The sequence below is a fragment of the Streptomyces sp. SID11385 genome (assembly GCF_010548245.1).
GTDB lineage: Bacteria > Actinomycetota > Actinomycetes > Streptomycetales > Streptomycetaceae > Streptomyces.
Genome location: NZ_JAAGLR010000971.1, coordinates 1 through 45,177 on the forward strand (window position 1 = coordinate 1; position 45,177 = coordinate 45,177).

Consider the following 45,177-nt stretch of genomic DNA (forward strand, 5'->3'; position numbering starts at 1 on the left):
CGGTCGCCCGCCACGTCGTCGGCCGCCGGGGCGTCCGCCGTGCGCGGGCCCTTCGGGGCGCCGAGCGCGTAGGCGACGGCGCCGGTCGCGAGGGCGAGCGCCCAGCCGAGGCCGTTGGTGCCGAGCCAGGTGTGGGCGAAGGGACCGGAGAACCACACGTCGTCGGCGCTCGTGGACGCCTCCGTGAAGAGCAGGCCGATCACGATGGCGAGGACCCAGGCCGCGACGGCGGGCAGCCGGAATCCGGCCGTGTACCAGTAGCGGCTGCCCCGGCCCCGGTCCATGAGCGCCTCGGGGTCGTAGCGGCGCCCCCGTCCGGAGTCGACGAGCACGATGCCGACCCAGGCCGAGATCGGCACGGCGAGCAGGGTGAGGAAGGTCGAGAACGGCCCGTAGAAGTCACCGGCGATGAGCATGAAGTAGATGCCGCCGAGGAACATCAGCAGGACGTCGATGCCGACCGCGAGCGGGCGCGGCACCCGCACCCCGAGGGTGATCATCGTGAGCCCGGCGGAGTACGTCGAGAGGTGGTTCGACATGAGCAGGCCGCCGAAGGCCGCGATGAGGTACGGGATCGCCATCCAGGACGGCAGCATCCCGTTGATCGCCGCGACCGGGTCGGAGGCGGTGGCGAGCGTCGAGTCCCCCGCCGAGAGCAGCGAACCGAGCGAGACCAGCACGAGCAGCGGAATGCCCGCGCCGAAGGCGGAAGCCGTCACGAGGCGGGAGCCGGGAACGGAGCGGGGCAGGTAACGGGCGTAGTCGGCGCCCGCGTTGGCCCAGCCGATGCCGGTGCCGGCCGCGATGAAGCCGATGCCGCCGATGACGGCGGAGAGCGGCCCGGCCGGGGCGCTCGTCACCTTGTGCCAGTCCACGCTGTCCACGAGGAAGCCGATCACCACGAGGTTGAGGAGCCCGAAGGCGACCGTCGCCCACTTGTTGATCCACATGATCGTGGCGTGCCCGAGACCGCTGATGAGCAGCGTGCAGGCGATGAAGACGAGCAGGCAGACCACGACGAGGACGTCGTTGCGCTCGACGCCGAAGACCTGCTTGAGCAGGGCGAGCAGCGCGAACGCCGCGGTCGTCGTGGTGATCGTCTCCCAGCCGACGCGGCTGAGCCAGCTGATGAGCGTGGGCCCGGTGTTGCCGCGCTGGCCGAAGACGGCGCGCGAGAGCGTGAGGGCGGGGGCGCCGCCGCGCTTGCCGGCCAGGCTCAGCACGCCGACGAGGGCGAAGGAGCCGAAGGAGCCGATGAGCGCGACGAGCATCGCCTGCCAGATGTTGAGGCCCCGGAAGGCGACGAGCGTGGCGCCGAGCGGGAGCCCGAGGAGGGAGATGTTGGCGGCGAACCACGTCCAGAACATCTGGCTCGCGTGGCCGTGCCGCTCGTGGTCGGGCACGGGCTCGATGCCGCGCGTCTCGACGGTACCGACCTGAGCGCTCGCCTTCGAGTCGTTCATGACGGACCTCCTTGCGGTGTGGTGGTGCGGTGGGGGCGGGGTGGGGCGGAGGGGTGCGGGTGCGGGGAGGGGGTCAGCGGAAGCGGAGCAAGCGGGTCGTCAGGGCTTCGAGGTTCAGGGCGTTGACCTCCCGCAGCGTGCGGACGGCCTCGGCCGGGAGGGCGCTGAGGCCGTGCACGGAGCCCGCGACGGCGCCCGCGATGGCGGCGATCGTGTCGCTGTCGCCGCCGAGGTTCGCGGCGGTCAGCGCGGTGCGCCAGGGGTCGCCGCCGGTGAGGGCGAGAACGGCGAAGGCCGCGGGGACGGATTCCTGGCTCGCCACGCTCGTCCCGACGAGGTCGGTGACGCGGTCGAGCGCCGTCGCCTCGTCCAGGCTCCCGGCGAGGTCGTAGGCCCACGCGATCCGGGTGGCGATGTCGGCGCCCGCGATCCAGTGGCCGCGCCGGGCACCGGCCCGCGCGGCGGTCACGGCGGCCTCGACCACGTCCTCCAGGGTGCCACCGTCGATGCCCCGGCTGACGGCGGCGGCGACGGCGGCGGCTCCCGCGATGCCCACGGTCGTGTCGTGCGTGACCTGGCAGGACTCCACGACGTGGTCGAGGAAGGTGTCGAGCGGTTCGGCGCGGAAGGCGATGCCGACCGGGGTGACGCGCATGGCGGCGCCGTTGGTCGAGCCGTTGCGGCCCGCCTCGGCGGGCGCGACCCCGCGCTGCACGGCCTCCAGAGCGGCCTTGGTGGAGGGCCCGAGGAGGTCGAGCGAGCCCTTGGCCCGCATCCGGTCCTCCCACTCCACGAGCGCGCGGGCGAGCAGGAGCGGGTCGATGCGGCCCTCGCCCTCGTCGAGGAGCCGGCCGACGATGACCGCCTGGTCGGTGTCGTCCGTCACCGCCCCGGCGGGCATCCCGGCACTCACCGGGTTGTCCGGGCGGGCCGGCTCGAAGCCGGTGACCCGGCCGTAGACGCGGGCGACGTCGGCGCGGGACATGACCTGCGTCGGCATGCCGAGGGCGTCCCCGAGCGCGAGGCCGTAATAGGCGCCGAGCGCGCGGTCGAGAACGTGGGGGGCGGGCGGGGTCACGGAGTGCCTCCGGAGGTGGAGCGGACGTGCAGTTCGAAGTGGGCCGGGTCGAGGAGGCTCACGACGCGCTCGACGAGCGAGCCGTCGGCGGCCCGGTAGACCTGGGACAGGCGCAGGAAGGGCTCGCCGGGGGCGCGGCCGAGGAGCGCCGCGTCCTCGGCGGCGAGGCCGCGCACCGAGACCGTGCCCTCGCTGGAGTGCGGGACGCGGCCGAGGGCGAGGAGTGTGCGGTTGAGCGAGTTCTCGCGCAGCCCCGTACGGGGGATGTCCGCGACGGCGCCGACGGCCGGGACGCGGCTGCGTTCGAGCGAGACGGCGGTGCCGTCCTCGGCGAAGCGCCGCACGCGGTCCAGGGCGAGGAATTCGTCCGTGGCGCAGCCCAGCTCGGCGGCCAGCGGCGGCTCGCTCGCCGTCTCCAGGCGCAGCACCTCGGTGCGCAGGGCACGGGACTGCCCGGCGAGCGCGTGCGCCCAGCCGAGCCGGTGGTCGAGCGGCGTACCGTCGAAGGTGACGATGGAGCCGATGCCCGCGTGGGTCTCGATGAGCCCCTCGTCGCCGAGCGCGCGCAGCGCCTGCCGCAGCGTGGTCCGGCTGACGCCGAAGCGCTTGGTGAGGGCGTGCTCCCCCGGCAGCCGGCTGCCGGGGCCGTGCACCCCGGAACGGATCTCGGCGGCGAGCACCTCGGCGATGCGGTGATGTTTCTGAACCTGTCCAGGCATGTCTAGAAGGTAGTGCCGGAGAGGCCGGGAAGTCCATGGGGTACGGACAGTGGTGTCGGTCACGGAGCCCCGTCGGGCGCGGCGGGACGAGGCTCCTCCACGGTTCCCGCCCTCCCGGGCCGGGACGGGACGGCCCGCGAGGCGCGCCCCGGTTCGCCCGGCCTCCGGGAGGCGCCTACGTCATCGCCGGGACGCCCGGGCGCGAGACGTCGTCGCTCTTCGTCGCCCCGCGGACCCGGCCGACACGGCGGCGCCGAGCGGGACGGCGGCCCGGGGCCGGCTCCTCCCCGGTCGACGGAAAGGCCCGCCCCCCGTGCCGCGGTCGCGCCGCGGTGCGAGGGACGGGCCTTCCCGCCGACCTGAGGACCGAGGTCCATGGCCGGGGCGTACGGCAAGCTCCTGCCGGCAGTGGTTCAGTACCTGCCGCTTCCGTAGTCGTCGTCGTAGTCGTCGTACTTGTCGTAGCGACGGCTGAACGGCAGATCGCTGGGCTGGCTCAGCAGGAAGTCGTCGTCCAAGGGGGCGTCGTACCGGCTGCTGCTCCCGTAGGCGTCCCGGTCGGACAGTCCGCGTCCGCTGCTCTTGCTCCGCCTGCTCGGCCGGTCGTGGTCGAGGCCGGACAGACCGCGTCCACGGCTCTTGCCCCGCCTGCTCGGCCGGTCGTGGTCGAGGTCGTCGACGTACGGGCTCCGGCTCCGCCCACGGCTGTCGTCGTCGAGGTCGTAGTCACGCTTGTACGGAGTCCTGGCGAGCTTCCTGAGCGCCCTGCGCTGCGAGCTCTCCCGCTCCCGGGGAGCGTCGAAGAAGTGCGTCAGCTCGTCGTCGTCGGCGGGGCCGCGCGAGCGGGTGGGGTACTCGTCGAAGCGCGAGCCGCCGTACTCCTCGCGCAGCACGCGCACCCGTTCCGAGTGCGGCATCTCCCGGCGTTCGCGCATCTCCGTGCGCCCGATGTCGAGCCGCGCCTGCTCACCGGGACGCATCGAGCGCGTGTAGCGGCGGTCGCCGTCCCTGTCGTAGATCGGGGTGCGCGGGTTGGCCTTGATCGAACGCCGGAAGCTCCTGTCCGCGGCCTCCGCCTCGCGCGACCCGCTCGCCGCGTGGAAGGACGGCAGCGTGTTGTACTCCAGCTGGTTGAGTTCCAGCGAGCTGTACGGGTCGTCGTCGAGCAGGTACTCCTCCTGCCGGTCGCGGTAGTCCCGGCTGTTGAGACCGGTGGTGCGGCGCCGGAGACTGGAACCGGTGCCCGGGTGGTCGCGGTGGGCCCGGAGCGTCTCGTGGTACGCGAGGATCTCGCCCTCGTGGCGTGTGTTGCTCTTACGGGAGCGGGGAGCGCGGCGGGCGGTGGACGCGTACCCGTGGGCGTGCTCGACCTGGAAGTGCGCGCCGCCCATGTCCAGGCCGTACTCGTCCTCCAGGTACTTCCTCTCCTTGCCGCGCCGCCCGTAGGTTCCCTCCGGGTACTCGTCGTCCCTCACCCGTTGCACGGGCAGGCCGGCCGACTGCCCGGACAGCGCCCGGGTGACGGCCGCGTTGCCCGCCGACCGCTGGAGGTCGAGGAGGGACGCGGGCGAGGCGGGACGTTCCGCGGCGGGCGCGGCGGCCGACCGGGACGACGGGCGCCGCAGGGGTGGCCGTCGCACCCCTGGCTGTTGTTCTTCGTGTGCGTGCAAGGCGACGGGCTCCTCTGCGCCTTCGTCAGTGAGTCCGTCAGCATCGCTTTTCGGCACGTGGCCGGTCCAGAGCCTCCGGGGCAGGGGCGCCTGCCTGCGGGGGCAGGGCGAGGGGGCCCGTCCGCGGGGACGGGCATCGCGGGTGCGGCCGCCGGGCGGTCCTCGCCGGGTGGGGATCCGGAGAGCACCACCGCCGTGCCCGGTCCACCGGCGGGCCCCCGAGGTGCCCTCGGGCCTGCCCCGCGAACCCTGTACGGGGTGGGCGGCTCCGGGTATACCTGCGAAGGGCCCCTGACGGTGCGCCGACTCGTCATTCACCCGAGGAGTGCTGTGCGAGCACGCGAGAACGAGACCGGCCGGCAGGCCCGGGAGACAGACCCGGTCCGCCGCGTCAGCTCGCCGGGAACCACGGCGGAGCGCGTACTGGCCTTGCAGAGCCGGGCAGGGAACGCGGCCGTGAGCCGGCTCGTCCAGCGCCGCGCGGACCCGGAGCAGCACCAGCACGGCGCCGGCTGCGGGCACGACGAAAGCGGCGACCGGAGCCCGGAGGGGCAGAGCAGCCTCCTGGCCGCCGCCCGGAACACACCCGGCTCCCCGCTCCCCGGCGCGTTCCTCGCCAAGGCGACGTCGTTCTACCAGAACCCGGGCATCGCCGCCGGGCGCGTCCACGCGGACCCGGTCGCGCAGCGCGCGACCGCGGCCATGGGCGCCGAGGCCATGACCGTCGGCATGGACGTCTTCCTCGGGCCCTCCGCCGTCGGCAATACGAAGATCCTCGCCCACGAGGCCAGCCACCTCGACAAGAACAGCAGGGGCGTCAAGGAGACCGGCGACAGCAACGGCGCCGGCGTCACCATCACCAGCCCCGGCCAGGACTCCGAGGTCGCCGCGGTCTCCGACAGCGACGCGTTCGTGTCCGGCGCCGCCACCGCCCCCTCCGTCACCGCCCAGCACCCCGAAGCCCACCGCACGGACGAGACGGAGTAGCGCCGGGCGGCGACGGAGGCGACGAACACGCCCGCCGCCGTCAGTCCGCGGCGATCACGGCCTCGATGAGGCCGGGGAACCGGCGGTCCAGGTCCGCCTTGCGGAGCCGGATGAACAGGCCGTTGCCGGCGTCCCGCTGATACACCAGGCCCGCCTCGCGCAGCACCCGCCAGTGCCGGGTGCGGCTGGATTTGCTCACCGTGAGCTCGAACGAGGCGCATCGCCGCTCCTCGTCGGGCCGTTCGGCCAGTTCGGCCACGACCCGGCGACGCTTGGCATCGGCCAACGCCAAGAGGATGGGCCCCACTTGCAACTCCTCGACGGGCGGATGCGCCAACTCGTCTGCCGCCATCAGTTCACCCCCTGGACAAGGTACACATCGATGCGTACCTTCCTCCTACGTACACACACAGGCGTACCTTAGCGCTTCCGCTCGCAGGGGACCCGTGCATCCGCCACCGCAACGGAGGATTCGCAGTGACCACGTCCGATGAACCACTCGGCACCTCGCTCGTCCGTGTCTCCAGCGCCCCCGGCCGCGCCAAGCTGGTGGATCTCCCGCTGACCGCGCGGCAGGTCCCGATGGGGGTGCGCGACGAGGTCGCCGCGCACTACAAGCTGGGCGAGGGCCAGTTCGAGCCGATGGCGACCACGCTGGACTACCTCGTCGGCGCCACCGTCGCCTGCCTCACCGGAACGCTCGGCGGGCGCCTCGGCGCCCTCGGGCAGAGCACCGCCCACGGTGAACTCACCGCCGAGGGAACGGGATCGCTCGTCACCGACCACGGCGTGATCCGGCTCCGGGCGGTCCACGTCGTCTACACACTCACGCTGGACGACGGCGTGGACGAGGCCAAGGTCCGCCGGGCCCACGAGACCCACACCCGCTACTGCCCCGTCGCCCGCAGCATCGGCGGCAGCGTCGAGATCACCAGCGAGATCACCCTTCGCGACGCGGCCTGAGAGAGAGGAACCCGCATGGCCGGGACACCGCATCCGCAGGACCTGCTGGCGAAACTCCGTCAGCAGCAGCTCTACCTCCTCGACATGACCATGATCACGCCCACCGAGGACCCCCTGCCGGTCCTGGGTCCGCACCTCGACGAGCATCTCGCGTGGTTGATCGAACGGGAGAACAACGGGACGCTCTTCCTCTCCGGTCAGCTCGGCGACGAGACCGGCTGGGACGGCAGCGGGATGGCGATCGTACGGGCCGAGTCCCGGGCGGCCGCCGAGGCCGACGCGCAGACGGAGCCGTTCTGCCGCGCGGGCATCCGGCGCAACACCATTCGCGGCTGGCAGCTCAACGAGGGCCGGCTCACCCTCGAACTGAAGCTCTTCGACAACAGCTTCACCATCTCCTGACCGGCGGCCCTCCCCCGCCCCCCGGCAGCGCACCTCCGCACACCCCCGGAACCCCGGTTCCGCACCGGAAAGGAAGTCAGAGCACATGACCGCACCACGTATGGGCTGGCAGGAGATGGTCGAGTACTCCGAGTCCCACGACCTGCTGGCGAAGCGGCTGTACGTCGTCTCGTCCAAGCCGGTCAACGGGCTCGGGCCCATCCAGGAGGTCCTGGACGAGCACGTGAGGTTCCAGACCAAACTGGAGGTCGACGGCACCATGTTCGCCGCTGGCCCCCTCGCGAGCGAGGACTTGCAGGAGTGGCTGGGCGAGGGGCTGTTCGTCTACCGCGCCGCGTCCATGGAGGAAGCGGTCAAGCTCGCCGAGGCCGACCCGATGCACAAGAGCGGGGCCCGCACCTTCACCGTCCGGGAGTGGTTGCTGAACGAGGGGACCTACTCGGTGCAGGTCTTCTACTCGGCGGGCCGCCCCAGGATCGCCTGACCAGCCCGCCACCGACCACGGAAGAGGACCCGCAGTGAAACTTCTCAGCGTAGGACCGCCGGAGAGCGAACAGCCCGCCCTGCTGGTGGGCGAGGACCGGTGGGTGCCGCTGACCCCGTTCCTCGCCCGGTACGGCGTCCCGGGCGGCATGAACGCCGTACTGGGGCTGCTGCCGGTGCTCGGCGGGGCCTTGGCCGACTGGGCGCGGACGGCCCCGAGCCACCCCCTGGAGGGGATGCGGCTCGGGCCGCCCGTCACCCGCCCGCGCAGCATCGTCGCCGTCGGAGCGAACACCAGGTCACACGTGGCGGAAGCCTCCCGGCACACCGGCGGGCACACCGCGAAGCGGCCGATGCTGATCACGAAGGCGGTGTCCGCGCTGTGCGGGCCCCACGACCCGATCGTGCGCCCGGCCGACACCCGGAAGCTCGACTACGAGACCGAGCTGGCCGTGGTGATCGGCAGCGCCGCCTCGCACGTGAGCGCCGACGAGGCGATGGGCCACGTCGCGGGCTTCATGGCGTGCAGCGACGTCACCGCGCGCGACATCCAGACCGGCGAGGACGAGGACGCGGACTTCTACTGGCAGCACTTCCGCAGCAAGTCCTACGAGACGTTCCTGCCGACCGGGCCCTGGCTGCTCACCGCCGACGAGGTCCCCGACCTGGCGAAGATCACGCTGCGGACCTACGTCAACGACGAGTTGCGCCAGGACAGCGACCTCAGCGACCTCGTCTTCGACCTGCCGACCCTGATCGCGTCGGTCAGCGAGTGCGTGCCGCTGGTGCCCGGCGACATCCTCGTCACCGGTTCGCCCGCGGGCGTCGGACACTTCATGTCCCCACCCGGCTACCTCCGTCCCGGCGACACCCTGCACACCGTCGTGGGCGGCGTCGGCGAACTGCACAACCCGGTGGCAGAGACACGGTGACACCCCGGCCCGGCCGCTCGGCGCTGTCCGCAGGCACTCCACGAACTGATCACCGTGAAGGGGTACATGGATGAGGGACCTCCGCCGCCTCGTGAGCGCGGCACCAAGAATGCTCGCTGTCACGCTCGTCACCGTCGTCACGCTCGCGGCGACAAGCGTGGACACATGGAGCGCCGAGCGCCGGCCCGCCACCCCGCGGGCCGCGCCCGCCGCCGCGCGGCACGCCCTTCCCTGCGACGACATGAAAGCGCTGCGCATCCCGCACGTGAAGGTGAAGGACACGCAGTCGGTCCCGGCGGGGACGTACTCCCCGCCCGGGGGCGGCGAGACCTTCCCCGACCTGCCCGCCTTCTGCAGGGTCACCGCCACCATCACCCACGTACCGGGTTCTTCGGTCTCGATGGAGCTGTGGCTTCCCTCGGAGGAGTGGAACGGGCGGTACATGCAGGTCGGGACGCACGGTTTCGGGGGAGTCGTCCACCGGGAGGAAATGGCACCCCAGCTCCGCCGCGGATTCGCGACCGCGGCGACCGACAGCGGGCACACGGCCCCCGCGGGTCTTTTCGACTCCTCCTGGGCATTCGAGTCGCGACAGCGCATCACCGACTACGCGTGGCGCAGCGTGCACGAGACCGCCTCGACCGCCGAAGGCCTGGTCGGATCGTTCTACGGACAACGGGCCGCCTACTCGTACTACGTCGGCTCGTCCACGGGCGGTCGCGACGGAATGACGTCGGCGCAGAAGTTCCCGCACGACTTCGACGGAATACTGGCGGGCAACGCGATCCAGAACTTCACCCGCGGCGGAACCCAGATGCTGACGACGAGCAGGCGCCTGTCGCAGGCGGGTTTCAACGGGGAGGAAGGGGCGAAGCTGCTGGAGCTGGTGCGGAACGAGGCCATTGCCGCGTGCGACGACGAAGACGGGGTGACCGACGGCATCCTGCGCGACCCGCGCTCCTGCGACTGGAACCCCCGCGGTCTTGTCTGCCACGCGGGCCAGGAGAAAGGCACCTGCCTTTCCGCCCGTCAGGCCGAGGCGGTGGAAGCGGTCACCTCGCCCTTGCGGGACCCGGTGACGAAGCAGCGGATCTACGTCGGGCAGGACATCTCCTCGCAGTTCGACTGGATCGACCTTCTCCCGACCTCCGCGTTCTCGGACGCGCTGTACCAGATGGCGTTGAACGATCCCGACTGGGACGGCTCGTCCTTCGACCTGCACACCGATTTCGCGGCGGTGGAGGACAAGCTCGGCTTCGTCAATGCCACGAACCCCGATCTCCGGGCGTTCAAGGCCGCTGGGGGCAAGATCATCCAGTACCAGAACCTGGAGGATGGAGTCGTCTCCCCGCAGTCCACGACCGAGTACTACGACGCCGCGCTGCGCGAGACGGCGCACGGTGACCGGTCCGAGCTGGGGAGCTTCTACCGGCTGTTCATGGTGCCGGGCCGGTCCCACAAGGGTCTGGGAAGCGGACCGGACAACTTCGGCCAGGACGTCGCCCCGCCCGTCGCGCGCGACGCGGAGCACGACGCCGTCACGGCACTGGTGGACTGGACGGAGAAGGGCCGGGCGCCGGAGCACCTCATCGCCTCGCAGTCCGCGTCGGACGGGGACATCACGATGCAGCGCCCCCTCTGCCCGTACCCGAAGAAGGCCGTCTACAAGGGCGTGGGAAACCCGGACGTCGCGAGCAACTTCGTCTGCGACTGACGCGGAGCGCTTCCGCGCACCACGCGCCCCTGTCCCCCTCCCCCGCTCCTCTCCCCCCGCCGCGCCACGCCGAGCAAGTTCCCCGGCCAGCACCCCACTCCGTGAAGGGGAATCCCTTACTCGCGGTGGCCTCTTACGTGGTGACCACCTTCGACGTGAACCAGGTCACGCCGTGGTCGTGCAGCAGATCGGCACGCTTTCCCGTCGGGGAGGGGTGACAGGAAGGGAGGAGCGTGTGGATCTGGCAGCCAAGAGGACAACAGGCACCGGGAGCGGCGGCGCCGAGTCGGCGGATCATGGTCAACCTCGCCAACGACCGCTGGCGAAGATTCCGCCGCGCGGCCCCACACTCCGCCGTGAACGACCCGGCCGCGCCGGGCGACGAGTACGGACGGATCGACGGCCGGGGCCAGTTGGTCCGTGCTCTTCAGCAACTGCCCATGCCCCTGCGGACGGTGGTGGTGCTGCGATACTTCCACGATCTGTCCGACGCGGAGATAGCGGCCGACCTGGAGATCTCGCCGAGCACCGTCCGGTCCCAGCTGGTCCGCGGAATCAGCCGGCTCAAAAGCCAGTTCCCCGCGCTCTCCACCCCTTCGCAGCAGCCCACGGAAGGAACCCGATGAGTTCGCGCGGCCCGCGGCCTTCCAGCTGCACGCCTTTCGAAGAGGAACTGAGGGACGCCATGCACGACTTCGCCCACTCCGCCGACGCACCCGCCTTCGGCCCGGCCGGCATGGTCCACCGCGCCCGCCGCAGGCGGACCGCGCTCATCGCCGGTTTTGCCGCCACCCTGATCGTGGCGGGCGGCGGCACGGCGCTGGCCACCATGAGCAGTTCCCCGCGGACGTCGGCGAAGCCGGCCGCCACCACCACCGTCGACCACGACAAGGCCACCTTCCTCCTGGGAGACCTCACGAAGGAGCCCATCGCGATCGACCTCACGGGGGTGGACCTGACCACGGCCAAGAAACAGTTCCTCAAGGCCAGGCTTGAACTCGGCACGGTGGTCAACGTGTCCGTCCCCGGCTGCAAGCCGGCCTCGGTCGTCGAGGTCACTCCCCACAGCCCGAAGACCGTGAGCAGGGGCGACACGGTGAACGTCAAGCTCTGCGCGGGCTGACCGGGACCCCGGCCGGGTGAGGGCCTGTCCTGAGCGCGCGCTTCCGGGACGGGCCGGACCGACGGATCGGCACGACTGGACGGACTTCCCCCTTCAGCGGCGGTGGACAAGGGACATCGCCCCACCGCCGCCACAGGGCGAAGGGGCCCGTGCACCGTCAACTCCCGGAGAACCGCACATGCGGGGCGACGCTGCGGAGTTTCTCACAGGTCTCCTCGATCTCACGCTCGGGAAGGGACTGGGCAGTCACCCCCGCGCCCGCCCGTAGCCATGTTTCGCCGTCCTCTTCGATGACGGTGCGCAGGACGAGAGCGGCGTCAAGGGTGCCCGCGGTGCTGCCGCGGAAGACCGCGCCGCCGTACAGGCCCCGCGGCCCTTCTTCATGGCGGGCCAACGCCCGGAGGGCGGCGGGTTTGGAGACACCCGTGGCAGTGATCGCCGGAAAAAGGGAAGCGAAGGCGTCCCACACTCCGGCATCCGGCCGAAGCCGGCCTGTCACCCGGGACGCGAGGTGCTGCACCGAACCGCGCGGCCGGACCGCCATGAACTCCTCGACCACGACGGAACCGGCGCCGCACACCGCCGCCATCTCCGCACAGGCTTGGCGCACGGAGACGGCATGTTCATGTATCTCCTTGGGGTCGCTGATCAGTTCCGTGCGTCGGCGCTCGTTCTCCGCCTGGTCGCGGCCGTAAGCGCGCGTACCGGCAAGCGGCTGGGTGCTGACGCGGCCGTTCTCCGCGACCTCCAGTACCGTCTCCGGGCTGAACCCGGCCGCCCGGTAGCCGCCGAGATCCAGCACATAGGACCGGGCCGGGGTGTTGCGCCGGCGACCCGCGAGATAGGTCGCGGGGAAGTCCACGCCCGGTCCGGCGGGCAGCGGGACCTTGCGGGAAACCACGGCCTTCTCCAGGAGACCGGCACGGATGTCCTCGATCGTTCGGGATACCGCCCTCCCGTAGGCGGTAGTGCCGGAGGCGATGATGCGTTCGGCCCCCGCCGGGGTCGCGCCTTCCGCTTTCCTCCCCTCGGGCGGCGCCTGTCGGGCGGTCGGTTCGGCGAGCAGGTCGGCAACCTTGCGGAGCCACGCCTCGTCCACCGCGCGGACCACGGTTTCCTCCCCCGTGAGGGTCACTTCGACGGAGGGGATCAGTGCGTGCAGCAGTGGACCGTCACCCGTGGCCGCGGGGTCCGCGTGCAGGAGATGGGCGAGTTCGAAGGCCGCCCAACCGTAGAAGTGGCAGCCCCCGTCGTGGGGGAGCTGTGCCTCCGACAGGGCACGCAGCGCGGCGGCGAACGCTGTCAGAGGTCTGCCGTCGGTGGGGAAGGTCCACGTGCGCCCTCCCGCCCGCGCGGTGATGTGGGTGGTGTACGCCCTGAGGCTGCCGGCGGAGCCGGCCGCGAAGTGCCAGACGCCGCCTTCCGCCTCGTACACGACGTACTCCTCGGCGAGGCCGGCCCGGGCGAGGAGCGTCGCGGTGGACGCGGGGTCGTGGCCGGCTTCCGCTACCTGCGCGGATGCGAGCGGCGGGACGGAACCCGCCCATGCGGCCCAGGGGTCCGGGGTGCCGTTGCTCATGGGTGTCCAACTTTCGTCGCGCGACTGCTTCTTGGGGTGATCAGGTGCCGGGTGGGAAGTCATGGGCGCGCCGCCTCAAGGCGCCAACCGCGGGCCCGGCGCCGCCGCTCCCACATGGAGGCGTAGGTACCGCCCGCCTTGACCAGCTCGTCGTGTGTGCCACGTTCGGTGATCCCTCCGTCCTCCAGGACGAGGATCTGGTCCGCGTGAACGACGGTGCTCAGCCGGTGCGCGATGACCAGCAGCGTCTTCCGGTCGGCAAGGGTGCGCACGGCCGCCGCGAACAGTGCCTCGTTCTCCTGGTCGAGTGCCGCGGTGGCCTCGTCGAGGACCAGGACGGGCACGTCCTTGAGCAGCGCGCGGGCGATGGACACGCGCTGGCGCTGTCCGCCGGAGAGCCGGGCGCCTCCCTCCCCCACCTTGGTGTCCCAGCCGTCGGGCAGTTCCTCGATCACCCTGTCGAGTCCGGACAGGGCCGCGGCCTCGGCCAGTTCCGCGGGCCCGGCGTCGGGGGCGGCGATCCTGACGTTCTCCTCGATGGTGTCGTCGAACAGGTAGACGTCCTGGAACACGAGGGAGACGTGCGCGGCCAGGTCGTCGGCGGCGATCTCGCGGACATCGACGCCGCCGACGCGGACGGTGCCTTCCGTGGCGTCCCGGAAGCGGGCGATCAGCGAGGCGACCGTGGTTTTGCCGGCGCCGGAGGGGCCCACCAGGGCGGTCATGCCGCGTTCGGGCAGACGGAAGGTCACGTCGTTCAGGACGGGGCGCGCCGATGCCGCGTCCGCCGCCCCCGTGTCGTAGCGGAAGCCGACCCCGGCGAACTCCACACTCGCGCCGCGCGGCGTCTTCGGCTCGGCAGGCTGGGGGAAGGGCGGCTCGTCGAGGACGGCGCCGAGCCGTTCCAGGGTATTGCGGGCGATGCGCATGCCCGCGCCGGCTTCGGCGGCGGACGCCACACTGTCGATGAGACGGAGCAGAAGCACCAGGAGCGCCAGGAGAGTGGGGACGGTGAGCGACCCGTCGAGCTGCCAGGACACCCCGAGTGCGAGCAGCAGGGCGAAGACCAGCCGGGTGACGAAGGTGAAGGAGACCAGGCCGGGCAGGCCGCGGACGATGAACCGCCGGTCGGCACGCGCCTCGGCCACCAGGGCGTCGTCCAGCGCCCCGTAGCCCTCCGAGGTCCGGCCGAACGCCCGCAGGACCGGCTGGTTGCGCGTGTACTCCAGGACCCGGTCGGCGGACTCGCCGATCGCGGCGTCACGGCCGAGGTCGAGCCGACGCATCAGTGCGGTGCTCGCCTGCTGCACGGCGAACAGCACCGGTACACACGCCAGAAGCACCAGGGCGGTGCGTACGTCGAAGAAGAAGGTCGCGACGACCAGCGTCACCGGCGTGAGCACAGAGGTGAGGAATGGGCGCAGGAGGTGGGCCGGGGTGCTCATCACCTGGATGACGTTCTGTCCGGCGAGCCTGCTGAACTCGGACGTGCGGCCCGCGGTGAACCACCCGAGGGGCAGGCGCAGGGCTTGGTCCGCCATACGGCGGTGGAGCACCCGGGAGAGCTGGGAACCTACCGTGAAACCGCCGCTGACGGCCGCGCCTTGGAGCACCGCGTAGGCGAGTACGCAGGCGGTGAGCGCTGTCAGCCAGAGCCAGACGTCGTCGGGGTCCGTGCCGAGCAGGGCTTTGAGGACGGGCACGAGGAGAGCGAAGGCGACTCCCTGGAGGACGGCCGCGCCGGACTGGAGGAGCACCAGCCGGTTCAGCGGGCGGGAGCCTTCCGGCCCCAGGACGGTGTAAAGCTGACGGATCATCGTGCGCTTCCCTCTCGGATGTCGTCCGCCCTGCGGGCGTCCCCCGGGGGGACGGACCGAGGACGCGGTACGCCGTCGTTCTCGTCCGCCCCCGCGGTGCGCTGCGCCTTCCACAGCGCGGCGTAGCGGCCCCCGGCGGCGAGCAGGTCGTCGTGCCGGCCCTGTTCGGTGACGCGCCCGTCCTCCAGCACCACGATCCGGTCGGCCGAACGGATGGTCGCCAGGCGGTGGGCGATGACGAGGAGGGTGCGGCCGGCCGCGAGGGCGGACAGCCCCTCCTGGATCAGCGCCTCCGAGTGCGGGTCGGCGTAAGCGGTCGCCTCGTCGAGCACGAGGACGGGCGCGTCCGCGAGGAGCGCCCGTGCGATGGACAGGCGTTGCGCCTCCCCGCCGGAGAAGGTGACCGCGGTGCCGAGTTCGGTGGCGTAGCCGTCGGGCAGGGCCATGACGCGGTCGTGGATGCGGGCGGCGCGGGCGCACCGCTCGACCTCCTCGTCGGTGGCGTCCGGGCGGCCCAGGCGGATGTTGTCGGCGACGCTCGCCCGCAGCAGCCGGACGTCCTGGAGGACGAAGCCGACCCGTCGGTACAGCTCGGTGGCGGGGATGTCCCGCAGGTCGGCGCCGCCGAGGGTCACCGTGCCGGCGGTGGCGTCGTGGAAGCGGGGCAGCAGCGACGCCAGGGTGGACTTGCCGGAGCCGGAGGGACCGACGAGCGCGGTGACCGTGCCGGGCGCGAGGTCGAGGTCGACGCCGCTGAGGACGTCGGTGTTCCCGTCGTACGAGAAGGACACTCCCCGCAGGGAGACGTGGTGGCCCTCGGGGAGGACGGCTGTCGTCGGCTCGGGCAGGGTGGGCGCGTCCAGCAGGTCGGTGACGCGCACGGCGGCGGCCTGGCCGGCCCGGATCTGCTGGATGCGGGGGCCCACGACGCCCATGGGGGCGGCGACGGCGGGGCCGAGAAGGAGGAAGGGGACGAGTTCGGCGCCGGTCATCAGGCCCTGCGTGACAAAGACCGCGCCCAGTCCGGTCAGGAGCAGCAGGACCACGGCCGGGGCGACCACCAGGATCGCGGCGGTGGAGGTGACCAGGGTGGAGCGGACCCAGGCGGAGAAGAAGTCCGCGAAGCCCTCGGTCGCGCGGACGAACCGCTCGTGCGCCTTGCCTCCGCGTCCGAAGCTCTTGAAGACGGCGATGCCGGACGCGAACTCCACGGCGGCGGCGGAGATCCGGCCGACCGCGGCACCGAACTCGGCCATCTGGGCGGCGGCCCCGGCCATGGCCCGGCTGAACAGGAACACGCCCAGCGACAGGGGCACCACGCTGACCAGGGCCGGCCGCCAGTCGACGGTGAACAGGTAGACCAGGATGAGCACGGGGGCGGTGAGGACGGAGACGACATCGAGGAGGGTGTGGGCGAACAGGGTGTGCAGCGCGCTCACGTCGTCCTGCACGGCCTGTTTGACCTCGCCGGTGCCCCGTTCGGTGAGCCGGCCGAGCGGCAGCCGTCCGATGTGCCGGGCGAGCCGGCGGCGCAGGGTGAGCTGCAGGTCGTTGTCGGCGAGGTGGGCGAGGGCACCGGCCGCCGTGCCGCACACGAGGGTGACGAGGCCGGCCGCGCAGGCCAGCGTCACCAGCGGCCAGAGCGCGTCACCGTCCGCGGGGGCGCCTGTGGTGAGTCGTTCGGCGATGCGGGAGACGGCGATGAACGGCACCACTCCGGCGAGGGCGGCGGCGGCCTGGAGAGCGACGGCGAGGGCCAGTCGGCCGCGGACGGGCGCGGCCAGCGTGCGCAGTGGCCGAGGCGGGCTGTCGGGGGCTGCCGGGGCCGGGCCGGCATCGGGCGGTTGTGACTTCACTTGACGAGTACTCCGATTTCGGGGATGGGTCTGCCACCGGCCTCGGTGATGCGGCGGCTGGTCATGCCGGCCTCACGGGCCAGCACGGCGACGTCGAAGGTGTGCCAGTCGTAGCTGTCGGCGACCTCGCGGACGGTGCGGCCGTCGCGCAGGACCTTCCAGGTGGTCGTGAACCGCATGGCGTCGCCCTCGGTGGGTGCGCCGCCGATCCACCACTCGTACGTCTGGCGGCCGATGGTCTCCCGCAGGGACATGACGGGGGGAATCACGCGGGGCGAGGAGACCCCCATCAGTTCCACGACGATGGGTGCCCCGTCCGGCAGGCGGTCCGCGAGCCGCTTCCACAGCGTCACGCGTTCGGGGACGGTGAGGTGACCGGCCACGCCGAAGATGACGACGGCGGAGAGGCGGTCGGGGAGGACGAGGTCCTGGGCGGCCCCGTCCACGACGGTGACGCGCCGTCGCAGGTCCGGGTCGCGGGCGACCCGGGAGGTGAGCACGGCGCGCATGGTGGCGGACGGTTCGGCGGCGAGGATCTCCGCGTCCGGCAGGGCCGCGGCGATGACCTCGGTGACGCGTCCGGTGCCCGCGCCGATCTCCAGGACGGGGCCGTGGGTCACGTCGAGTCCGGTGAGGACGCGGGTCAGCGGGGGGCCGCTGCTTGCGGTGTGCCGGGTGGCGACCAGTTCGTAGAACTCGGCCGAGGTCGAGTAGTAGTCGATCACGATGCTCTCCGGGAGGGGGTGGCCGGCTGGGCGGGCCCGGGGCGGCGGCTCACGGGGTGCTCGGCCAGGTGTGCGCGCCGCCGGTGGTCAGCGACGGGTCCAGCCTGCGCAGGACAGTGGCCACGACCTCGCGGCGCCGGGGGGTGAGGTAGAAGTGGTCGCCGGGGAAGACGCGTACCTCGGTGCGGGCGGTGGTGAGGTCCGCCCAGCCGCCCGCCCGGTCGCGGCCGCGTTCCTCGCCGAGCTCCGGGTCCGCGCTGCCGGTCAGGACGTGCAGGGGGCAGGACAGCGGCTCCCGGACCGCCGGCCGGTACGTCTCGATGATCCGGTAGTCGTGGCGTACGGCCGTGAGGATCAGGGAACGCAGCCCGGGATCGTCCAGGATTTCCCGGCTGGTGCCGCCCAGCCGGGCCAGTTCGCCGCCCAGGACCTCGTCGCTCTGGCGGTGGAGCTGCCCGGTGACGGCCGTACCGGGGGCGGCCCGGCCGGAGGCGAACAGGCGGCGCGGGCCCGGGAGTCCGCGGCGTTTCAGCTCGTGGGCGAGTTCCCAGGCCACGGCGGAGCCCATGCTGTGCCCGAAGAGGGCGTAGGGCCGGTCGAGCAGCGGCGCGACGGCGTCCGCCACCGCCGCCGTCAGCTCCCCCATGTCGGCCGACCCGGGGTCCGCCATGCGGTCCTCACGGCCGGGGTACTGGACGGCGAGGAGTTCGACCTCGGGGGGTGTCAGTGCCGCCCAGGGCCGGTAGAAGCTCGCACTGCCGCCCGCGTGCGGCAGGCAGATCAGCGTGAACCGGGGTGCGGTGCCGCCGCTCCACCGCCTGATCCACGGGCTGTCGGCACGTGCGCCGCGAGCGGGGGGCCGGGCCGGGGGCGGGAAGGGAGCGGTCACCAGGCGACCCTCAGCTCTTCGAGGCCGAAGGTGGCGGAGTCGTGCTTGACCACGACGTCCTCCCTGTCCCCCGCGAGGCGGAGTGTGGGGACGCGGCGGAGGAGCGTCTCCAGGGCGATCTCCAGTTCCAGCCGGGCCAGGTGCTGCCCGACGCACTGGTGGACGCCGTAGCCGAACGCCACGTGGTGGTTGTCGGCCCGGTGGAAGTCGACCCGTTCCGGCTCGTCGAACTGCTCGGGATCGTGGTTGGCCCCAGCCAGGAGGGCGATGACGCCGTCGTCGGCGGGGATCGTCCGGCCGGACAGCTCGATGTCCTCGGCGGCCACCCGCAGCGGGATGGAGTCGGCGACGGACAGGACGCGCAGGAGTTCGTCGACGGCGGCCGGCATCAGGGAGGGGTCCCGGCGCAGTTCCTCCCTCAGCTCCGGGCGCTCCAGCAGGAGCAGCGTGCTCAGGGCGATCATGCTGGTGGTGGTCTCGCGGCCGGCGTTGATCGTGATGCCGAGCGTCGACAGGAGCTGGTCCGTGGTCACGTGGCCGGGGACGAGCTGCTCGGTGACGAGCTTGGAGATCAGGTCGTCGCGGGGCTCCTCCCGCCGCCTGCCGACCAGCTCGGCGAGCAGGCCGAAGAGACCGCCGAGAGCCTCGGAGACCTGCTCGGCGGTGCTGTGGCGGGAGCCGGAGACGCGGGTGACGTCGCGGAAGAACTCCAGGTTCTCCCGGGGGATGCCGAGCAGTTCGCAGATCACCGAGGTGGAGACGGCGTTGGCGTACGCGGAGACGAAGTCCGCCGGGCCGTCGGCGGCGAGCATGTCGTCGAGGATCTCGTCGACGCGGGTCTGGACGGCCGCGCGCATCGCGCGCACCCGGCGCACGGTGAACACCGGCAGGAGCATGCGCCGGTACTTGGTGTGTTCGGGGGCGTCGGTGCGGATGAAGGGGCGGAACCTCGCCCCGGCCTCCTGCTCGCCCTCGCCGAGGGCCGGGAAGCCGGGGCGGCGGATGTCGGCACTGACCCGGGGGTCGGAGAGCAGTTCGCGCACGTCGTCGTACCGGGTGACCACCCAGGCTTCGCGCTTGGTCGGCAGGGTGACGCGGGCGACCGGCTCGTGGGTGCGCAGCGCGTCGTACTCCGCGGGTGCAGCGAAGGGGCAGCCGCGCCTGAGGGGGAAGTCCCGGGGCGGGGCCGCGGTGTCCGTGCGGGGTTCGCCGGGGGTCCGGGGCGCCGTCGGGTTCTCGGGGCTTGTCATGGTGGGTCCTAGCCGTCGGTGGGAGAGAGGAAAGAGGTGGAGCGCGGGGTGTCCGGGGATGCCGGGGCACCCGGGGCCGGTGGGCCGTCGGGCCCGGTCCGGGCGCGCGGCAGGTGCGGTACGGCGGCCGGGTCGGACGGATCCGGGGTCCGGGTGAGCACGGCCAGCGGGGGTGCTCCGGGCCGGGTGGGCAGGGTGCGCGCGGTCATGCCGGACTCGGCGACCACGTCTGCCAGGCCGAAGGGCTCCCAGCGGTAGGAGTCGTGGACCTCGCGTGCTGCCTGCGGCGCGTCGTCCCGGTGGACCCGCCAGGTGGAGTGCAGGCGCATCACGCCGTCCTCCGCCTCGTCCGGTTCGCCGCCGAACGACCACTCGTAGCGGTGGTGTCCGGCGGTCGCGGTGGCGAGCCGGGTCTCGGGCAGGGTCGTCGGCTCCTCGAACTGCATGAGTTCGACGATCACGAGTCCGCCGGGGGCCAGGCGCCGGGTCAGCCGCCGCCACAGCCTGGCCCTCTCCTCGGCGTCGAGGTGGCCGAGCACTCCGCAGAGCAGGACGACGCCGATCCGGTCGGGAAGATTCAGATCGGGGGCGGCGTCGGCGGTGACGGTCACCCGGGTGCGCAGGTCCTCGTCGCTGAAGACCCGGCTGGTGAGCACGGCGCGCATGCCGACCGACGGTTCGCTGGCGATGATCTCCGCGTCCGGCCGGGCCCGTGCGACGGCCTCGGTCAGAAGACCGGTGCCGGCGCCGATGTCCACCACCGGCCCGGTGTCGAGGTCGGCGTCGGCGAGGAGTGCGGCGACGGCGGGTGCGCTCGCGGTCGCGGTGTGTTCGGCGGCGACGAGGTCGAAGAACTCGGCCGACGGGGAGTACGCGGCGGCGTCCGGCGGGGCCGATGCCGTGACCGGGGCGGGGCGGACCGGCTCCCCGGCGGGGCCGGAACCCGTCGCCGCCCGCTCCCCGAGAGGCGGGGCCGACTCGGGGCGGGAATGCCGGGACCGCTCCTGCGCGGGGAAGACGTCGCTCACCGCAAGGGGACGCGGGGTGGCCGGCCGGACGATCTCGGGAGGCCCCAGCCGGGCCGCGAGGTCGGTCCAGATGCGGCACACGGCCAGGTCGTACTGGCCGGCGCGCAGAGCGTCGCCGTCCCGCGCGATCGCGTCGCGGAGTCCGTCGAGCGCGCTGCCGATCGCCTCCGGCCACAGGTCGGAGAAGACGGTACGGAAGGAGCCCGTGCCCCCGATCACCGCCGTGCTCCCGAGTCCCAGGAGGCCGGTGCCGGGGCCGTCCAGGACGAAGCGCCGGTCGGCGTCCCTCCCGATGTGCAGCCGGGGGCTCCACAGGACGGGCCCGTGGGTATCGGCCAGGGTGAGGACCCCGCCCTCCGTGCCGAGGGCGATCCGGTGCCAGTGCAGAGCGTGGTTGTCCCGGTCGGAGGGGTCGAGCTGGTGGTGCACCCGGAGGGTGAGGGGTGTGCCGGCGAACACGCCGTGCAGGGAGCGGAACGGCTGGGGGCCGAGGTCGGTGGGCAACGGTGCCGGGTCGGCGAAGCGCCAGGGACGCAGGGTGCCCATGGCCTGTCCGAGGATGTCCACCAGGGGGTGCAGGAGGTGGATCGGTGTGGCGGCGTCCAGGAAGAGTGGACGTTGCCGTGCGACGAGCCGCCGGGCCGCCTCGATGAAGGAGCGGACCGGGGCGACGTGCGGGTAGTGGGTGTTGAGCCGGTACCGCACCCCTCGGCGGCGGGCGTGTTTGAGGTTGTCCGTCAACTCGGTGAGGTGCACCGGGTGTTCCTGGAGCACGTGGACGCCCCGGTCCATGAGCGCCCGGGCCAGGTCGGTTCCCTGGCCACCGGAGATGGACGAACCCACCGCCACGCAGGCCGCGTCGATGCCGTCGGGGAGGTCGTCGATGTCCGTGCGGAAGGGGACGCCCAAGCTCTCGGCGTACGCCCGGGAGGCTTGCGATCCCCGGCTCAGGATGCCGGCCAGGGTGTATCCGGGGCGTCGGTGTACGGCTTCGGCGTAGAAGCGGCCGAAGTTGGTGCCGCAGACCAGCACGCGCAGTGGTGTCGAGACGCTCACAGGGTCCCCTCCTCCTCCGGCTCGGCGCCGGCGGCCGTCCCGGTGAGCCGCAGGCCGGCGGCCCCGCGGGAGCGCAGGTGCCGCACCACGGCGCCGGGGTCCAGTACGTCGCAGGCGAAGTGGACGCCCGCCGGGACCGTGTCCCGCAGTGCCGCGTCGACCGCCAGGGCCGCCACGGCGGCGGTGAGCCGGTAGCTGCTGGCCGTGCGCAGGGTCAGCCCGGCGCTCGCGGGCGCCCCCGAAGCGGTGCCCGACAGCGCGAAGTCCATGACGTAGTAGGGCTTGCGTCCGGCAAGATCGAGGTCGGCGGCGAGGATGAGCCGCTCCGCCAGGCGGTCCGGGTCCTCCCCGGACGCGAGGCGGCCGGGCAGGAGGTTGAGCAGGGCTCGTACGGCGGGGCCGGGGTGGACGTTGTACCAGTCGAGCCGCTCGACGCCCAGGTCACCGGCGAGGCGTTCGCTCTCGCCGCTGAGGTAGGGCTGTACGGCGACCCGGCCCGGGAACTCCGGGTGCGCGGTGTCCTCGTCGGCGCGCAGGGCGCGCGGCGCGCGACGCCCGCCGCGGACGGCTGCCAGGGCCTCGCCGTAGGCCGCGCCGTCCGCGCCGCCGGAGCTGAGGGAGAGCATCAAGTCGTGCGCCACCGTCGGCGAACAGGGCTCCAGGCCCCCGCAGTACGCGGTCAGCGCGGTGACACCGTCCAGGCCCTGCCCGGCCAGCCAGCGGGGCAGGAGGCTGGACAGGCCGGGCAGCGCGCCCGCCGAGAGGACGACGGCGCGGCTCTCAAGGGCCGGGACGCCGCCCTGGAGAAGGTCCTCGGCGGCCGGGTCGTCGCCGGCCACGTCGACGCAGTGCGCGCCCGCGGCGAGTGCCGCGGAGGCGACGGTGGCGCGGAGCCGGTAGGTGGGACCGACGCAGTTGAGGACGATGTCGCAGCCCTCTGTGAAGGCGCGCAGGCCGTCCGGTGCGGTGGCGTCGGCCCGGACGGTCTCGTCGTGGCCGCCGGGGTTCTCCCCGGCGACCTCGCACAGGGCGGACGCGGTCCGGCCGCCCAGCCGCAGGCCGCTGTGGCCGAGGGCGCGCAGTTCGCGTACCGCGGCCCGGCCGACCGCGCCGGAGGCGCCCAGGACCCCGATCACGGGCTTGGTCATCGGGTGATCGCCCCCTGGGTCAGCTCGGCGAGCGTCTTGAGGATGCCGGGCGCGTGCTCGACGGACAGGCAGCTGTAGTGGTCGCCGCCGATGTCGACGATGTCCAGGTCGCCCAGAGTCAGCTCCTCCCAGTAGGTGGTGACGGCGCTCTTGCTGCCCGGGAAGGGGTAGGCGCCGTCGTGGCGCAGGAAGGTGATGTCACCGGCGTAGGGCTCGGCGTCGTAGCGGGTGATGGCGAAGACGCTCTGCCGGAAGGCGAGGAAGAGCCGGGTCATGTGGTCGGGTTCGTAGGTGCCGGCCGACGCGGGCACCGCCTCGCACATCCGCGCGATCCGGGTGGCGCGGGGGATGTCGGCCAGTTCCCGGAAGCGCCCCGCGACGTCCTCGAACTCGTCGGGCAGTGCGGCGAGTCCGCCGTCCGGCAGGACACCGGGGCTGGAGGCCAGGACCGCGTCGGCCGCCGCCGCCACCCGGTACTGGTCGTCCGGGAAGCCGAGGTCGGCCGGGTCGATGCCCATCATGACGGCGAAGGAGTACTCGGCGAGCAGCTCGTCGTCGAGCCGGAAGCGGGGGCTGTGACTGCTGATGACGGTGAGGCTCTCCACCTCCGCCCCGGACTCGGCCAGGTTGCGGGCCACCTCGGTGGCGATGAGGCCGCCCAGGCAGTAGCCGATGACGTGGAAGCGGCTGCGGCCGTCGGCGGTCAGGGCGCCGGCGTAGTCGGCCGCCATCTGCTCGATGAGCCCGTTCGGCGGGGCGTTGAGGAAGCCGTTCAGGTCCGGGACCTCGATGCCCACGACCTCCGCGAGGCCCGGTGAGCGGCGCCGGATCTCGGTGATCAGCGCGCGGTACGGCATGATCGTCGCGGTTCCGGCGTGGACCAGGACGGTGGTCGGTTCGCCCTCGGAGCGGGCGCCGTGCAGGTGGATCACCGGGTCCGTGCGCACGGCGTCGGCCGCCGGAGCGTCCTCGGCGCCCGCGAGCCCGCGCAGGAACGCGGCGAGCCCGGCGACCGTCGGGCGGCGCAGCATGTGGCGCAGCACGACCTCCCACTCCAGGTCCGCGGCCCGCGGCACGCGTTCCCGCAGGCGCCCCACCATGCGGGCGACGAGGAGCGAGTCGCCGCCGAGGTCGAAGAAGTCGTCGCCGCGGGCGACGCCGTCGACCGCGAGGAGTTCCGACCACAACTCGGCCAGGTCCCTCTCCAGGGCGTCCATGGGCTTCTCGCGCACGAGGGCCGGGGCGCTCTCGCGGGGCAGCCAGCTCCGCAGGCGGGCACGGTCGGTCTTGCCGTTGGCCGTGCGGGGCAGGGCATCGACGACCTGCCACACCGAGGGGAGCATGTACTCCGGGAGCCGGGTCGCCGCCGTGCGGGCCAGTTCGCCCACCGGGACGTGGTGGCGGTCGGCCTTCATCGTGGCGAAGAAGATCTCCTGGCCGGTCAGGGACAGTGCCTCCCGGGCGTCGGGCAAGGAGGTGACCTCGGATGCCCCGTGGGCGTCGAGGAGTTCGCGCCACTGCGCGTGGGTGAGGAAGGACTGCCCGGTGTGCTCGCGCACGTCGGTCCACGTCCGTCCCGCGACCTCCAGGAACTCCATGGAGACGAGCAGCGGCAGGTTCTCGTCGCGGGTGTTCTCCACGAACACGAGCTGTCCGCCCGGCACCAGCAGCTCCCGCAGCCGTCCCACGGCCGCGTCCGCGTCGGCGGCGGCGTGCAGGGTGTTGGCGCAGATCACCACGTCGAAGGTGTTCGGCAGCAGGTGCTGGGCGCGCGGGTCCTCGTCGACGTCGAAGCGCTGGTAGCGGATCCAGGCATGGTCGGCGAAGCGTTCGCGGGCCTCGTTGAGGAAGAACGCGGAGGCGTCGGTGAACAGGTAGTCGACGCCGTACTCGGCGAGGACGGGCACCAGTTCGCCCGTGGTGCCGCCGACGCCGCCGCCCACCTCCAGGATGCGCAGCCGCTCCTCGCCGGTGTGGTTCGCGGCGATCTCGCCCAGGGCGGCGACCATCGCGTGGTTGAGGTGCCGGATGGCGAGGTTGTCGCGGTAGGCGGCGTCCGCGGCCTCGGTCGCCGCGCCCGGGAAGAGCAGGTCCTGGATGCCCGTCCTTCCGGAGACCAGCTCGGGCAGCCGCTCCGCGCAGGTACGCATGACGGTGAGCAGTTCCGAGCTCCAGCCGACCTCGTGTTCCAGCTCCTCGGCCCGCCGCCAGCCCTGTTCCGCCTGGTTCTCCGGGACGGTGACGAGACCGGTGTAGGTGTCGTCGGAGCCCCGGTGGGTGAGGCGGTCGCGTGCCGCCAGGGCCCGCAGCCAGCGCCGCACGATGTGCCGGTGGCGGGGCGTGGCCCGCAGTGCCGTGCCCACCTCGTCCGCCGTGCGCTCGGCGCCGTCCGCGAAGACTCCGGAGGCGTCGAGGACACGGGTCATCTCCGTGAGGGCCACGTCGTCCAGGGCGGCCAGGAACTCCGTAAGCCGCGCGCCGTCGACGGCGGCGGAAGCCCGCCGGACGGCGTCGGCCGCGGCAGCGCGTGCCCGCGTCCGCGTCGCCGGGATTCCGGCACGGTCCTCGTCCGCGTCCGCCGTGCCGTCCTCGCGGGCCGTCTCCACGTACGCGGCGAGGCGCCGGCCTCCGGCCGCGGAGTCGTCGACGATGACGGCGCCCGCGGCGACCCGGGGGTGGGCCTGCACGGCGGCCTCGACCTCGGCCAGCTCGACCCGGTAGCCGCGGATCTTGACCTGGGCGTCCTCCCGGCCCAGGAACTCGATGGTGCCGTCCGGGAGGTAACGCCCGAGATCGCCGGTGCGGTAGAGCCGCTCGCCGGTGGCGGGGTCGGTGAGGAACCGCTCCGCGGTGCGGCTCTCGTCGCCGAAGTAGCCCAGGGCGACGCCCGCGCCGCCGATGTACAGCTCCCCCGGGACCCATTCGGGTCGTGGCCGCAGGTGACGGTCGAGCACGGCGAACGTCTGGTTGGTCAGGGGCGTGCCGTACGGGATGCTCGGGCGTGCGGTGTCCACCTCACCGACCGGATGGGCGAGGGACCAGATCGATCCTTCGGTCGCTCCGCCGAGGGAGACGATCTCCAGCCCGGGGAGGAGTTCACGGGCCTGGTCCGGCAGGGCAACCGGTATCCAGTCACCGGATATGAGGGCGAGACGCAGCGAGACGTCGTCCGTGGGGGGCTCCGAGCGCAGCCAGTCGCACAGCATGTGGAGCTGGCCGGGTACGGAGTTCCACACCGTGACACCGAACTCGCGGACCAGTTCGGCCCAGTGGGAGGGGTCGCCGCGCCGGTCGGCGTGGGGCAGGACCAGGGTGGCGCCGACGGCGAGCGGTCCGAACAGGTCGTAGACGGAGAGGTCGAAGCCGAGTCCCGCGATGCCGAGGACGCGGTCGCGCTCGGTGAGGGTGAAGCGGCGGTTGACGTCCTCGATGGTGTTGAGGGCGGCTCGGTGACTGATCATCACGCCCTTGGGCGTGCCGGTGGAGCCGGAGGTGTAGATGATGTAGGCGAGGTCGTCCGGGTCGCGCGGCGTCTTGTCCGCACCGGATGCGGCGGCGTGCTCGGGGAGCAGGTCGACGGCGAGTGCCGTGACGTCCGCCGGGAGGTCGTCGATCTCGGCGAGCCAGGACTGCGTGAGGACCGTGCGAACGCCCGCGTCCGCGATGATCGTGTCCCGGCGGGCCGGTGGCTGGGCCGTGTCGACGGGCAGATAGGCACCGCCTGCCATGAGCGTGCCGAAGACGGCGACGACCTGCTCCCAGCCCTTGTCCGCCCAGATGGCCACGGGTTCCCCGGGGCGCAGTCCGGACGCGGTCAGTTTCTCGGCGAGAGCGCTCGCCCGCGCCACGAGTTGCCGGTAGGTGAGGGCCGATTCGGGGGTGCGGACCGCGATGGCGTCCGGTGTGGCCCGGGCCTGGGCGAGGACGGGTTCGTGCAGGAGGGCGTCCGGCAGGGGTCCCGCGGTCGCGTTGACCGCGTTGCGGCGCAGCGCCTGTGCCTCGGGGAGCCGGATGTCGGCCGGTGCGTCCCAGGCGGCCTCGCCGCTCCCGCCCTCGGCCGACAGGGCCCGTACGAGTGCGGTGTACGCCTCGAACATGGCGTCGGCCACTCCGTGGGCGAGCGCGCCCTCGCGGATGTCCCAGGACAGGCTCAGCGTGTCGCCGCGGTGCATGACCTGGCAGTCGAGCCACACCTGCGGGGTCCGGGTCACGGCGTACGTCACCTCGGGCGGTACGCCCTCGGAGGTGGCGCCGGTGCCGAGGGCGCTGGTGAAGACGACCGGCATCAGCACGGGGGCGCCGGCCCCGCGGGACAGTTCGGCGAGCACCTCGGAGCCGGTGAACAGGGGATGCGCGAGGTCCTCCAGAAGTCGTCCCCCGACGGAACGCGTGCGCTCGGCGAAGGTGGCGGGGTGGTCCAGGTCCACGGCGAGCAGTTCGAGCGAGGTGAAGTCGCCGACGAGGCGTCCGATGTCCTCGTGCGGGCCGGGCCGGTCCACCGTGGGCACGTTGAGCGTGAAGCGGCCGGTGCGCGACCAGCGGCCCACCGTTTCGGCGTACGCGGTGAGCAGCGCCGTGGAGAGGGTCAGTCCGCGCCGCGCGGCCCGCTCGGCGAGGCGGTCCCGGTCAGCCGCCGGCAGCAGGACTTCCAGCCTGCGGAAGGTCACCGCGTGCGTGGCAGCCGGAGTACGGCCCGTCTCCCCCGGGTCGCCGTTCCCGGCCTCCCAGGCTTCGGCGAGGGGCAGTTCGGGCGCGGGCGGCAGGGTGTCGAGCCGTTCGGTCCAGTAGGCGCGGTCGCGGGCGTGCGCGTCGGAGTCGGCGAGGGCGCGGCGGGCCAGGACGTAGTCGCGGAAGGCGATCCGGGGTGCCGCGGAGAGGGGTTCGCCGCCGTAGCTCCGCTGGAACTCCGCGAGCAGGATGCGCAGGCTGGCGTGGTCGACGACCAGCATGTCGAAGGAGAGGTGCAGCACGGCCCGCTGCGCGGTCCGGCTCACGTGCGCCGCGAAGAGCGGCCACCGGTCGGTGGGCGCCTCGCGCGCGGCCAGCCGCGCACGGGTGCGTTCCACCTCGGCCTCGGCGGCGGCCGGCGCGAGAGCGGTCAGGTCGTCGGCCTCGACGGCGAAGGGGGGTACGTCGGCCAGGACTTGCTGGTAGCCGTCGTGGTGGATGACGGCGCGGAGCATGTCGTGCCGACGGACCAGCTCCCGCCACGACGCGGTGACGCGGTCCACGTCGAGGTCGGGGTATTCCAGTTCGACGTAGGCGTGGCAGCCGACACCGCCGTAGGCGTAGGCGTCGGTGCGGCCGATCAGGTAGGCGGCCTGGATGTCCGTCAGCGGGAAGGGCTCGTGGCGGTTGTCCGGGTCGGCCCGCAGCGTCGGTTCCTCCGCCTCCAGGTGGCGCAGGATGGCTTCCTTGTGGCTCCGCAGTTCGTCGCGGTGTCCGTCGGTGAGGCGGCCCTGGGGGGCGCGGAAACGCAGTTGCCCGTCCTGTGCCCAGAGCACCACGCCCTCGTCGGCGTAGCGGGCCAGCAGTTCAGCGATGTTCACAGCTCTCCGGTCTCGTAGGCGGTCCCGTGGGCCGCGAGCGTTCGGGTGATGTCCGCGGCGAGCGCGGCGAGGGTCGGTGCGGCGAAGAAGCGCCGGGCGGGCACGGTGGCCCCGAGGCGGCGCTCGATCGCGGTGAGCAGGCGCAGGGCGGTGAGGCTGTCGCCGCCCGCGGTGAAGAAGTTGGCGTGGCGGTCGGGCGTCCAGTGGGGCAGGTGCTCGCTCCACAGACCGGCGAGGGCGGTCTCGGTCTCCCCGCGCGGCGATTCGGCCACCGCGGGTGCCGTCTCCGGCCCGGCCAGAGCGGTCAGGGCCGTCCGGTCGACCTTGCCGTTCGCGGTGAGCGGCAGGGCCGGCAGCAGCTGGATGCGGGAGGGGACCGCGTAGCCGGGTACGCGCTCGGCCAGCAGGGCGAAAAGGCTCTCGGTGAGGTCGGGGCCCGCCGCGGGCGCGCCGGGTTCGACGGCGCCTGCGGGCTCGGCCTGCCTCGGCTCGTGCGGTACGGCGAAGGCGGCCAGGCGCTTCGCGGTACGCTCCCCCACCGCCACGACGGCGGCCCGGGCGACGGCCGGGTGGGACTCGAGCGCGGCCTCGATCTCGCCGGCCTCGATGCGGTGGCCGGCGATCTTCAGCTGGCTGTCGAGGCGGCCCAGGAACTCCAGCAGGCCGTCTCCCCGGAACCGGCCCAGGTCACCGGTCCGGTACCAGCGCCGCCCGTCCTGTTCGACGAACTTCTCGGCGGTGCGGGCCGGGTCGCCCAGGTAGCCGCGGGCCAGTCCCGCACCGCCGATCCACAGTTCGCCGGGTGCCCAGTCGGGGCAGTCCCGTCCGTCCCGGTCGACCACACGGTAGTGCTGCCCGGTCAGGGGGCGTCCGTAGGGGATGGAGACCCAGCGAGGGTCCGTTACCTCGACGGTGAGCGTGTTGGACCAGATGGCGGCCTCGGTCGCACCGCCCATGGCGACGAAGGCGCAGGGCCGCGCGGTGCGTTGCCGCAGCCGGCCGGGCAGGTCGAGGCCGATCCAGTCGCCGGAGACCAGTGCGGTCCGCAGCCCGGCCAGGCGCCCGCCCTCCGCCTCCTGCTCGTCCGCGTCGAGGAGCAGGTCGAGCAGGGCCGGGACGGTGTTCCAGACGGTCACCCCGTGGCGGTCGAGCAGGCTCGGCCAGCGGGCCGGTTCGCGGCGCAGGTCCTCGGTGGGCAGCAGGAGTGATCCGCCGGCGCCGAGCAGTCCGAAGACGTCGTACACGGACAGGTCGAAGTCCAGTGCCGACAGGGCGAGGACCCGGTCGTCCCCGCCGATGCCGTGACGGGCGTTGATGTCGGCGATCGTGTTCCAGGCGGCTGCGTGGGTGATCCGCACCCCCTTGGGCTCGCCGGTGGAACCCGAGGTGAAGATGACGTAGGCGAGTGCTTCGGGAGACGTCGGCGACGGTGCGGGCAGCGGCTCGGGGCCCTGCGTGTCCGCGACGGACAACGCGCGAGGAGCCGTTCCCCCGGGAACGGGCCAGTCGCCGATGACGACGTGGAAGGCCGCGGTGGCGCGCACCCGCTCCAGTCGTGCGGCGGGCTGTTCGAGGCTCAGCGGTACGTAGGCGCCGCCGGCCGCGAGGACGCCGAGGACCGCGGCGATCTGCTCCGGTCCCTTGGGCAGGGTCACCGCGACCAGGTCGCCCGGAGCCACGCCGACATCGCCGAGGGCGGCGGCCGTGCGCAGCGCCCGGTCGGCGAGGGCCGCGTACGTCACCTCCTCCCCCGCGGTCGTGACAAGGGCGGTCCGGTCGGGGGCGGCCTTCGCGTGGGCGAAGAACGCCGCGTGCAGCGGGCGCGGCACCACCGGTTCCAGGGCGGCCTCCCGTGCGGCGGCGGCGCGCCGTTCGAGGTGGGAGGAGGGCGGCAGGTCGGGCAACGGCGCGTCCCAGTCACCGGCGGCGACGTACTCCAGCAGCCTTTCGTAGGCGCCGAACATCGCGTCCAGCACACCCTCGGGGAAGAGTTCGTCGACGGCGTCCCAGGTGACGACCAGGTTCCCGGACTCCTCGGTGACCTGATTGTCCAGACACACCTGCGGAGACTGCGAGATGCCCCAGACCTTCGCGGGGAAGCCGGTGTCCGGCCCGGCCAGCGTCGCGTCGCCGACGCCGATGGCGCTGGTGAACACCACGGGCGCGGCGGCGTCGACGGTGCCCGTCCGGCGGCCGAACTCCCTCAGCAGCCAGTCGATCGGGACGTTCAGGTGGTCCAGGTCCTCCGCCTGGCGGTGTTGCAGTGCCTCGGCCGCCGCCAGCCAGGACGCCCCTTCGCGCCGGTGCCCCGCCAGCGAGAGGGAGGTGAAGTCGCCCAGTACCCGGTGGATGTGGGGGTGGACGTCGCGGCGGTTGAAGAGGGTGAGCGTGACGGTCACCGCGTCCGTCCCGCTCCAGGTCTCCAGCACCTCCGCGTACAGGGCCAGCAGGACGGTGGACGGGGTGAGGCCGTGCCGGGCCGCCTCCCGCTTGACGGCCAGCCAGTCCTCGGCGGGCAGACTCAGCCGGCGCCGGGTGAAGACGGGCGTGTCGAGAGTCGCCGGGTCCCGGTCGAGGGGCAGAGCCGGCGGGGGCGGGAGTGCGGACAGCCGTTCCTGCCAGTGGGCGCGGGCCCGCTCGGCCGACTCCGGGTCTGCGGGGAGCCTGGTGAGGTAGTCGCGGAACGACACGCCGACGGGCGGCAGTTCGTGCTCGGGGTCTGTGTAGAGCGCGTTCAGTTCGGCGTAGAGCGTCGTGATGGAAAGGGCGTCGAGGACCAGGTAGTCCAGGCCGACGCCGACGCGGGTGCGTGCGGTGTCGGCGTCGTGGTAGCGGACCGCCTCGACAGCGAAGAGGGGCCACCGGGCGGGGTCGCGCACCTGCTGGGACAGGCGGGCGCGCAGGCCGGCCAACGCCTCGGTGGCGTCTCCGGCCGGGGCGTCCGCCACCGGTATGCGCAGAGGCGGTACGTCGGGCAGGACACGCTGGTGTCCGTCCTCCACGACCGCCCGGAGCATGCCGTGCCGCCGGACAAGGGTGTTCCAGGCACGCTCCAGTCGGCCGAGGTCGACGTCGGTGCCGTCGAACTCGGTGTAGTGCCAGGTGCCGACGCCGCCGAGGGTGAAACGGGGGTCGCGCCCGGTGGAGTAGGCGGCCTGGACGTCCGTGAGCGGGAAGGGCTCGTGGGCGTGGTCCGGGTCGGGCACGAGGACCGGGGTGGCGGCCGGAGCGGGATCTGCGTCGGCGGCGGCCCGGGGGTGCAGCGTCTCGCAGAAGTGCCGCAGCACGGGGTGGGCGAAGAGGTCGGCCACGCGGGCGCCGGGAAACCCGGCGGCACGCAGCCGGCCGATCATCCGGGTCGCGACGAGCGAGTCCCCGCCGAGCAGGAAGAAGCTGCTCTCCCGGCCCACTCCGGGAACGCCGAGCAGATCGGCCCACTGCGCCGCCACCACGGCCTCCACCGGTCCGACCGGTGCCGAGACGCGGGGGCCGTCGTCCCCGGCCGCCTCGGTCAGCGCCCGGCGCACGGCCGCCCGGTCCAGCTTGCCGTTGGCGGTCAGCGGCAGGTCGCGCAGGACGAGCAGGCGTTCGGGGACCATGTAGGCGGGAAGCCGCCGCGCCGCCCGCAGCCGTACCTGGTCGGGATCGGGTGCTTCGCCGGGGGCGGACACGGCCGCCGCGAGGTGCCGCACGGGCGTGTCGAGGACGCAGGCGACCGCGTGCAGCACGGTGGGGTCGTCCTCCAGGGCGGATTCCACCTCGCCGAGTTCGATCCGGTGACCGCCGATCTTCACCTGGTGGTCGGCGCGGCCGAGGAACTCCAGTACGCTGTCGGGCCGGTAGCGGGCCAGGTCCCCGCTGCGGTACCAGCGTGCGCCGTCGTACTCGACGAAGCGTTCGGCGGTGCGCTCGGGGTCCGCCCGGTAGCCGTTGGCCACGCCGGGCCCGCCGATCCACAGTTCGCCGGGGACGAGGTCCGGGCAGTCGCGCCCCCGTCCGTCCACGACCCGGGCCCGCATGTTGCGCAGCGGAACACCGTAGGGGACGGACTTCCAGGCGGGGTCGGTCTCCTCGACCTCGAAGACCGTGGAATGGACGGCGGCCTCCGTCATGCCGCCGAGCGCCACGAAGCGGCAGCCGGGCACGAGGGCGCGCAACCTGCGGGGCTGGTCGAGGCCGATCCAGTCCCCGCCGAGCAGCACCATGTGCAGGGAGTCGCCGAGGTCGTCGTCCTCGCCCGCGGCCATCAGCAGGTCCAGCAGGGCGGGCACGCACTGCACCAGCGTCACCCCGTGCGCGCGCACCAGGCGGGCCCAGTGGTGGGCGTCGCGGCGGTGCTCCTGTCCGACGGCCACCACCTGGCCGCCGAGCGACAGCGGCGTGAAGATGTCCCATGTGGCCAGGTCGAAGTCGAGCGCGGAGATCGCGAGGGTGCGGTCCTCGGGGCCGAGGCCGAGCCGATCCGCCATCGCCTCGACGGTGTTGACGACCGCGCGGTGGGACACCTCGACGCCCTTGGGCAGCCCGGTGGAGCCGGACGTGAACAGGACGTAGGCGGGCAGGGCGGGGTCCGGCTGGACGACGGGGGCGGGCTCATGCGTCCCGGCGTCCTCCAGGAACAGCACCGGGGCCGCGGAGACCCCCTCGCAGAGCGGTGCGTGCTCCCGGTCGGTGAGCACGGCGGAGGCACCGGCCACGGAGTGGATGCGTTCGCGGCGTACGGCGGGCTGCTCGACGCCGACGGGGGCGTACGCGGCGCCCGCGGCGAGGATGCCGAGGACGGCGGTGATCTGGTCGGCGCCCTTGGGCAGCGTGAGCGCGACGGTGTCGCCCTCGCGCACGCCGTGGCGACGCAGCAGTGCGGCGGTCCTCCGGGCGGTGTCGGCGAGTTCCCCGTAGGTGAGGGTGTCGCCGCCGGCGCGGACGACGGCGACGCGGCCCGGGTCGGTCTCGGCGAGCCGGAAGAAGCGGCTGTGCAGGGCGCGGTCCGGCACGGGGGTGGGCGGCAGTTCGGCCACCGCGCGTCCTGGCAGGACGCCGGGGGCGAGCAGACCGTCCACCGGCTTGGCCCACGTGCCGGGGTCTGTGATCAGACGGGTGACGAGACCACGGTAGGCGTCGAACGCGGCGTCGGGCACTCCTGCCTCGAACACGCCGTCCCTGACGTCCCAGTTGAGGAGGAGACCGCCGTCGAGCTCGGTGACCTGGGCGTCCAGGTGGACCTGTGGGCCCTGGGAGATGATCCAGGAGGGGCGGCCGAAGGTCTTCTGCACGTCCTGCTCGAAGATCTCGCCCAGTCCGATGGCGCTGGTGTACACGACCGGGGCCAGCACCGGGGCTCCCTCGGCGCGGGCGAGGTCGCGCAGGACCTCGACACCGCCGTACGCGCCGTGCGAGATGCCTTCCTGGAGGCGTTCCTGGAGGCCGCGGGCCTGCCGGAAGAACGGCAGGGACGCGCTCATGTCCGCGTCGAGCAGGACCGAGCTGCTGAAGTCCCCGACCAGAGCGGCCACGTCCGGGGTGAACATCTCCCGGTCGAACAGCGGGAGGTTGAGCAGGAAGCGCCGGCTGTCGCTCCAGGCGGCGATGACCTCGGCGAAGGCGGTGGCAAGGGCCGCGGCGGGGGTGATGCCGTACCGGCGTGCGGCGTTGATCAGCGCCGCCTTGTCCGCGGGGCCCAGCCAGTGGTGCAGGCGGCGCGAGTGGGTGAGCGCGGTGTCGCCGGCGCTGACCGGGGTGAGCGGGTCGACGGTGGTCGGCAGGCGCGGCGCGCGGGGCAGGTTCGGCAGGCGCTCGCGCCACCAGGCCGCGTGCCGCTCGCGTTCCGCCTTCCGCCGGGCGTCGTGCTCCACGAGGTAGGTGCGGTAGTCGAGGCCGAGTGGGCGGGGCCGGTCGTCGGGACAGTCGTAGAGGCGGCGCAGATCGGACAGGAGGACGCGCAGGCTCAGGGCGTCGCCGGCCATCATGTCCAGGTCGATCTGCAGCCGGGTCCGGCCGTCGGGGAGCAGGCACAGGGCCGCGCGGAAGACGTCGCCGGAGGTGAGGTCGGGGCGGGCGTGGGTGTTGCGTTCGCGCAGCAGCTCCAGCTCGGTCTCGGCGTCCAGCGGCTCGCGATCGCGCAGGTCGTGGACGGTGAGGGGGGTTCCCGGCGGGCCGAAGCGCTGCCGGCCCTGCTCGTCGAAGACGGCCCTCAGCATGCCGTGGCGGAGCACGAGGGCGCGCAGCGCGGTGGCGAGCCGGTCGGGGTCGACCTCCTGGCCGTCGAGTTCGACGTAGAAGTGCGCGGCGACGCCGCCGAGGGGCTGGCCGTCCTGTCGTCCGATCCAGTAGGCGTGCTGCATCGTCGCCAGCGGGAAGGACTCCGCCGGTTCCTCGTCGGCGGGGTCGCGGAGCGCGGTGGCCGGACCGGCCGGCGCGGGGGGCGTGGGGGCCTCGACGGGATGCTCCTGCCCGAGCAAAGCCCTCCACGCTCCGAGGGTCGGAACGCGGGTCAGCTCCTGGAAGGTGACGCCGCTGCCGGCGCGCCGCCATGTGCCGACCAGGGACATCAACATCAGCGAATCGAGGCCGAGTTCGAAGAGGTCGCGGTCGTCGTCCAGCTCGCGCGGTGTCATCTCCAGCGCGCGAGCCACCGTTTCACGCACGACGTCCGGCGCGAAGAGGGACCTGTCGCCTTTCGCCGTTCGCGCTGGGACGACTGCTTCGTCACTCACTGAGGGGGCCTTCCGGTCCGGGGGGGCGGGTGAAGGGGCCGCGTCGGCGGCGGGGCTTGGCCCGAGAGGCCGAAGCCGCCCTAGATAGAAATGATTTTCATTTCTATACTTCGCATCGTAGTCACACAACGGGCCGTGGCGCCAGAGCCCTCGGCCCGGCGATGAGAGGCAGAACCCCATGACCGAGACAGAACAGATCTGGCCCCAGGCGGAATCGGCCCGCTACCGGGCCGCCGGCCACTGGGAGGGAGTCACCTTCGGCGCACGCCTGCGCCGGGCGGCGGAGGACCACGGCAGCCGGGTCGCCCTCGTCGACGGGGACCGCCGGTGGACCTACGCGGGGCTGGACGCCGAGGCCGACCGCGTCGCCCGCGGACTGCGCGGACTCGGCATCGGACGGGGTGACCGCGTCGTGGTCCAGCTCCCCAATTGCGCCGAGTTCGTGCTCCTCTGGTTCGGGCTCCAGCGCCTCGGAGCGGTTCCGGTGCACGCCATGCCCGCCCACCGCCGGCGGGAGATCAGTCATCTGGTACGCGCGTCGGGTGCGGTGGCCTGTGTGGTGCCCGACCGGCACGCGCGGTGCGACTACCGTGAGCTGATGCGCTCGGTGCGGGCGGAGAGCGGGCCGGGTCGCCCGCCGACCGTCGTCGTGGTCGGCGATCCCGGCCAGGAGGACGGCTTCGTCTCGTTCGAGGCGCTGCGGGCCGCCTCTCCCCCGTCGCCCGGTCGTACCCCCTCGGACGCCCTCGTGTCTCCGGGCGCCGACGACGGCGGGGCGGACCCCTGCCACGTCGCCCTGCTGCTGCTGTCCGGCGGCACCACGGGCCTTCCCAAGCTCATCCCGCGCACGCACGACGCCTACGCGTACAACGCCCGCGCGTGCGCCGAGGTCTGCGCTCTCGACGACCGGACCGTCTACCTGGCGGTGCTGCCGCTCGGGTTCAACTTCTCCTTCGCCTGCCCCGGTGTGCTCGGCACCCTCATGGCCGGCGGCACGGTCGTTGTCGCCCCGGACCCCAGCCCGCAGACGGCGTTCGCTCTCGTCGAGCGGGAGGGCGTCACCCTGACCTCCCTCACGCCGCCGCTCGTCTCCCCCTGGATGGACGAGGCCGCCTCCGGCTCCTGGGACCTCGGCAGCCTCGCCGTGGTGCAGGTGGGCGGGGCCCGGCTGCCCGAGGAGCAGGCCCGGAAGCTCGGCCCGGCGCTCGGGGTGACCGTGCAGCAGGTCTTCGGCATGGCGGAGGGGTTGATCAACCTGACGCGGCTCGACGATCCCGAGGACCTGATCTGCGCCACCCAGGGCCGTCCCGTCTCGCCGGACGACGAGATACTGGTGGTGGACGCCGACGGCAGGCCCGTGCCGGACGGGTCGGCGGGTGAACTGCTCACCCGGGGCCCGTACACGCCCCGCGGTTACTACCGCGCCGAGGAGCACAACCGCACGGCCTTCACCCCCGACGGCTACTACCGGAGCGGCGACGTGGTGCGGCGGCTGCCGTCCGGGCACCTCGTGGTGGTGGGCCGGCTCAAGGACCAGATCAACCGTGGCGGCGAGAAGATCGCCGCGGTCGAGGTGGAGGAGCAGTTGCTCGGGCATCCGGCGATCACCGCGGCGGCGCTGGTGGGTGTCCCGGACGAGCGCAGGGGTGAGCGGAGCGTCGCCTTCGTGGTCTGCGACGGCGAGGCCCCCGGCGTACGGGAGGTGGCCGCCCACCTGAAGGCGCGCGGACTCGCCGAGTACAAGGCGCCGGACGAGGTCGTCCAGGTGGCCGGCCTCCCGCTCACCGCTGTCGGCAAGGTCGACAAGGCCACTCTGGCGCGGGAGTTGCTCCGCCCGTGACGCACGGCACGGAGGGCGCCCGCTGCTGTTCCGGGCGCCCTCCGGCCCACCGTGTGCGGCCTTTCACCCGTGTCTACTTCGGCACGGTGAGGACCGGTCCGCCCCCGTGGGCGAGCAGACCGCGGGTGACGGCGTGTCGGGGGTTCACCAGGACGCGGTCCGCCCGGCCGGCTTCCACCACCCGCCCCTCGTCCAGGACGACGACCTGGTCCGCCCGGGAGGCCGCGGCGGCCAGGTCGTGCGTCACCATGACGACGGTCAGGCCCAGCGTCCGCCGCAGCTCGTCGAGCAGGTCCAGGACTCGGGCAGCCGTCTCCGGGTCGAGCGCCGAGGTGATCTCGTCGCAGACGAGGACACGCGGTCCGGCGGCGAGCGTCCGTGCCAGTGCCACGCGTTGACGCTGGCCCCCCGACAACTCCCCGGGCCGGCGCCCCAGTACGTCCGCCTCAAGCCCGACGAGGCCCAGCAGCCGCACCGCTTCGTCGGACGCGTCCCGCGCCGACCTGCCTCCCACCCCTCTGAGCGGGCGCGTGAGCGCGGCGCTCACGGACTCGCGCGGATTGAGAGCACCGCGGGCGTCCTGTGCGACGAGTTGCACCGGGGCCCCACGCCCCCGTGGTGTGCCGTCGCCGCGCCACTCGGCACTCCCCGCCGCCCTGGGATGAAGCCCCGCGAGGCATCGGGCAAGAGTGGTCTTCCCGGACCCCGACGCCCCCACGACGGCGGTGCAGGAACCGGCCGGGACGGTGAGGGAGACGTCGTGCAGCACGGCTGACCGGCCGTGGCGGGCGTGGAGACCCCGCACGAAGAGCCCGTCGGCCGCGACGGGTTGGGCGGCGGGAGCGCGTCGCGGAGCTTCGCCGGGGGCGCCACCGGCCGAGGAAGCGCGGGAGGGCTGGACGGGCGACGGCGCGACCGGCGACCCGCGCCCGACGATCCGGCCCCCTTCCAGGCGGATCACGTCGCCCGACACCGATCCGAGCCACGCCGGGTCGTGGCTGACCAGCAGCGCGGCGCGGTCCCCCGCCCGCAGGATCTCGGCGAGCAGACCGCGCATCCCGTCCGCCAGAACCGGGTCCAGGCCGCTGGTGGGCTCGTCGAGGACCAGCAGGCCGGGACGCCCCGCCAGGGCCAGCGCGAGGGCCACCCGCTGGGCCTGCCCACCCGACAGTTGCCGGGGCAGCCGACGCCGGAAGTCCCTGTCCGCCGGCAACCGCACGGACAGCAGCAGTTCTTCCACCCGCGCGCGGACATCCTCGCGGCCCGCCGCGGTCGAGCGCAGTCGTACCGCCTCGGCGATCTGGGGGCCGACGCGCAGCGCGGGATTGAGCGAGGAGGCCGGGTCCTGTCCCAGGAAGGAAACGGTTCCGCCACGCAGCCGGCGCGCGTCCGCCCGGTCGAAGGGATCGAGGCCGGCCACCCGGATGGTTCCGGCGCGGACCACCAGCCCCGGACGGGTATGCCCGACCAGGGAGTGCGCCAGGCTGCTCTTGCCCGAGCCGGACCGGCCGACGACTCCCAGCACCTGACCGGGCGACAGCGAGAGGGACGCCTCGCGCAGGACGGGCGGCCCGCCGGCCGCGGGGCCCACCGTCAATCCGCTGATCTCGGCGAGCGTTGCGGCGTCCGAAGCGCCGACAGTCACGCGGCCGGTCACGCGGCACCCCGCCCCGCCCAGTCCGCCAGCCTCCCGGCCAGCAGGCCGACGCAGACGGACAGCAGCACGAGCAACAGCGCCGGAGCGAGGAACGGCGCGACGGCCAGTGTCGCTCCGGGGACGTTCTCCCGCACCATGCGTCCCCAGTCGGGCGCCGTCCCACCCGGTCCGAGGCCGAGGAATCCCGCGGTGGCGGTGAGGTGGAGGGAGGCGACCAGGCGCAGCGCGGTGTCCGTCAGGGCCGGTCCGGCGATGTTGGGCAGCACGTCGTGGCGCAGCACGGCCCAACGGCCGTCGCCCCGGGCCAGTGCGGCTTCCACGTACGCGCTGCCGAGGACGGTGTCCGCCGCGGCACGCAGCACGCGGGTGGAGAAGGGGGCGGTGGCCAGGGCGACCGCCGCCACCAGGGCGGCGTCGCTGCCGGGGAATCCCGCGGCCAGGACGAGGACGACCAGGAGGCCGGGGAGCACGGCGAGTGCGTCCACGCAGCGGAGCAGCAGGTCCCCCAGCCTGCGGGAGACCAGCGCCGCCAGTACGCCGGCGGCCGTCCCGACGACTCCGGCCGCCGCCGTACCGGCCAGGGCGGTGAAGACGATGGCGCGGCCTCCGGCGAGCACCCGGCTCACCACGTCCCGGCCCAGCACGTCGGTGCCGAGGAGGAACCGGCCGTCGGGCGGCTGGAAGGGTGCGGCGAGCTGGGCGGTGGGGCTGTGCGGCGCGACCAGCGGGCCCAGCAGGGCGAACAGAAGGACGAGCAGGGTGGCCGCCCCCGTGATCAGCGGTGGCCGACGGCGTCGGAAGGTGCCCGGCCGATCGGTGCGCACTCGTCCCCCCGGAGGGGTGAGGGCCGTCGTCATCGTCCGCCTCCTTCCCGAGCGCCCAGCAGACGCGCGCAGACGTCACCCGCCAGCAGCACCACGAGCATGACTCCGGCGAGCGCGGTGGCGATGCCCTGCACCATGGGTATGTCCCTCGCGGCTACGGCCAGTTGGAGCTCCCGGCCGATCCCGGGGTAGTCGAAGACGTTCTCCACCACCACCGCCGAGCCGACCAGCGCTCCGGTGGTGAGAGTGAGCGCCTGGAGGGCGGGGCCCGCTGCGTTGGGCAGGATGTGGCGGACGGCGAGCCGCACGCCGCGCACGCCGTTGAGCCGCGCGGCCTCGCAATAGGGACTGGCCGCGACATCGGCGACGGAGACCCGCAGCAGCCTGGTGGCCACCGCGAGGCCGACCGCGCTGAGCGTCAGCACGGGCAGGATCAACGCGTGCGGCACGTCGAGCGGTGTGCCGCCCAGCGGGATGACGGAAACGCGCGGCAGTACCCCCAGCCACACTGCCAAGACGGCGACCAGCAGCGCCGCGATGACGAACTCCGGTATCGCGGCCAGTATTTGGGCGGCCGTCGAGACGAAGCGGTCCGCGGCGCCGCCGCGCAGGCCGGTCCAAAGGCCCAGCAGGGTGGCGAGCGGCGCGGTGACCGCGAGAGTGAGTCCGGCGAGGAGCAGGCTGTTCGGCAGCCGGGACGACAGGACCTCGGTGACCGGACGCTCCCCCACGAAACCGCGGCCCAGGTCCCCCTGCACCGCGTTCGTGAGCCAGTCCGCGTAGCGCTCAGCGGCCGGACGGTCCAGGCCGAGCTCGGCCCGCACCTCGGCGCGCTGTGCCTCCGATGCCTCCACGCCCGCGACCGCGCTCACGGCATCCCCGGGAAGAACCGCCGTCGCTGCGAAGATCACCGCCGACAGCACGACGAGCAGAACGGCCGCCCCCGCGAGGCGACGGCCGACGAAAGCAAGCAGCTTCACGCCAGCGACGCCTGGGAGAAGCCGGGGAACTGCTCGAAGAGGTCGTCGCGTATCCCCCTGACACCCGCAGCCTGGGCGTTCAAGTTCGGTTTGAAGACCGGCAGCACCTGATTGCCGTCCTCCCAGCGCCTCCGCTGCGCCTTCGTGCTCAGCGCCTTCGCTTCCCTGCTGTCGCTCTCGGCACGGGCCTTGGCGACGAGGCCATCGGTCGCGGACTCCTTCCAGCCGAAGGCCGACGGCGATCCACCGGCCGTGTTCATCTGGTAGGTCGACAGGGCGGGGATGGGCATCTGGTAGGAGCCGGCCAAGGGAAGCGCCGCATACGCGGAGAAGTCCGCGTACAGCTGTCCCGCAGGCAGTTCCCGGAGAGAGGCGCGGACACCCACCTTCTTCAGATCCTCGACGAAGAGAGTGGCCATCTCCACCATGCCCGGCGTCTCGGGGCCGGTCGTCAGTGTGACCTTCATCCCATCGGCCCCCGCATCCTTGAGCAGCGCACGGGCCTGCTCCGGGTCGTGGGCGCGCTGGGGCAGGCCCTCGGCGTAGTCGGGGAAACCGACGGAGGGGAGGTCGTTGCCGACCTTGGCGTTGCCGTAGAACACCGTTTTCACCATGGCCTGCCGGTCGACGGCGAGTTTGAAGGCCTTCCGCACCCGGGGGTCGTCGAAGGGCTTGGCGCCCATGTTCATCTGGAAGGAGAGACCGACGAGGTAAGGGCTCTTCGTGGGGGCGAGTTCGACCTTCCCGTTGTCGTCGAGCGTGCGGGCGGTCACGGGTGACAGATCGTGGGCGAAGTCGATCTCGCCGCTGGTGAGCGCGCCGGCCCTGGCGGTGGAGTCCGCGATGGACCGCAGCTCCAGGCCGTCCAGGTGGGGCACGTGGCCGTAATGGTCGTCGAAGCGCTCGAACGCCGAGCCCTGGCCGGCGGTGAACTCGGTCAGCCGGAAGGGACCGCAGCTGGGCATGCCCTTGCGGAAGGTCTTCGTGCCGTTCTTGACGACGAGGAAGTTGCCCTGACAGAGGATCATGCGGCCGTCGGCGATGGGCCGGAGCGTGGGCAGGACGACCTTCAGGTCACCGTCGGCCTTGGCGTGCGCGAGGTCGAAGTTGGCGGCGGCGAGCCGGTACACGGGCAGGGCGCTCTTGGCCGCGAGGGTACTGAGGGAGTGCAGGATGTCGGCGGAGGTCAGTTCGGAGCCGTCGGTGAAGCGGACGCCGGGCCGTACGTGCAGGGTGTAGGCCGACAGGTCGTCGGAGATGTCGATGCCCTTGAGCACGCCGTAGCGGACTCCGTCGGTCCCGCTCGGGTCCAGGTTGCCGAGTGTGCCGTGCCAGGCACGGGCGCGCACCAGATCCAGTGCGGAGGGGCCGTTGAAGAAGTCGAGGGATTCGGAGGCACCGCCGCCGACGAAAGCGGCTCGCAGCGTGCCCCCCGAGCGGGGCGAGGCCCCCGGTGCCGCTTTCCGGTCGGAGTGCGGCTCGTCTGTGGAACAGGCGGCCAGCAGGCCGGGCCCCACCGCCAGAGCCGCGGCGCCCGCCGCGCCTCGGCGGAGGAAGGCGCGGCGATCGAACTGTCTGGGCATGTCTCTCCTTGACGTTCTGCGAGCTGAAGCGGGCACCGGGATGTCTCCACGGCACGTGCACCGGGACGAGGGCTACCGCAGGGTGAGAGCTCCGGACGGGCAGGCCCACAGGGCCTCGCGTACGGCGTCCGACTGGGACTCCGAGGGCTGCTCGGCGAGGACGCGCACGAGCCCGTCCTGCTCGTCCTGGTCGAAGACGGCGGGCGCGGCGAGCACGCACTGCCCCGCCCCGACGCACCGCTCCCGTTCCGCGTTGACCCTCCCGCGTCCGGACGCGCGCTCCTGGTCCGACAAGGCCATGAGGGCCCCCTCCCCTGTCACCGCGCATGCCCTCGGCAGCGCGGCAATCAGACCATAGACGAAAACGACATCCATATTCAACTACTGACTGTGCCGCAGCTGAGGCTTCCGGGCGGTATCGGGGCGCGCGGCCCCCTGGAGTCCGGAAGACCCTGTCCGGCAGGACGTCACTCGGCCCGGGCACAGGGCACCGACGCGAGCCCGTACCGGCGTCGCCCGCGCCCCGCACCCCGCGCGACCAGGAGCGCGAGCTGCCCGACTTCACCGAGTACCGGCTGCGGGAGAGGGACGACAACGGTGTCGACGTTCACGTGCCGCCCCTGACCACATTGGGCACGCAGATGCAGCCGGACACCGCCGTCGCGCGCTCCGACGCGCGGCTCGCCATCGACGTCCCGGCCACCACGATCAAGGAGAACCCGGCCCGCTTCGCGCGCCTCGCCGCCGTCCCTCTCCAGGACCCGGCGGCGGCCGTACGCGAACGGGACCGCGCGGTGAACGACCTCGGTCCCGCCGGGGCGCTGGTCAACGACCGGCACAGACCGGCGCGCACGCGCTGCGCCTCGTCTTCAGCGGTCTCTTCGACCGCTTCCCCACCAGGAAGAGCCACAGCCCTCGCACGACCAGCAGGGCGGCACCCACGGCGGCGAACACGGGGAAGCCGCTCCGTGCCGGGAAGTACGCGCGCTCGTCGGCGACTTCGCGTACCTCGCCGTCCTTCCGGCCCTCCGGCCGCGGGCCGACGCGGGCGTACCCCTCACCGGAGGAACCCGGCAATCAGCGCGGACACCCGGAAGGACACCAGCAACGCCGGCAATGCCTGCCAGGCCCGCGGAGAACACGGCGGCCGGAAGCGGAGCACAGACGGGCTGGGCCGCGTCAGTAGCGAGGGGCGAGGCGGCTTCCCCCCACCGCCATCCGCGCCCCGCACCCCTACCCCGCCCATCGCCCTGACCCGCCGAAACACCGGTCAAGCGAGCCCTGGTCCCCCACTGGTCCCCCAAACGCCTCAGGGCCGGTGTCGGATTTCTCCGATACCGGCCCTGAGCTGCGACTTCGTAAAGTCGGGACGACAGGATTTGAACCTGCGACCCCTTGACCCCCAGTCAAGTGCGCTACCAAGCTGCGCCACGTCCCGATGCGCGAGTGACCTGGGCTTTCGGGTGGGAATCCCGGGCCGGACGCGCACAGAAAGCTTACCGCATCCCGGGCCGTGGTCGTGCCAGGTTTCCGGGCGGGCGGGCATTGACCTCAAGTCCGGTTGAGGTTCTAACGTCGTCGGTATGACGCTCTTCACACCGGCGCAGGCCGGTTCTCAGGGGTACGCGCGGCTTCCGGGCCTCATGTCGCGGCTGACCGGCGACGAGAAGCACGGTCCCGCGGCGACCTCGACGCTCGACGCCCTGTGGGTGCTCTACGACCGGGTGCTGCGGGTGACACCGGAGACGGTGGACGATCCGGGGCGGGACCGGTTCCTGCTGTCGAAGGGGCACGGGCCCATGGCGTACTACGCGGTCCTCGCCGCGAAGGGCTTCGTGCCCGTCGAGTGGCTCGACGACTTCGGCGGCTTCGACGCGCCGCTCGGCTTCCACCCGGACCGCACGCTCGTGCCCGGCGTCGAGATCAGCAGCGGCTCGCTCGGCCACGGGCTGCCGCTCGGGGTCGGGGTCGCGCTGGGTCTCAAGGCGCGCGGTCTGGGCGAGGCGGCCGTATGGGTGCTCGTCGGGGACGCCGAGCTGGACGAGGGCTCGAACGAGGAGGCCGTCGCCTTCGCGGGTGCCTCCGGGCTCGACCGGCTGCACACCCTCGTGATCGACAACGAGTCGGCCCGCTGGGGCCGCCGCGGCGCGCTCGCCGCACGCTTCGCGGCGGGCGGCTGGGCGGTCGAGGAGGTCGACGGCCGCGATCACGAGGCGCTGTACGCGGCCTTCACCGTCCCGCACGCGGGCCGCCCGCTCGCCGTCGTCGCCCACGTCGAAGCCAAGAACTGAACGAGGAGCACCACCGTGGAATCCATGCGTGACCGTTTCGGCACCACCATGACCACTCTGCTGGACGAGGACGAGCGGCTCGCCGTCGTGCTCGCCGTGATCAGCGGCGACCGTTTCACCGAGGCCGCGGAGCGACATCCCGATCGGGTCATCGACCTCGGCATCCGCGAACAGCTGCTCGTGAGCGCGGGCGGCGGGCTCGCGCTCGCCGGGATGCGGCCGGTCCTGCACACCTTCGCGAGCTTCCTCGTGGAACGGCCCTTCGAGCAGGTCAAGCTCGACTTCGGGCACCAGGGCGTCGGCGGCGTCCTGGTCAGCTCCGGGGCCTCCTACGACATCGCCTCGGGCGGCTTCACCCACATGTCGCCGGGCGACGTGGCCCTCGTCGGCACGCTCGACGGGTGGACCGTGCACGTCCCCGGCCACCCCGACGAGGCCGAGACGCTGCTGCGCCACGCGGTGCGGGGCGAGGACCGGGTCTACGTCCGGCTCTCGGAACAGACGAACGCGAAGGCCCGGCCCGTCGACGGGAGCACCCCGCTCGTGCTGCGCGAAGGCCGCGCGGGCGTCGTCCTCGCGGTGGGGCCGCTGCTCGACGAGGTGCTCGCCGCCACCGAGGGCCTCGACGTCACCGTCCTGTACGCGACGACGGTGCGGCCCTTCGACGGCGCGGCACTGCGCGCCGCCGTGGACGCCGCCGACGCGGCGGACGTCGTCCTCGTCGAGCCCTACCTCGCCGGTACCTCCACGGCCGCCGTCGCCGAAGCGCTCGTCGACCGGCCGCACCGCGTCCTGGGCCTCGGGGTCGGCCGCGCCGAGCTGCGCCGGTACGGCTCCCCGGCCGAGCACGTCGCGGCG

32 protein-coding genes and 1 tRNA gene are annotated in these 45,177 nt (G+C 73.1%); 11 read left to right on the top strand and 22 right to left on the bottom strand.

Annotated elements, in window-relative coordinates; genetic code table 11:
• From G3I42_RS29360 to G3I42_RS29375, 4 genes are all read right to left on the bottom strand, one after another.
• Positions 1–1,463 (bottom strand): cytosine permease (locus tag G3I42_RS29360; RefSeq protein ID WP_164290778.1); only part of this gene is annotated, 1,463 nt, incomplete at its 3' end.
• A 73-nt stretch (positions 1,464–1,536) separates the two neighbouring features.
• Entirely contained in the window at positions 1,537–2,541 is a 1,005-nt protein-coding gene (locus G3I42_RS29365; RefSeq protein WP_164290779.1) for an ADP-ribosylglycohydrolase family protein, read from the bottom strand.
• The gene (locus tag G3I42_RS29370; protein ID WP_203607516.1) at positions 2,538–3,260 is read right to left on the bottom strand and encodes a GntR family transcriptional regulator; all 723 of its coding nucleotides are present in this window, start codon (positions 3,258–3,260) and stop codon (positions 2,538–2,540) included. The genes G3I42_RS29365 and G3I42_RS29370 overlap by 4 nt, the downstream gene beginning before the upstream one ends.
• A gap of 413 nt (positions 3,261–3,673) precedes the next feature.
• Positions 3,674–4,930: a hypothetical protein gene (locus tag G3I42_RS29375; protein ID WP_239096758.1), complete on the bottom strand. Its 1,257-nt coding sequence runs from the start codon at positions 4,928–4,930 to the stop codon at positions 3,674–3,676.
• A gap of 456 nt (positions 4,931–5,386) precedes the next feature.
• Here G3I42_RS29375 and G3I42_RS29380 point away from each other — a divergent pair, with 456 nt between their 5' ends.
• Positions 5,387–5,917 (top strand): DUF4157 domain-containing protein, encoded by a 531-nt coding sequence (locus G3I42_RS29380; protein ID WP_343244700.1) that lies wholly within the window; start codon positions 5,387–5,389, stop codon positions 5,915–5,917.
• A 40-nt stretch (positions 5,918–5,957) separates the two neighbouring features.
• Here G3I42_RS29380 and G3I42_RS29385 read toward each other — a convergent pair whose 3' ends face one another.
• Positions 5,958–6,269 (bottom strand): helix-turn-helix transcriptional regulator, encoded by a 312-nt coding sequence (locus G3I42_RS29385; protein WP_164290781.1) that lies wholly within the window; start codon positions 6,267–6,269, stop codon positions 5,958–5,960.
• Positions 6,270–6,394: 125 nt separating this feature from the next.
• Here G3I42_RS29385 and G3I42_RS29390 point away from each other — a divergent pair, with 125 nt between their 5' ends.
• The 7 genes from G3I42_RS29390 (at position 6,395) to G3I42_RS29420 (ending at position 11,534) form a co-directional block, all read left to right on the top strand.
• Positions 6,395–6,880, top strand: a complete 486-nt coding sequence (locus G3I42_RS29390; RefSeq protein WP_164290782.1) for an OsmC family protein — start codon at positions 6,395–6,397, stop codon at positions 6,878–6,880.
• Positions 6,881–6,895: 15 nt separating this feature from the next.
• Positions 6,896–7,282, top strand: coding sequence for a YciI family protein (locus G3I42_RS29395; RefSeq protein ID WP_164290783.1), 387 nt, complete (start codon positions 6,896–6,898; stop codon positions 7,280–7,282).
• An 85-nt stretch (positions 7,283–7,367) separates the two neighbouring features.
• Positions 7,368–7,766 carry a YciI family protein gene (locus tag G3I42_RS29400; protein WP_164290784.1) on the top strand — a complete coding sequence of 133 codons (399 nt, stop codon included), beginning with the start codon at positions 7,368–7,370 and terminating at the stop codon, positions 7,764–7,766.
• Between the two features lie 34 nt (positions 7,767–7,800).
• Positions 7,801–8,697 carry a fumarylacetoacetate hydrolase family protein gene (locus G3I42_RS29405; protein ID WP_164290785.1) on the top strand — a complete coding sequence of 299 codons (897 nt, stop codon included), beginning with the start codon at positions 7,801–7,803 and terminating at the stop codon, positions 8,695–8,697.
• 70 nt (positions 8,698–8,767) lie between these two features.
• Entirely contained in the window at positions 8,768–10,411 is a 1,644-nt protein-coding gene (locus G3I42_RS29410; protein ID WP_164290786.1) for a tannase/feruloyl esterase family alpha/beta hydrolase, read from the top strand.
• Positions 10,412–10,644: 233 nt separating this feature from the next.
• Positions 10,645–11,037, top strand: coding sequence for a sigma-70 family RNA polymerase sigma factor (locus tag G3I42_RS29415; RefSeq protein WP_164290787.1), 393 nt, complete (start codon positions 10,645–10,647; stop codon positions 11,035–11,037).
• A 59-nt stretch (positions 11,038–11,096) separates the two neighbouring features.
• The gene (locus G3I42_RS29420) at positions 11,097–11,534 is read left to right on the top strand and encodes a hypothetical protein (protein WP_239096759.1); all 438 of its coding nucleotides are present in this window, start codon (positions 11,097–11,099) and stop codon (positions 11,532–11,534) included.
• 157 nt (positions 11,535–11,691) lie between these two features.
• On the opposite strand, the gene G3I42_RS29425 is transcribed toward G3I42_RS29420, so the two are convergent.
• The 10 genes from G3I42_RS29425 to G3I42_RS29470 are packed head-to-tail and all read right to left on the bottom strand — an operon-like array spanning position 11,692 to position 35,144.
• The gene (locus tag G3I42_RS29425; RefSeq protein ID WP_164290806.1) at positions 11,692–13,113 is read right to left on the bottom strand and encodes a salicylate synthase; all 1,422 of its coding nucleotides are present in this window, start codon (positions 13,111–13,113) and stop codon (positions 11,692–11,694) included.
• Between the two features lie 59 nt (positions 13,114–13,172).
• Positions 13,173–14,930, bottom strand: a complete 1,758-nt coding sequence (locus tag G3I42_RS29430) for an ABC transporter ATP-binding protein (protein ID WP_164290789.1) — start codon at positions 14,928–14,930, stop codon at positions 13,173–13,175.
• Complete coding sequence (locus tag G3I42_RS29435; RefSeq protein WP_164290790.1) at positions 14,927–16,786, bottom strand: ABC transporter ATP-binding protein; 1,860 nt, start codon at positions 16,784–16,786, stop codon at positions 14,927–14,929. The genes G3I42_RS29430 and G3I42_RS29435 overlap by 4 nt, the downstream gene beginning before the upstream one ends.
• On the bottom strand, positions 16,783–17,511 hold the full coding sequence (locus G3I42_RS29440; protein WP_164290791.1) for a class I SAM-dependent methyltransferase: 729 nt from the start codon (positions 17,509–17,511) through the stop codon (positions 16,783–16,785). The genes G3I42_RS29435 and G3I42_RS29440 overlap by 4 nt, the downstream gene beginning before the upstream one ends.
• A gap of 49 nt (positions 17,512–17,560) precedes the next feature.
• Positions 17,561–18,400 (bottom strand): alpha/beta fold hydrolase, encoded by an 840-nt coding sequence (locus G3I42_RS29445; protein ID WP_164290792.1) that lies wholly within the window; start codon positions 18,398–18,400, stop codon positions 17,561–17,563.
• The gene (locus G3I42_RS29450; RefSeq protein WP_164290793.1) at positions 18,397–19,650 is read right to left on the bottom strand and encodes a cytochrome P450; all 1,254 of its coding nucleotides are present in this window, start codon (positions 19,648–19,650) and stop codon (positions 18,397–18,399) included. Before G3I42_RS29450 ends, G3I42_RS29445 begins: the two co-directional genes overlap by 4 nt.
• 8 nt (positions 19,651–19,658) lie before the next feature.
• Positions 19,659–21,734: a Gfo/Idh/MocA family oxidoreductase gene (locus G3I42_RS29455; RefSeq protein ID WP_164290794.1), complete on the bottom strand. Its 2,076-nt coding sequence runs from the start codon at positions 21,732–21,734 to the stop codon at positions 19,659–19,661.
• Positions 21,731–22,882, bottom strand: coding sequence for a saccharopine dehydrogenase NADP-binding domain-containing protein (locus tag G3I42_RS29460; protein ID WP_164290795.1), 1,152 nt, complete (start codon positions 22,880–22,882; stop codon positions 21,731–21,733). Before G3I42_RS29460 ends, G3I42_RS29455 begins: the two co-directional genes overlap by 4 nt.
• Entirely contained in the window at positions 22,879–28,431 is a 5,553-nt protein-coding gene (locus G3I42_RS29465) for a non-ribosomal peptide synthetase (RefSeq protein WP_164290796.1), read from the bottom strand. Before G3I42_RS29465 ends, G3I42_RS29460 begins: the two co-directional genes overlap by 4 nt.
• On the bottom strand, positions 28,428–35,144 hold the full coding sequence (locus G3I42_RS29470) for an amino acid adenylation domain-containing protein (RefSeq protein ID WP_343244701.1): 6,717 nt from the start codon (positions 35,142–35,144) through the stop codon (positions 28,428–28,430). The genes G3I42_RS29465 and G3I42_RS29470 overlap by 4 nt, the downstream gene beginning before the upstream one ends.
• 178 nt (positions 35,145–35,322) lie before the next feature.
• On the opposite strand from G3I42_RS29470, the gene G3I42_RS29475 reads away from it, so the two are divergent.
• Positions 35,323–36,984 (top strand): (2,3-dihydroxybenzoyl)adenylate synthase, encoded by a 1,662-nt coding sequence (locus tag G3I42_RS29475; protein ID WP_164290797.1) that lies wholly within the window; start codon positions 35,323–35,325, stop codon positions 36,982–36,984.
• Positions 36,985–37,057: 73 nt separating this feature from the next.
• Here the strand turns inward: G3I42_RS29475 and G3I42_RS29480 are convergent, their stop codons facing one another.
• The 7 genes from G3I42_RS29480 to G3I42_RS29515 form a co-directional block, all read right to left on the bottom strand.
• The gene (locus G3I42_RS29480; protein ID WP_164290798.1) at positions 37,058–38,641 is read right to left on the bottom strand and encodes an ATP-binding cassette domain-containing protein; all 1,584 of its coding nucleotides are present in this window, start codon (positions 38,639–38,641) and stop codon (positions 37,058–37,060) included.
• Positions 38,638–39,498 carry an ABC transporter permease subunit gene (locus tag G3I42_RS29485; RefSeq protein WP_164290799.1) on the bottom strand — a complete coding sequence of 287 codons (861 nt, stop codon included), beginning with the start codon at positions 39,496–39,498 and terminating at the stop codon, positions 38,638–38,640. Before G3I42_RS29485 ends, G3I42_RS29480 begins: the two co-directional genes overlap by 4 nt.
• Complete coding sequence (locus tag G3I42_RS29490) at positions 39,495–40,445, bottom strand: ABC transporter permease (protein WP_164290800.1); 951 nt, start codon at positions 40,443–40,445, stop codon at positions 39,495–39,497. Before G3I42_RS29490 ends, G3I42_RS29485 begins: the two co-directional genes overlap by 4 nt.
• Positions 40,442–42,028, bottom strand: coding sequence for an ABC transporter substrate-binding protein (locus G3I42_RS29495; RefSeq protein ID WP_164290801.1), 1,587 nt, complete (start codon positions 42,026–42,028; stop codon positions 40,442–40,444). Before G3I42_RS29495 ends, G3I42_RS29490 begins: the two co-directional genes overlap by 4 nt.
• 72 nt (positions 42,029–42,100) lie before the next feature.
• Complete coding sequence (locus G3I42_RS29500) at positions 42,101–42,328, bottom strand: ferredoxin (RefSeq protein WP_164290802.1); 228 nt, start codon at positions 42,326–42,328, stop codon at positions 42,101–42,103.
• Between the two features lie 525 nt (positions 42,329–42,853).
• Positions 42,854–43,105 carry a cytochrome c oxidase subunit 4 gene (locus tag G3I42_RS29510; RefSeq protein ID WP_239096760.1) on the bottom strand — a complete coding sequence of 84 codons (252 nt, stop codon included), beginning with the start codon at positions 43,103–43,105 and terminating at the stop codon, positions 42,854–42,856.
• A gap of 287 nt (positions 43,106–43,392) precedes the next feature.
• Positions 43,393–43,466 (bottom strand) — tRNA-Pro (locus G3I42_RS29515).
• Positions 43,467–43,611: 145 nt separating this feature from the next.
• Here G3I42_RS29515 and G3I42_RS29520 point away from each other — a divergent pair.
• Positions 43,612–44,319 carry a transketolase gene (locus G3I42_RS29520; RefSeq protein ID WP_164290803.1) on the top strand — a complete coding sequence of 236 codons (708 nt, stop codon included), beginning with the start codon at positions 43,612–43,614 and terminating at the stop codon, positions 44,317–44,319.
• A 15-nt stretch (positions 44,320–44,334) separates the two neighbouring features.
• On the top strand, positions 44,335–45,177 hold an 843-nt coding region (locus tag G3I42_RS29525), incomplete at its 3' end, for a transketolase (protein ID WP_343244702.1).

Bases quoted from the DNA above. Each gene is read 5' to 3' on its own strand.
- G3I42_RS29370 (WP_203607516.1), bottom strand. From the start codon at position 3,260: ATGCCTGGACAGGTTCAGAAACATCACCGCATCGCCGAGGTGCTCGCC.
- G3I42_RS29385 (WP_164290781.1), bottom strand. From the start codon at position 6,269: ATGGCGGCAGACGAGTTGGCGCATCCGCCCGTCGAGGAGTTGCAAGTG.
- G3I42_RS29395 (WP_164290783.1), top strand. From the start codon at position 6,896: ATGGCCGGGACACCGCATCCGCAGGACCTGCTGGCGAAACTCCGTCAG.
- G3I42_RS29400 (WP_164290784.1), top strand. From the start codon at position 7,368: ATGACCGCACCACGTATGGGCTGGCAGGAGATGGTCGAGTACTCCGAG.
- G3I42_RS29410 (WP_164290786.1), top strand. From the start codon at position 8,768: ATGAGGGACCTCCGCCGCCTCGTGAGCGCGGCACCAAGAATGCTCGCT.
- G3I42_RS29420 (WP_239096759.1), top strand. From the start codon at position 11,097: ATGCACGACTTCGCCCACTCCGCCGACGCACCCGCCTTCGGCCCGGCC.
- G3I42_RS29425 (WP_164290806.1), bottom strand. From the start codon at position 13,113: ATGAGCAACGGCACCCCGGACCCCTGGGCCGCATGGGCGGGTTCCGTC.
- G3I42_RS29430 (WP_164290789.1), bottom strand. From the start codon at position 14,930: ATGATCCGTCAGCTTTACACCGTCCTGGGGCCGGAAGGCTCCCGCCCG.
- G3I42_RS29450 (WP_164290793.1), bottom strand. From the start codon at position 19,650: ATGACAAGCCCCGAGAACCCGACGGCGCCCCGGACCCCCGGCGAACCC.
- G3I42_RS29460 (WP_164290795.1), bottom strand. From the start codon at position 22,882: ATGACCAAGCCCGTGATCGGGGTCCTGGGCGCCTCCGGCGCGGTCGGC.
- G3I42_RS29475 (WP_164290797.1), top strand. From the start codon at position 35,323: ATGACCGAGACAGAACAGATCTGGCCCCAGGCGGAATCGGCCCGCTAC.
- G3I42_RS29485 (WP_164290799.1), bottom strand. From the start codon at position 39,498: ATGACGACGGCCCTCACCCCTCCGGGGGGACGAGTGCGCACCGATCGG.
- G3I42_RS29495 (WP_164290801.1), bottom strand. From the start codon at position 42,028: ATGCCCAGACAGTTCGATCGCCGCGCCTTCCTCCGCCGAGGCGCGGCG.
- G3I42_RS29500 (WP_164290802.1), bottom strand. From the start codon at position 42,328: ATGGCCTTGTCGGACCAGGAGCGCGCGTCCGGACGCGGGAGGGTCAAC.
- G3I42_RS29520 (WP_164290803.1), top strand. From the start codon at position 43,612: ATGACGCTCTTCACACCGGCGCAGGCCGGTTCTCAGGGGTACGCGCGG.